The sequence below is a fragment of the Xanthomonas protegens genome (genome assembly GCF_038442435.1).
GTDB classification, from domain to species: domain Bacteria; phylum Pseudomonadota; class Gammaproteobacteria; order Xanthomonadales; family Xanthomonadaceae; genus Xanthomonas_A; species Xanthomonas_A sontii.
Genome location: NZ_JAQJCQ010000019.1, coordinates 1 through 55513, shown reverse-complemented (window position 1 = coordinate 55513; position 55513 = coordinate 1). Strand labels below are relative to the sequence as shown.

At 67.6% G+C, this 55513-nt stretch carries 57 protein-coding genes and 1 pseudogene (1 of these 58 cut by a window edge); 27 read left to right on the top strand and 31 right to left on the bottom strand.

What is annotated here, in order from left to right; translation table 11 throughout:
* Window positions 1–1024 carry the 3' portion of an ABC transporter permease gene (locus tag PIQ37_RS18440; protein WP_342074570.1) on the top strand. 158 nt of this gene lie to the left of the window's left edge, so 1024 of the gene's 1182 nt are visible here — the last part of the coding sequence; its start codon lies beyond the left edge, outside the window; the stop codon is at window positions 1022–1024.
* 175 nt (window positions 1025–1199) lie between these two features.
* Complete coding sequence (locus PIQ37_RS18435) at window positions 1200–2108, top strand: CPBP family intramembrane glutamic endopeptidase (protein WP_342074569.1); 909 nt, start codon at window positions 1200–1202, stop codon at window positions 2106–2108.
* A gap of 96 nt (window positions 2109–2204) precedes the next feature.
* Here the strand turns inward: PIQ37_RS18435 and PIQ37_RS18430 are convergent, their stop codons facing one another.
* Both PIQ37_RS18430 and PIQ37_RS18425 read right to left on the bottom strand, forming a co-directional pair.
* On the bottom strand, window positions 2205–3215 hold the full coding sequence (locus PIQ37_RS18430) for an energy transducer TonB (RefSeq protein ID WP_342074568.1): 1011 nt from the start codon (window positions 3213–3215) through the stop codon (window positions 2205–2207).
* Between the two features lie 171 nt (window positions 3216–3386).
* Window positions 3387–3995: a TIGR00645 family protein gene (locus PIQ37_RS18425; RefSeq protein ID WP_017908501.1), complete on the bottom strand. Its 609-nt coding sequence runs from the start codon at window positions 3993–3995 to the stop codon at window positions 3387–3389.
* A 112-nt stretch (window positions 3996–4107) separates the two neighbouring features.
* Between PIQ37_RS18425 and PIQ37_RS18420 the strand changes: the two genes are divergently transcribed.
* The 4 genes from PIQ37_RS18420 to PIQ37_RS18405 all read left to right on the top strand — a co-directional run bounded on the left by PIQ37_RS18420 (window position 4108) and on the right by PIQ37_RS18405 (window position 9790).
* Window positions 4108–4797: a glutathione binding-like protein gene (locus PIQ37_RS18420; RefSeq protein ID WP_342074567.1), complete on the top strand. Its 690-nt coding sequence runs from the start codon at window positions 4108–4110 to the stop codon at window positions 4795–4797.
* A 70-nt stretch (window positions 4798–4867) separates the two neighbouring features.
* Window positions 4868–7099, top strand: coding sequence for a S9 family peptidase (locus tag PIQ37_RS18415; protein ID WP_342074566.1), 2232 nt, complete (start codon window positions 4868–4870; stop codon window positions 7097–7099).
* Between the two features lie 52 nt (window positions 7100–7151).
* Window positions 7152–7739, top strand: coding sequence for a cytochrome c oxidase assembly factor Coa1 family protein (locus PIQ37_RS18410; RefSeq protein WP_342074565.1), 588 nt, complete (start codon window positions 7152–7154; stop codon window positions 7737–7739).
* 245 nt (window positions 7740–7984) lie between these two features.
* Window positions 7985–9790, top strand: coding sequence for a DUF885 domain-containing protein (locus PIQ37_RS18405; protein ID WP_342074564.1), 1806 nt, complete (start codon window positions 7985–7987; stop codon window positions 9788–9790).
* A 41-nt stretch (window positions 9791–9831) separates the two neighbouring features.
* Here the strand turns inward: PIQ37_RS18405 and PIQ37_RS18400 are convergent, their stop codons facing one another.
* Both PIQ37_RS18400 and PIQ37_RS18395 read right to left on the bottom strand, forming a co-directional pair.
* Complete coding sequence (locus PIQ37_RS18400; protein WP_342074563.1) at window positions 9832–10197, bottom strand: hypothetical protein; 366 nt, start codon at window positions 10195–10197, stop codon at window positions 9832–9834.
* 225 nt (window positions 10198–10422) lie between these two features.
* A complete protein-coding gene (locus PIQ37_RS18395; RefSeq protein WP_152181558.1) occupies window positions 10423–10866 on the bottom strand; it encodes a hypothetical protein in 444 nt (147 codons plus the stop codon).
* 172 nt (window positions 10867–11038) lie between these two features.
* Here PIQ37_RS18395 and PIQ37_RS18390 point away from each other — a divergent pair, with 172 nt between their 5' ends.
* Window positions 11039–11287: a hypothetical protein gene (locus PIQ37_RS18390; RefSeq protein ID WP_010340624.1), complete on the top strand. Its 249-nt coding sequence runs from the start codon at window positions 11039–11041 to the stop codon at window positions 11285–11287.
* 206 nt (window positions 11288–11493) lie between these two features.
* Window positions 11494–12486: a porphobilinogen synthase gene (gene hemB, locus PIQ37_RS18385; RefSeq protein ID WP_026144287.1), complete on the top strand. Its 993-nt coding sequence runs from the start codon at window positions 11494–11496 to the stop codon at window positions 12484–12486.
* Between the two features lie 353 nt (window positions 12487–12839).
* On the opposite strand, the gene PIQ37_RS18380 is transcribed toward hemB, so the two are convergent.
* On the bottom strand, window positions 12840–13829 hold the full coding sequence (locus PIQ37_RS18380; protein WP_342074562.1) for an NAD-dependent epimerase/dehydratase family protein: 990 nt from the start codon (window positions 13827–13829) through the stop codon (window positions 12840–12842).
* A gap of 91 nt (window positions 13830–13920) precedes the next feature.
* Between PIQ37_RS18380 and PIQ37_RS18375 the strand changes: the two genes are divergently transcribed.
* The gene (locus PIQ37_RS18375; protein ID WP_342074561.1) at window positions 13921–14808 is read left to right on the top strand and encodes a LysR family transcriptional regulator; all 888 of its coding nucleotides are present in this window, start codon (window positions 13921–13923) and stop codon (window positions 14806–14808) included.
* A gap of 117 nt (window positions 14809–14925) precedes the next feature.
* Here the strand turns inward: PIQ37_RS18375 and PIQ37_RS18370 are convergent, their stop codons facing one another.
* A complete protein-coding gene (locus tag PIQ37_RS18370) occupies window positions 14926–15681 on the bottom strand; it encodes a DNA/RNA non-specific endonuclease (RefSeq protein ID WP_048491289.1) in 756 nt (251 codons plus the stop codon).
* A gap of 200 nt (window positions 15682–15881) precedes the next feature.
* Between PIQ37_RS18370 and PIQ37_RS18365 the strand changes: the two genes are divergently transcribed.
* A complete protein-coding gene (locus PIQ37_RS18365) occupies window positions 15882–18389 on the top strand; it encodes a sulfite reductase flavoprotein subunit alpha (protein WP_342074596.1) in 2508 nt (835 codons plus the stop codon).
* 507 nt (window positions 18390–18896) lie between these two features.
* Here the strand turns inward: PIQ37_RS18365 and PIQ37_RS18360 are convergent.
* A complete protein-coding gene (locus PIQ37_RS18360; RefSeq protein WP_342074560.1) occupies window positions 18897–19787 on the bottom strand; it encodes a TolB family protein in 891 nt (296 codons plus the stop codon).
* A gap of 52 nt (window positions 19788–19839) precedes the next feature.
* Between PIQ37_RS18360 and aroE the strand changes: the two genes are divergently transcribed.
* From aroE to PIQ37_RS18315, 9 genes are all read left to right on the top strand, one after another.
* Entirely contained in the window at window positions 19840–20688 is an 849-nt protein-coding gene (aroE, locus tag PIQ37_RS18355) for a shikimate dehydrogenase (RefSeq protein WP_342074559.1), read from the top strand.
* Between the two features lie 37 nt (window positions 20689–20725).
* The gene (locus PIQ37_RS18350) at window positions 20726–21070 is read left to right on the top strand and encodes a hypothetical protein (RefSeq protein ID WP_342074558.1); all 345 of its coding nucleotides are present in this window, start codon (window positions 20726–20728) and stop codon (window positions 21068–21070) included.
* Window positions 21071–21200: 130 nt separating this feature from the next.
* Window positions 21201–21545: a hypothetical protein gene (locus PIQ37_RS18345; RefSeq protein WP_342074557.1), complete on the top strand. Its 345-nt coding sequence runs from the start codon at window positions 21201–21203 to the stop codon at window positions 21543–21545.
* 43 nt (window positions 21546–21588) lie between these two features.
* The gene (locus PIQ37_RS18340; RefSeq protein WP_342074556.1) at window positions 21589–21945 is read left to right on the top strand and encodes a hypothetical protein; all 357 of its coding nucleotides are present in this window, start codon (window positions 21589–21591) and stop codon (window positions 21943–21945) included.
* Window positions 21946–22012: 67 nt separating this feature from the next.
* On the top strand, window positions 22013–24142 hold the full coding sequence (gene dinG, locus PIQ37_RS18335; protein WP_342074555.1) for an ATP-dependent DNA helicase DinG: 2130 nt from the start codon (window positions 22013–22015) through the stop codon (window positions 24140–24142).
* Between the two features lie 143 nt (window positions 24143–24285).
* Window positions 24286–24783, top strand: a complete 498-nt coding sequence (locus PIQ37_RS18330) for a hypothetical protein (RefSeq protein ID WP_342074554.1) — start codon at window positions 24286–24288, stop codon at window positions 24781–24783.
* A gap of 544 nt (window positions 24784–25327) precedes the next feature.
* Window positions 25328–26851 (top strand): catalase KatB, encoded by a 1524-nt coding sequence (gene katB, locus PIQ37_RS18325; protein WP_342074553.1) that lies wholly within the window; start codon window positions 25328–25330, stop codon window positions 26849–26851.
* 65 nt (window positions 26852–26916) lie between these two features.
* A complete protein-coding gene (locus PIQ37_RS18320; RefSeq protein WP_342074552.1) occupies window positions 26917–27474 on the top strand; it encodes an ankyrin repeat domain-containing protein in 558 nt (185 codons plus the stop codon).
* Window positions 27475–27707: 233 nt separating this feature from the next.
* Window positions 27708–29279: an SDR family oxidoreductase gene (locus tag PIQ37_RS18315; RefSeq protein ID WP_342074551.1), complete on the top strand. Its 1572-nt coding sequence runs from the start codon at window positions 27708–27710 to the stop codon at window positions 29277–29279.
* Between the two features lie 96 nt (window positions 29280–29375).
* Here PIQ37_RS18315 and PIQ37_RS18310 read toward each other — a convergent pair whose 3' ends face one another.
* The 4 genes from PIQ37_RS18310 to PIQ37_RS18295 all read right to left on the bottom strand — a co-directional run bounded on the left by PIQ37_RS18310 (window position 29376) and on the right by PIQ37_RS18295 (window position 31072).
* Window positions 29376–29627 carry a hypothetical protein gene (locus PIQ37_RS18310; RefSeq protein ID WP_342074550.1) on the bottom strand — a complete coding sequence of 84 codons (252 nt, stop codon included), beginning with the start codon at window positions 29625–29627 and terminating at the stop codon, window positions 29376–29378.
* The gene (locus PIQ37_RS18305) at window positions 29624–29905 is read right to left on the bottom strand and encodes a hypothetical protein (RefSeq protein WP_342074549.1); all 282 of its coding nucleotides are present in this window, start codon (window positions 29903–29905) and stop codon (window positions 29624–29626) included. The genes PIQ37_RS18310 and PIQ37_RS18305 overlap by 4 nt, the downstream gene beginning before the upstream one ends.
* Window positions 29906–30019: 114 nt before the next feature.
* Window positions 30020–30442, bottom strand: coding sequence for a hypothetical protein (locus PIQ37_RS18300; protein ID WP_342074548.1), 423 nt, complete (start codon window positions 30440–30442; stop codon window positions 30020–30022).
* Window positions 30443–30604: 162 nt separating this feature from the next.
* Window positions 30605–31072: a metallophosphoesterase family protein gene (locus PIQ37_RS18295; protein WP_342074547.1), complete on the bottom strand. Its 468-nt coding sequence runs from the start codon at window positions 31070–31072 to the stop codon at window positions 30605–30607.
* Between the two features lie 377 nt (window positions 31073–31449).
* Between PIQ37_RS18295 and tcuC the strand changes: the two genes are divergently transcribed.
* A complete protein-coding gene (gene tcuC / locus PIQ37_RS18290; protein WP_320745347.1) occupies window positions 31450–32754 on the top strand; it encodes an MFS transporter in 1305 nt (434 codons plus the stop codon).
* Between the two features lie 68 nt (window positions 32755–32822).
* On the opposite strand, the gene acpA is transcribed toward tcuC, so the two are convergent.
* The 19 genes from acpA to PIQ37_RS18195 form a co-directional block, all read right to left on the bottom strand.
* Window positions 32823–34541, bottom strand: a complete 1719-nt coding sequence (gene acpA, locus PIQ37_RS18285; protein WP_342074546.1) for an acid phosphatase — start codon at window positions 34539–34541, stop codon at window positions 32823–32825.
* A gap of 162 nt (window positions 34542–34703) precedes the next feature.
* Window positions 34704–34994 carry a hypothetical protein gene (locus tag PIQ37_RS18280; protein ID WP_342074545.1) on the bottom strand — a complete coding sequence of 97 codons (291 nt, stop codon included), beginning with the start codon at window positions 34992–34994 and terminating at the stop codon, window positions 34704–34706.
* 36 nt (window positions 34995–35030) lie between these two features.
* Window positions 35031–36029 carry an AI-2E family transporter gene (locus tag PIQ37_RS18275; protein WP_342074595.1) on the bottom strand — a complete coding sequence of 333 codons (999 nt, stop codon included), beginning with the start codon at window positions 36027–36029 and terminating at the stop codon, window positions 35031–35033.
* Window positions 36030–36309: 280 nt separating this feature from the next.
* Window positions 36310–36699 carry a VOC family protein gene (locus tag PIQ37_RS18270; RefSeq protein WP_342074544.1) on the bottom strand — a complete coding sequence of 130 codons (390 nt, stop codon included), beginning with the start codon at window positions 36697–36699 and terminating at the stop codon, window positions 36310–36312.
* Window positions 36696–37034: a hypothetical protein gene (locus tag PIQ37_RS18265; protein WP_342074594.1), complete on the bottom strand. Its 339-nt coding sequence runs from the start codon at window positions 37032–37034 to the stop codon at window positions 36696–36698. Before PIQ37_RS18265 ends, PIQ37_RS18270 begins: the two co-directional genes overlap by 4 nt.
* Before the next feature lie 127 nt (window positions 37035–37161).
* The gene (locus PIQ37_RS18260; RefSeq protein WP_342074543.1) at window positions 37162–37542 is read right to left on the bottom strand and encodes a hypothetical protein; all 381 of its coding nucleotides are present in this window, start codon (window positions 37540–37542) and stop codon (window positions 37162–37164) included.
* A 45-nt stretch (window positions 37543–37587) separates the two neighbouring features.
* On the bottom strand, window positions 37588–38256 hold the full coding sequence (locus tag PIQ37_RS18255) for a hypothetical protein (RefSeq protein ID WP_342074542.1): 669 nt from the start codon (window positions 38254–38256) through the stop codon (window positions 37588–37590).
* A 482-nt stretch (window positions 38257–38738) separates the two neighbouring features.
* Window positions 38739–39035: a DUF2695 domain-containing protein gene (locus PIQ37_RS18250; RefSeq protein ID WP_342074541.1), complete on the bottom strand. Its 297-nt coding sequence runs from the start codon at window positions 39033–39035 to the stop codon at window positions 38739–38741.
* The gene (locus PIQ37_RS18245; protein ID WP_342074540.1) at window positions 38962–39453 is read right to left on the bottom strand and encodes a cyclic-phosphate processing receiver domain-containing protein; all 492 of its coding nucleotides are present in this window, start codon (window positions 39451–39453) and stop codon (window positions 38962–38964) included. The genes PIQ37_RS18250 and PIQ37_RS18245 overlap by 74 nt, the downstream gene beginning before the upstream one ends.
* Window positions 39454–39694: 241 nt before the next feature.
* A complete protein-coding gene (locus PIQ37_RS18240) occupies window positions 39695–39997 on the bottom strand; it encodes a hypothetical protein (RefSeq protein WP_342074539.1) in 303 nt (100 codons plus the stop codon).
* An 88-nt stretch (window positions 39998–40085) separates the two neighbouring features.
* Window positions 40086–40325 (bottom strand): DUF1161 domain-containing protein, encoded by a 240-nt coding sequence (locus PIQ37_RS18235; protein WP_342074538.1) that lies wholly within the window; start codon window positions 40323–40325, stop codon window positions 40086–40088.
* A 218-nt stretch (window positions 40326–40543) separates the two neighbouring features.
* Window positions 40544–41080 (bottom strand): hypothetical protein, encoded by a 537-nt coding sequence (locus tag PIQ37_RS18230; RefSeq protein WP_342074537.1) that lies wholly within the window; start codon window positions 41078–41080, stop codon window positions 40544–40546.
* Between the two features lie 85 nt (window positions 41081–41165).
* A complete protein-coding gene (locus PIQ37_RS18225) occupies window positions 41166–41705 on the bottom strand; it encodes a hypothetical protein (protein ID WP_342074536.1) in 540 nt (179 codons plus the stop codon).
* 56 nt (window positions 41706–41761) lie between these two features.
* Window positions 41762–42136 carry a hypothetical protein gene (locus tag PIQ37_RS18220; protein ID WP_342074535.1) on the bottom strand — a complete coding sequence of 125 codons (375 nt, stop codon included), beginning with the start codon at window positions 42134–42136 and terminating at the stop codon, window positions 41762–41764.
* 151 nt (window positions 42137–42287) lie between these two features.
* Complete coding sequence (locus PIQ37_RS18215) at window positions 42288–42674, bottom strand: hypothetical protein (protein ID WP_342074534.1); 387 nt, start codon at window positions 42672–42674, stop codon at window positions 42288–42290.
* An 83-nt stretch (window positions 42675–42757) separates the two neighbouring features.
* Window positions 42758–43165, bottom strand: coding sequence for a hypothetical protein (locus PIQ37_RS18210; protein ID WP_342074533.1), 408 nt, complete (start codon window positions 43163–43165; stop codon window positions 42758–42760).
* A gap of 76 nt (window positions 43166–43241) precedes the next feature.
* Window positions 43242–43451, bottom strand: a complete 210-nt coding sequence (locus PIQ37_RS18205) for a hypothetical protein (protein WP_342074532.1) — start codon at window positions 43449–43451, stop codon at window positions 43242–43244.
* Between the two features lie 674 nt (window positions 43452–44125).
* Window positions 44126–44494: a hypothetical protein gene (locus PIQ37_RS18200; RefSeq protein WP_342074531.1), complete on the bottom strand. Its 369-nt coding sequence runs from the start codon at window positions 44492–44494 to the stop codon at window positions 44126–44128.
* Window positions 44495–45435: 941 nt separating this feature from the next.
* Window positions 45436–46410, bottom strand: a complete 975-nt coding sequence (locus tag PIQ37_RS18195; RefSeq protein ID WP_342074530.1) for a hypothetical protein — start codon at window positions 46408–46410, stop codon at window positions 45436–45438.
* A gap of 508 nt (window positions 46411–46918) precedes the next feature.
* Here PIQ37_RS18195 and PIQ37_RS18190 point away from each other — a divergent pair.
* Window positions 46919–47672 (top strand): annotated as a pseudogene (locus PIQ37_RS18190) (integron integrase); the annotation flags it as partial.
* A 191-nt stretch (window positions 47673–47863) separates the two neighbouring features.
* Here the strand turns inward: PIQ37_RS18190 and ilvD are convergent.
* Window positions 47864–49702 carry a dihydroxy-acid dehydratase gene (gene ilvD, locus PIQ37_RS18185; protein WP_342074529.1) on the bottom strand — a complete coding sequence of 613 codons (1839 nt, stop codon included), beginning with the start codon at window positions 49700–49702 and terminating at the stop codon, window positions 47864–47866.
* 244 nt (window positions 49703–49946) lie between these two features.
* On the opposite strand from ilvD, the gene PIQ37_RS18180 reads away from it, so the two are divergent.
* The 6 genes from PIQ37_RS18180 (at window position 49947) to PIQ37_RS18155 (ending at window position 55355) form a co-directional block, all read left to right on the top strand.
* On the top strand, window positions 49947–51308 hold the full coding sequence (locus PIQ37_RS18180) for a glycoside hydrolase family 5 protein (RefSeq protein ID WP_407136568.1): 1362 nt from the start codon (window positions 49947–49949) through the stop codon (window positions 51306–51308).
* 101 nt (window positions 51309–51409) lie between these two features.
* The gene (locus PIQ37_RS18175) at window positions 51410–51967 is read left to right on the top strand and encodes a DUF1190 domain-containing protein (protein ID WP_342074528.1); all 558 of its coding nucleotides are present in this window, start codon (window positions 51410–51412) and stop codon (window positions 51965–51967) included.
* Between the two features lie 34 nt (window positions 51968–52001).
* Window positions 52002–53183 carry a glutathionylspermidine synthase family protein gene (locus PIQ37_RS18170; RefSeq protein WP_342074527.1) on the top strand — a complete coding sequence of 394 codons (1182 nt, stop codon included), beginning with the start codon at window positions 52002–52004 and terminating at the stop codon, window positions 53181–53183.
* Window positions 53184–53544: 361 nt separating this feature from the next.
* A complete protein-coding gene (locus PIQ37_RS18165) occupies window positions 53545–53853 on the top strand; it encodes a hypothetical protein (protein ID WP_342074526.1) in 309 nt (102 codons plus the stop codon).
* Window positions 53854–54012: 159 nt separating this feature from the next.
* Window positions 54013–54396, top strand: a complete 384-nt coding sequence (locus tag PIQ37_RS18160; protein WP_342074525.1) for a hypothetical protein — start codon at window positions 54013–54015, stop codon at window positions 54394–54396.
* On the top strand, window positions 54393–55355 hold the full coding sequence (locus tag PIQ37_RS18155; RefSeq protein WP_225851498.1) for a hypothetical protein: 963 nt from the start codon (window positions 54393–54395) through the stop codon (window positions 55353–55355). Before PIQ37_RS18160 ends, PIQ37_RS18155 begins: the two co-directional genes overlap by 4 nt.
* Window positions 55356–55513 lie beyond the last annotated feature (158 nt).

Below are 55513 nucleotides of genomic sequence, written 5' to 3'. Positions count from 1 at the left end.
CCAGATCGACAAGCCGCTGGACATTCCGGTGATCGGCCGCGAACGTGCGCCGAACCTGGTCGCCTTCCTCGCCGCGCAGGGCCTGAACGCGGTCGCGCCGCCGAAGGACCTGACCGGCGCGATCCGCAGCCAGGACGTGGATCTTGCGCTGAAGATCGACGAGGACTACGCCAACGCCTGGCACGAAGGACGCCCGGCGCTGGTGGAGATCATCAAGGACAGCACCCGCCGCGATGCCGACATCCCGACCCAGCGGGTGCAGGCCGCGCTGGGCATGTACGGCCAGCAGGTCGGTGCCTTGCGCCTGCTGGCGCGCGGCATAGATTCGCAGGTATCGCGGCCGCTGGATGTGGCACTGCAGGACCTGGCCACACCCGAGGCCAAGCGTGGCGCGTTGCTGGCGATGCTGCTGCCGGTGCTGCTGACCATCACCTCGTTCATCGGCGGCGCGTACCTGATCCTCGACGCCACCGCCGGCGAACGCGAGCGGCAATCGCTGGAGCCGCTGCTGGCCACGCCGGCCTCGCGCAGCGCCATCGTCAGCGGCAAGATCACCGCCGCCTGCGTGGTCGGCCTGGTCTCGCTGCTGCTGACCCTGCTCGCGTTCAAGCTCAGCGCGCAGGTGGCCAGCGGCATCGGCCGCCAGCTCAACGTCAGTTTCGTGGCGATGCTGCAGATGCTGTTCGTGCTGCTGCCGATGCTGTTCATCGGCACGTCGCTGCTGACCTATCTGGCGGCCGCGGCCAAGAGCATGAAGGAAGCGCAGAGCCACATGACCTGGCTGATGCTGCTGCCGATGCTGCCGGGCTATGCGTTGATGGTGTATCCGCTGAAGACCACGCTGTGGCAGTTCGCGGTGCCGTTCCTGGCGCAGAACCAGATGTTGATGAAGATCATCCGCCGCGAAACGATCGATCCGCAGATCTGGGCGGTGTACCTGATCACCGGCTTCGGCCTGGCCGCGGTGCTGTGGCTGGCGGCGGTGCGCCGCTACCGGCAGGAACAGCTGGCGATCTCCGGCTGAGCAGGCGGCAGCGCGCGGGCCGGGTCCGCGCGCTGCACGCCCGTCGTCGCGGGGCCGCGCAGGAAACGCGATCGTGATGCACACTCGCTGCGCGCGCAGCGGAGTTGTCCGTCTTGCCGATGCTTCCTCCGCAGCGAGCCTTTGCATGTCTCCAGATCCACACGATGTCCCAGCAATGATGGCCGCCGGCGCCAGGCGCCTGCTGGTGCTGGGCGAGGCGCGCATCCTGCAGCCAGGGAGGGTGCGCTGGCTGCGGGCGCTGCTCTGGGCGATCGCGTTGCTGGCGCTGATGATCGTCGTGGCGACGGCGGTGCCGCTGCTGTGCGCCAGGCTGCTTCCGCCGGGCGCGGATCGGCTCGCGCCGTATGCGACGGCGCTGACGGCCGCCGTGCTCTACGCAATCGTGGTACGCCTGGGCGAGCGGCGCTGGCCGGCGGAACTCGCCTGGCGCGCCGCGCCCCTGCAGTTGGGCGTGGGGCTGCTGTTGGGTGCGGCTATGTTCGCGGCGGTGATGGCGATCATGGCGGCGTTCGGCGTCTACGCGATCCGCTGGACCGGGCCGGCGCCGGTGTGGGCGCCGCTCGGCAGGGCGCTGCAGGCCGGCGTGGTGGAAGAACTGATGCTGCGCGCGATCCTGTTGCGATTGCTGTGGCGTGCGTTCGGGCCATGGCTGGCATTCGCACTGTCGGCGCTGCTGTTCGGCCTGGCCCACCTCGGCAATCCGAACGCGAGCGTGTTCGCCGCGCTCTGCATCGCGGTGGAGGCGGGCGTCATGCTGGGCGCCTTCTACGTGCTCAGCGGCCGGCTCTGGGTCTCCATCGGCGTGCATGCGGCCTGGAACTTCACCCAGGGCTACCTGTTGGGCGCGGCGGTATCGGGGACCGACATGGGGCCGGCACTCGCGCGCAGCACGGCGCAGGCCGGGGTGCCGGACTGGTTGAGCGGTGGCGCGTTCGGCCCGGAGGCCTCGCTGCCCGGCTTGCTGGTGTGCACGGTGGTGGGTGCGATCGCGACCTGGATGGCCTGGCGCAAGGGGCGCTTCGGCGTCTCCGCGCGCAGTGCGGGCATGACACCGACGTCCTGATCGCGCCGGTCGAAGTGGTTCGGTCGGCGCGATGTTGCGCCTGCGCCTTCGCTGCGCGCCCGGCAGCCGCCGGGCACGCACGTGTCATCGTTGGACTCAGCCGCCGGGATTGAACGCCAGCGTGCGGCGGGTGGTCACCGGCGCGCTGACGGGTTCGAAGCGCCAGCGCTTGGTGGCGTTCAAGGCCTCGCGATCGAACACTCGCGGCGGCGTGGAGCGCAGCACGCGGGCATTGGTGACCGCGCCGTCGGTGCCGACGGTGATCTCCACCAGCACTTCGCCCGCGGTGCCCGAGCGCAGTGCTTCGGGCGGATAGCGCGGCGCCGGGGTGCTGATCGGACGCAGCGTCTGTGCGGTGGCGGCAGCGGCCGGCGTGGCCGCGGGGGCGGCCGCCGGTGCCGGCGTCGGTTGCGTGGTGGCGGCGGGCGTGGCGGGGCGCGCGGCGGCCTGGCGTTCGGCCTCCTGGCGTGCGCTCTCGCGGCGCGCGGCCTCCTGCTGTGCGGCGATCTGCTGCGCCGCCTGCGCCTCACTGGCCTGCTGCTGCGCCTGCTTCTGCTGCTCGGCCGCCAGCTTGGCCTTCTGCTCGGCGTCCTTCTTGGCCTTGTCGGTCTCGTCCTGGCTGCGCTGGGCCACGGCCTCCATGCCCTTGCTCACGCCCTGCTTGAGCCGCGGCAGCGCCGGCGCCTGCGGATCCATCTTCTCGATCAGCCCGATCAGGCGCTGGGCTTCCGGGAAGTCCTCGCGGTTGATGCTCTGTTCGGCGGCGATCAGCGTATACGGCATCAGGTCGGTCAGCGCGCTCTTGACCCCGGCGTCGTCGGGTTGCTTGTCGCGCAACGCCAGGTAGTACTCGACCGCGTTGTTGCCGGCCGGTGCGTACATCCGGTTCTCGCGCAGCGCCTGGCTGGCCGAGTCGTGCAACTGTTCGGTGCCCATCGACTGCACCTTGGCCGAGACCGCCGGCGGTGCCGGTGCGTTGGCCGCGGCGGTGGCCGGTGCAGCGCTGGGTGGTGCGGCCTCTTCCTGCTTGGAGCAGGCCGCCAGCGCGGCCAGCAACAGGATCGGCGCGACCTGGCGCGCCTTGGCGAGTGTGGTGAGTTGCGACATGCGTCCCCCTGAATCCCCGGTGTTGGCAATCAACGATGCGACGGCGGTGCGTTCGCGGTGCTGCGGCCCCCATGCCGCCAGCGCACCCCATCGGTCAATCTAGCATCCGCGGCCGCCGCGTGCGTGGCAGCCGCTGCCATGCGGCAAAAAGCGTGACGCGGCGCGCGCCGGTCAATGCGCCGGCCGCGCCGGCGCGGACGCGGACATGATCCGGTCGGTCCAGGCGATGCCGATCGCCGACAGGATGAAGATGCCATGGATGATGGTCTGCCACAGCACGCCGGTGGCGGTCAGCGTCGCGCAGCTCTTCAGGTCCACCGTCCCCACGGCGCTGGCCAGTTGTTCCGGCGAGCACATCGGCATGCCGCCGAGCGCGCCGACCGCGATGAAGGTCTTGAGCAGGTGGATCGAGGAGATGCCGATGATCGACAGCGCCAGCTTGACCTTGAGCACGCTGGCGTTGACGTGGCTCAGCCACTCCGGCTGGTCCGGATGGCCTTCCAGGCCCAGCCGCGACACGAAGGTCTCGTAGCCGCCGACGATCACCATCACCAGCAGGTTGGAGATCATCACCACGTCGATCAGGCCGAGCACGATCAGCATGATCTGCTGCTCGCCCAGGCTCGGCGCCTCGTGGATCAGGTGCCACAGCTCCTTGCCGAACAGGAACACGTAGACGCCCTGGGCCACGATCAGTCCCAGGTACAGCGGCAACTGCAGCCAGCGCGAGGCGAAGATCAGGTTGGACAGGGGATGCAGGCGGGGCCGCTCTGGAGTCATGGCGTGGTCTGGAATGCTGCGTTGCGGGAGCGGCCAGGGTACCCGGCCGGCGATGACGCTGCCAAGCCGGGGGGCGCCGCTACACTCGGGCTCCCCTTCCAGGAGCGCCGTCATGATCGATCTGTACTACTGGCCCACCCCCAATGGGCACAAGGTCACCCTGTTCCTCGAGGAAGCCGGGCTGGACTACACGCTCAAGCCGGTCAACATCGGTGCCGGCGAGCAGTTCGCCCCCGACTTCCTGACGATCTCGCCGAACAACAAGATGCCGGCCATCGTCGACCATGCCCCGGCCGACGGCGGCGCGCCGCAGAGCGTGTTCGAGTCCGGCGCGATCCTGCTGTACCTGGCCGAGAAGACCGGCCGCTTCCTCCCGGCAGATCCGCGCGGGCGCGTGCTCGCGCTGGAATGGCTGTTCTGGCAGATGGCCGGGCTCGGCCCGATGACCGGGCAGATGGGGCATTTCAACGTCTACGCGCCGGAGAAGATCGGCTATGCGATCGAACGCTACGGCAACGAGGTGCGGCGCCTGCACGGCGTGCTGGACAAGCGCCTGGCGCACAGCGCCTACCTGGCCGGCGACGACTACGGCATCGCCGACATGGCCAGCTACCCGTGGATCGAGGTGTACAACGGCCTGACCCCCGACTACGCCGCCTTCCCGCACCTCAAGCGCTGGCACGACGCCATCGCCGCACGCCCGGCCACCCAGCGTGCCTACGCACTGAAGGAACAGGTGAACCCGAACGCGGGCAAGCCGCTCAGCGACGCCGAGCGCAAGCACCTGTTCGGGCAGCGCTGAGCCGGCGCGCTTCTCAAATCCCGGGCGCACGCGCATCATCCGTGCGCTCGGTGCTCCATCAGGAACCTTCATGCGCTCTCTGTTCGCCGCTCTCGCCCTCATGCTCGCCACCCCCATCCTTCCCGCCCACGCCGAGAAACTGACCCTGGAGGCCATCACCGGCAGCAAGCCGCTGTCCGGGCCGACCCTGATGAAGCCCAAGGTGGCGCCGGACGGCTCGCGGGTGACCTTCCTGCGCGGCAAGGACAGCGACCGCAACCAGCTGGACCTGTGGGAATACGACATCGCCAGCGGCCAGACCCGCATGCTGGTGGATTCCAAGCTGGTGCTGCCGGGCACCGAAACCCTGAGCGACGAGGAGAAGGCGCGCCGCGAGCGCCAGCGCATCGCCGCCTACACCGGCATCGTCGAGTACCAGTGGGCGCCGGACGCGCATGCGCTGCTGTTCCCGCTGGGCGGCGAGCTGTACCTGTACGACCTGCGCAAGACCGGCAGCGCCGCGGTGCGCAAGCTCACCCACGGCGAAGGCTTCGTCACCGATCCGAAGATCTCGCCCAAGGGCGGCTACGTCAGCTTCGTGCGCGGGCGCAACCTGTGGGTGATCGACCTGGCCAGCGGCCAGCAGCACCAGCTCACCCGCGACGGCAGCGAGACCATCGGCAACGGCGTGGCCGAGTTCGTCGCCGACGAGGAGATGGATCGCCACACCGGCTACTGGTGGGCGCCGGACGATTCGGCGATCGCCTTCGCGCGCATCGACGAAACCGAGGTGCCGGTGCAGAAGCGCCCGGAGGTCTACGCCGACCATACCGAGGTGGTGGAGCAGCGCTATCCGCAGGCCGGCCAGCCCAACGTGAAGGTGCAACTCGGCACGATCGCGCCGCGCGCCGGCGCGCAGCCGCAGTGGATCGACCTGGGCAAGAACCCGGACATCTACCTGGCGCGGGTGGACTGGCGCGATCCGCAACGGCTGACCTTCCAGCGCCAGTCGCGCGACCAGAAGCGCCTGGAGCTGATCGAGGCGACGCTGGCCACCGGCAAGCAGCGTGTGCTGATCACCGAGACCAGCCCGACCTGGGTCCCGCTCACCTACGACCTGCACTTCCTCAAGGACGGACGCTTCGTCTGGGGCTCGGAGCGCAGCGGCTACGAACACCTGTACCTGGCCTCGGAAGACGGCCGCACGCTGCGCCCGCTGACCCAGGGCGAGTGGGTGGTGGACGAGCTGCTGGCGGTGGACGAGGCGGCCGGCAAGGTCTATTTCTCCGCGACCAAGGCGTCGCCGACGCAGACGCAGATCTACACGGTGCCGCTGGCCGGCGGTGCCATCGAGCAGCTGTCCAAGCCCAACGGCACGCATGCCGCCAGCTTCGCCAAGAACGCCAGCGTGTATGTCGACAGCTGGTCCAACACCACCACGCCGCCGCAGATCGAGCTGTTCCGCGCCACTGGCGAAAAGATCGCCACCCTGCTGGTCAACGACCTGGCCGATCCGCAACACCCGTATGCGGCCTACCGCGCCGCGCAGCGTCCGGTCGAGTTCGGCACCATGACCGCCGCCGACGGCAAGACCCAGCTGCACTACCGGCTGATGAAGCCGGACGGGTTCGACCCGGGCAAGCGCTACCCGGTGGTGGTCTACGTGTACGGCGGCCCGGCCGCGCAGACCGTGGTCGACGGCTGGCCCGGCCGCGGCGATGCGCTGTTCGACCAGTACCTGGCCCAGCACGGCTATGTGGTGTTCTCGCTCGACAACCGCGGCACGCCGCGCCGCGGCCGCGATTTCGGCGGCGCGCTGTACCAGCACCAGGGCACCGTGGAAGTGGACGACCAGTTGCGCGGCGTGGCCTGGCTGAAGACGCAGCCGTGGGTGGATGCGGCGCGTATCGGCGTGTACGGCTGGTCCAACGGCGGCTACATGACCCTGATGCTGCTGGCCAAGCACAGCGAGGCCTATGCCTGCGGCGCCGCCGGCGCGCCGGTCACCGACTGGGGTCTGTACGACAGCCACTACACCGAGCGCTACATGAACCTGCCCAAGGCCAATCCCGACGGCTACCGCGACAGCCGCGTGGCCGCGCACCTGGACGGGCTGACCTCGCAACTGCTGCTGCTGCACGGCATGGCCGACGACAACGTGCTGTTCACCAATTCCACCTCGCTGATGAGCGAACTGCAGAAGCGCGGCAAGCTGTTCGAGCTGATGACCTATCCGGGCGCCAAGCACGGCCTGTCCGGCAGCAACGCGCTGCACCGCTACCGCACCACCGAAGCCTTCCTGGCGCGTTGCCTCAAGCCCTGAGTGCGCCGTTCCGCTTCCACCTTCCCGCTTCCGCACGACAAGGAGTGACGTCATGTCGAGTCCGCCGCCGCTGCCCGGTACGCCCGGTCCCACCTCCACCACGGCGCTGCCGCCGGCCAAGCGCGGCTGGTGGGCGCGGCACTGGAAGTGGGCGGTGCCGCTGATCGTGCTGGTGCTTGGCGCCCTGCTGCTGGCGTCGATCGCGGTGTTCGTGCTCGGCATCGCGCGCGTCACCAAGTCCTCCGAGCCGTATCGGGTCGGCGTGATGGCCGCGCAACACGACCCGCGCGTGGCGGCCGCGCTGGGCGCGCCGATCAAGGACGGCATCATGCCCAGCGGCAGCTTCAACAGCAGCGGCGGCGGCAGTGGCAATGCCGAGCTGAGCGTGTCGCTGCACGGCAGCCGCGCCAACGGCACCCTGTACATCGAAGCCGAGCGCCATGCGGGCGAGTGGCACTACACCACCTTGCAGGTATTGCCGGATGCGGGTGAAGCGATCCCGCTGCTCGATGCGCTCGGGCAGGACGCCGACAGCGACGAGGACGAAGAGGCGGACGGGATGGCGGTCGAGGCGCCGCCGGTGCCCGCCACGGACGTCGACGACAGCGCCACGCCGGCCGAGGCCGACGCGACGAAGTAAGCAGCGGGAACGATCTGCCGCCCCCGCGCCGCGTGGTGCGTGGGTGGCGCCATGGGGGGCGCGATCGCACCGCCCATGTCCTGCAATCATGCGCTCTGCTGCCGGCACAGCATGTGCGCGACCGCGGCGGCGTGGTCTTCACCCACATGCTGCACCGCGGCGTGGCGGCGGCCATGACCTCCGGCAGATGGCCGAGCCGGCACGCGCCGCGTACGGTCCTGACATCATTCTGTCGGAGCTGCGCCATGAAGCCACGTGTCCTCGCCATCGCCCTGACCCTGGCACTGGCGGCGCCTTCGCCATTTCCCGCGCTGGCTGCGGCGGCCGCACCGGCTGCCGCAGCCGCCACGCGCGCACCGGCCTGGGTGGAGCGCAGCAATGCGTTCGCGCAGATCCTGCTGCAGGCGCAGGCGCCGTTCCAGGCCGAGGAAGTGAGCTTCTTCGGCGTGCCCGGATTCGACGACCAGGTCTCCGATTTCGGTCCCGACAACGCGCGGCGCTTCCGCGAGGCCACCGCTGCCGCGCGCCGCACGCTGCAGGAAAAACTGCAGGTGGAGCGCGATCCGAACGTGCGCCAGGATCTGGCGATCCTGATCCACGCCGCCGACCAGGCGATCGAGGGCAGCACGCTCAACGAGCGTTTTTTGCTGCCATGGACCGACGCGCCGCAGCATGTGTTCGGCGGACTCAACAACCTGTTGTCCGAGCAGGTACCGGCGGCGCGCCGCGCCAAGGCGCTGCTGCGGCTGCAGCGCTACGTCGGTTTGGCGCCGGGCAGCACCTCGATCCTGCTGCTGGCGCGGCAACGCTACGAAGAAAAGCGCGCCGACGGAAAGCTCCTGCAGCCGACTAGGCGCGAGGTCGAGCAGGCCTTGAGCAACGTCGACACCTACGCCAAGGGCATTCGCGCGCTGTTCGCCGAGTACAAGATCACCGGCGCGGATGCGGCACTGGCGGCGCTGGACAAGCAGTTCCAGGACTACGCCACGTGGACGCGCACGGTCGTGCTGCCGCAGGCGCGCGAGGATGCGCGCCTGCCGCCCGAGCTGTATGCGTTCCAGCTCAAGCAGGTCGGCATCGACATCGCACCGCAGGTGCTGATGCAGCGCGCGCAGCTGGAATTCATGGAAACCCGCGCGGCGATGCAGCAGCTGGCGCCGCAGGTGGCCGCGGCCAAGGGCCTGCGCGGCGACGATGCCCGCGATTACCGCACGGTGCTGCGCGCGCTCAAGCGCGACACCATTGCCGACGACAAGCTCGAAGCCCACTACCGCAGCGTCATCGATCGCATCGATCCGATCATCCGCCAGCAGCGCATCGTCGACGTGCCGCAGCGGCCGATGCAGATGCGCCTGGGCTCGCCGGCCGAGAGCGCCGCGCAACCGGCGCCGCATTTCCGCCCGGCACCGCTGGTCGGCAACACCGGCGAGCAGGGCACCTTCGTGCTGCCGCTGGGCAATCCGGACAGCGCCGGCAAGGGCGAGCACTACGACGATTTCAACTTCGGCGCCGCGGCGTGGACGTTGAGCGCGCACGAGGGCCGGCCGGGCCACGAACTGCAGTTCACCGCCATGGTCGAGCGCGGCGTGTCGCTGGCGCGCAGCCTGTTCGCGTTCAACTCGGTCAACGTCGAAGGCTGGGCGCTGTACGCCGAGGCCGAGATGGTGCCGTACGAGCCGCTGGACGGGCAGTTGATCGCCCTGCAGTTCCGCCTGCTGCGCGCGGCGCGCGCCATGCTCGACCCGATGCTCAATCTCGGCCTGATCGATCGCGAGCGGGCGCGCCTGGTGCTGGAGAACGACGTCGGCCTGTCGCCGGCGATGGCCCGGCAGGAGCTGGACCGCTACATGGTGCGTGCGCCCGGCCAGGCCGGCAGCTACTTCTACGGCTACAGCCGCATCCTGGAACTGCGCATGCGCACCGAACTGGCGCTGGGCGCCAGGTTCGACCGGCTGAAGTTCAACAACTTCCTGCTGGACCAGGGGCTGTTGCCCCCGGACCAACTGGCCACGGCGGTGGACGAGGAGTTCGTGCCAGCGCAGCGCAAGTGAGGGCCATCGTACCGCTGCGCGAAAGCGCAGCGGTACGGCCTTCAGTGCTCGTACGGCACGCTTTCCGGGCGCCGGCTAGGGTCCGTCCAGTTGCCTTGTTTGGCGGCTGCCGGACAGATGTCCTCGTATTGGTCCACCGCAGCGATCGCGATGGGCGTCCATGCACCGCAGTGCGAGCCGTGCTTGCAGCAGCGAACCGGACTCGGCTTCAAACAATAGCCTGGGTCCGCTTGCCATGTGCCACTGATCGGATCGACCGGACTCCAGTTCTTGTCGATGCCCTTGCAACCTTGGGTGCAGAACACGAAAGGATCATTGTCGCGGCACACGAGCGTCTTGTAGACCGGTGCGGCGGTGGCGTGAAACGACAGCAAACATGTAGCGAAAATCCATATCCAACGCTTCATGGGCTCTCCTCCTGGATGAAGACGACAAGGGTTCTCTGCTGCATGAAGACGATCCAGTTCATGCATTCCCTACCCACGTGAGCGGATGCATGCGGTTCGCAGCCAAGCGGGACTGTCCGCCTTTCAGGCGGGTGAACCATAACGTAATGATGTTGCAGTGCCTGGATGCAGGCAGGCCGACGCGCAGCGGACGTCGCCGCTGTACGACTGCCCGGTGGCTCGGTTTCAGCGTCCCGCTGGTGCCGCTGGCGCCTGCGCCCCCGGCGGCACCCAGATCGCCATGCCGGCGGCACGTTTCTGCGTGGTGGGGATGCCGATGCCCAGACCGCCGCCGACGTGGCCGCCGTAGCTGCCCGCGCCGACCGACAGGCCGCCGCCGGAGCGCTGCGAGCCCACGCCCATCAGCACCACGCCGTTGGCGCCGAGCTTGGCCGCGTCGCGCTTGAGCCGGTCCACCGCCGCGTCGGTCTGGCCCTGGGTGCCGAAGCCGGCCGCGCTGGAGGCTTCGAGTTGGGCGATATCCACCGCCCCCGGCGGCGGCGCAGAGTAGATCTGCACCAGTGCCGGGTCGATCGGCGGGCGCGCCGCGCCGACCATGACCTTCGAGGAACTGGCGCAGCCGGCCAGGGCCAGCAGCAGCGCCAGCGGCAACAGCGGTCGGATGTTCATGGCCTTACCCCCGTGTTCGGATCTCACGCGATCATAGGCTGGCCGGGTGAATCGTGCCGAACCCGCCGCTGTCGCACCCTCGCAGGGCCGCCGTGATCCCCATGCCAAGAGTTGGGTTGCCTGGCGTTCGCCGCGCGCTATGGTGCAGGCTGACATTCGCACGGAGGCCGGCATGGGCCTGATCAGTCTGCTGTGGGGCATCGTGGCGTTGCTGTGGATGATCCTGGCCTTCATCCCGCTGCTCGGCTGGGGCAACTGGTTCCTGATCCCGTTCGCCGCGGTCGGCGCGCTGATCGCCGCGATCGGGCTGCTGTTCACCGCGGCGCCCAACCGCGGCCGCGCCAAGACCGGCCTGATGCTCAATGCGCTGGTGATCGTGGTCGGGGTGATCCGGTTGAGCTTGGGCGGCGGGGTGATCTGACCCGCGTGCCGGCCGACCGGCATGCTGTGTTGCAGCATTCCGCGCTGCGCGCCGCGTCGGCGGGAGTAAGATGCCCAGCCGACGGCGCCCGCGCGCGGGCCGCCTCGCGTTCACGCCGGTGCCGGCGGCGCGGCCTGCGGTGCCTGGCGGCATCGGCCGTGCGACCGGCGCGGCCTCCCAGAATCCGCCCACCCAGGAGCCTGCACGTGGCCCATCCCCACTATCGCCCCCGGCGCATGCGCCGCGATGCCTTTTCGCGCCGCCTGATGCGCGAACATACCCTCACCGTCGACGACCTGATCTGGCCGGTGTTCGTGCACGACGTGCCGGGGCGCACGCCGATCGCCTCCATGCCGGGCGTGGAGCGGCTGTCGATCGAAGAACTGCTGAAAGAGGCCGAGGCAGCGCTGGAGCTGGGCATCCCGGTGATCGACCTGTTCCCGGTGATCGACCCGGCCGGCAAGTCGCTGGACGCGGCCGAGGCCTGGAACCCGGACGGCCTCGCGCAACGCGCGGTGCGGGCGCTGAAGACGCGCTTCCCGGAGCTGGGCGTGATGACCGACGTGGCGCTGGATCCGTACACCAGCCACGGCCAGGACGGCATCATCGACGACCGCGGCTACGTGCTCAACGACATCACCGTCGAGGCGCTGGTGCGGCAATCGCTGTCGCATGCGCAGGCCGGCGTGGACATCGTCTCGCCGTCGGACATGATGGACGGGCGCATCGGCGCGATCCGCCGCGCGCTGGATGCCGACGAGCACCTGCACGTGCGCATCATGGCCTACTCGGCCAAGTACGCCTCGGCGTTCTATGGCCCGTTCCGCGAGGCGGTGGGCAGCGCCGGCAACCTCGGCAAGGCCGACAAGACCACCTACCAGATGGATCCGGCCAACGGCGACGAGGCCCTGCGCGAGATCGCGCTGGACCTGGAAGAAGGTGCGGACATGGTGATGGTCAAGCCCGGCATGCCCTACCTGGACGTGGTGCGGCGGGTGAAGGACGAATTCCGCGTGCCGACCTTCGCCTACCAGGTCAGCGGCGAGTACGCGATGCTCAAGGCAGCGATCGGCAACGGCTGGCTGGACGAGCGCGCCTGCGTGCTGGAGTCGCTGATGGCGTTCAAGCGCGCCGGCGCCGACGGCGTGCTGACCTACTTCGCGCCGCAGGTGGCGCGCTGGCTGCGCGAGGCGCGCTGAGCCGGCGCTGCTTGTTGCAGGCGCCTCCGTCGCGGCGTGTTTCTCGGGAAGGCACTGCCGCGACTGAAGGGCACCTCCAGCAACGACCAAGCCATTGGGAGGAGCGGCTTCAGCCGCGACGGGCATTCCCGGGAATGCCTGTCGCGGCTGAAGCCGCTCCTGCAATCGAGACAGGACATCATGCCGAGCCGCGGCAATGACGCGTCATTCGAGGTGTCCCGAAGTCGCTCCCTTACAGGCAGCGATCTTGCGATCCATTGGCGTGGATCCCCGTAGGAGCGGCTTCAGCCGCGACCGGGCTTTCCCGTTGCATCACGGTCGCGGCTGAAGCCGCTCCTACGTAAACGTCGGCGCTAGGCCGTTGGCGTCGCCGCCGGCAGACAGCCCAGCCCCTGCAGCGTCGCCTCCACTGCCACGTCCAGCGGCGTATGCGGTTCTTCGCCGAGCACTTCCAGCAGCCGCGCATTGCGCATGCGCAGCGGGTGCCGCCACAGCGGGCGCATCTCGTGCAGTTCGCGCGCCAGCGGCCAGAACGGCTGGGCCAGGGTCAGCAGCGGCCACGGGAAGCGGCGCGTGCTTGGCGGCGCCAGGCCATGGCGCTGCGCCACCCGCGCGATCGCCGCGGCCATCTGCGTGCCGTCGGCGTCCCAGTGCCCGTCCATGTGCAGGCGGGCGAACGCCGGCAGGCGCGTACGCTGTTGCAGCAGCGCCAGTATGGTCCGCGCCACGTCCGGCACGTAGGCCCATTGGTGGCCCACGCCCGGATCGCCCGGCAGGGTCACCGTCGTGACCGGCCGTCCCGGCCGCACCAGCCCATGCGCGAACCAGCTGTTGCCCACGCGCGGGCCGAAGAAGTCGCCGGCGCGCACGACGATCGCGCGTGCGCCTTGTGCGGTCGCGGCCTGCAGGCGCCGCTCCAGTTCCACCCGGATCGCGCCCTTGCGCGTGACCGGGGCCTGCGGCGCGTCTTCGTCCGGCGCCGGGTAGGCGTCCGGACCGTAGTTGTAGACCGTGCCCGGGAGGACCACGGTGGCGCGCTCGGCGATGGCCGCGGCGACGGTGTTGTCGATCATCGGCAGTACCAGCTCCGACCAGCGCCGGTAGCCAGGCGGATTGACCGCATGCACGATCACCGCACAGCCCTTGGCCGCCTGCAGCACGTCGGCCCGTTGCAGCGCATCGCCGCGGTGCCAGTGGATGCCGTCGCGCGCCTCGCTGGGGTGGGCGAGGCCGCGCTGCAGGGCGCGCACCTGCCAGCCGGCGTCGCGCATCTGCCGCGCCAGTTCGCCGCCGATGCCGCCGCTGGCGCCCAGCACCAGGGCCGTGGAAGAAGAAGGGGACATGGCAGCGCTCCGTTGGGGTCGGCGCTCAGTCTCGGTGCCGGCGCCGCAAAAGAAAATTGGCGAAGAGCACCGACCAGCTATACATTTCTGTATGGACAATACGATCGGCTGGGAACTCTACCGGTCCTTCCTGGCGGTGCTGGAGGAGGGCTCGTTGTCGGCGGCGGCGCGCGCGCTGGGGCTGACCCAGCCCACGGTCGGCCGGCACGTGGCGGCGCTGGAACAGGCGCTGGCGGTGCCGCTGTTCGTTCGCTCGCAGACCGGCCTGCTGCCCACCGATGCCGCCCTGGCCTTGCGCGGGCATGCGCAGGCGATGGGCAGCCTGGCCGCGTCGCTGCAGCGCGCGGCGGGCCGCCACGGCGGTGCGGTGCGCGGCACGGTGCGCATCGCCGCCAGCGAGGTGATCGGCGCGGAAGTGCTGCCGCCGGTGCTGGCGGCCTTGCGCCGCACGCATCCGCACCTGCGGCTGGAACTGGTGTTGAGCAACCGTGTGCAGGACCTGCTGCACCGCGAGGCCGACGTGGCGGTACGCATGACCCGGCCTACCCAGGACGTGCTGGTCGCGCGCCGCGTCGGCGAGGTGGCGGTGGCGCTGTTCGCGCACCAGGACTACGTGGACCGGCATGGCCTGCCGCGGACGCTGGAGGAACTGCCGCAGCACGCGCTGATCGGCTTCGATACGGAAACGCCGTTCCTGCGCGCCGCCCGCAGTGCGCTGCCGCCGTGGCGGCGCGAGGCGTTCGCGTTGCGCGCCGACAGCGACCTGGCGCAACTGGCCTTGCTGCGCGCTGGCTGCGGCATCGGCTTCTGCCAGGTCGCGCTGGCGCGGCGCGTGCCGACGCTGGTGCCGGTGCTGCCGCGGCAGGTGCGCGTCGGCCTGGAGAGCTGGATCGTGATGCACCAGGACGTACGCGGCAGCGCCGCCTGCAGTGCCGTGTTCTCGGCCTTGGTCGAGGCGATGGTGGCGCACACCGCCTGAGGGGCGTGCGCTTGCGATGGCGGCCGGCTGGCGCATACGCGCCTCCGGCCGCCCCAACCCGGGCAGGGAATCAGGACGCTTTTACCAATCCCGAATTCCCACTCCCGAATCCCCGCCTTACGGCAGCGTCAGCGCGATCGGATTGGCCTTCATGCTGGCGCTGATCGCCGGGAACGGATCCACGCCGGACATGGTGATGACGTCGTTGATCGACACCACGTCGCAGTTGATGGTGCTGTCGTTGACGCACATGTAGGCGGCCGCGCCGTTGCCCGGTTCGTACACCGCCTTCCACACGTAGTTCGGAATCTGCACGTTGTCGGCGCCGATGCTGCTGCGCGTGCCGCTGTCGAAGGCCGGGCCGGTGACCACGTAGACCTCGCCGCGCTGCTTGGCCAGCTGACGCACCTGCTCTTCGATCCGCGCCCACTCGCCGGTGTTGAGCTTGTGGTCCTGCGGGACCACGTTGGCCATCGAGAAGGTTTCCTTCTCCGAGCTGGTGGTCGAGGCGTCGCCGGCCGGGGTCATGTGGCCGCGGTCGAAGCCGGAGTTGGTGTAGTCCGAGGTATGCGAGCGGTCGGCGGCCGGGATGCCGGTCTCGTCGTGGAAGGAGCCGACGCGGCCGATCGATTCGGCGCCGGCGACCTGCTGGTCGGTGATGTGCTCGGCCGAGTACAGCGGACCCTTGGTCACGCCGGAGGCCATCAGCACGTATTCGGTATGGCAGACCTCGGTGGTGCGGCTGGTGATCGACGCGTCGAGCGTCGGCGCCTTGCCGCCGGCGTAGAGCGTGGGACAGCTGGTAGCGGCGCTTGCCGCCTGGGCGGCGAACAGCGCAAGCAGGGCAAGACAACCGCGCAGGGAGACGGACATTGCAGGAACCTCGGCTGGTCAGGGGAGGTGAAGAAACTGGCGAGATTCGATGTCTGTCGGGTGACCGCTGGATGTGCCGCAAATGGCAACTGCGCCGTGGGTCACGCTTGGCGGTAGACGGTGCGCCGCCACGGATCAATCGCATGCGATAAGCGTTCTCATTTACAATGCGCGACCGCCCTGTCCCGCACCGCGCCGACGTGATCAAGTCCTTGTTGTTCCAGCTGCACTGGCTGCTCGGCATCAGCGCCGGGCTGGTGCTGTCGGTGATGGGCCTGAGTGGGGCCACGCTCGCCTTCGAGGACGAGATCGTGCGCCTGGCCAATCCGCCGCTGGCGGCCATCGCCGCGCGCCATGCCGCCGGTGAGCAGCCCTTGCCGCTGGCCGAGCTGGCGCGGCGCCTGGACCTGCAAGGGGCGCACCGCAGCAACCGCCTGTTGATCGATCCGACCGGCACGCGGCCGTCCGCGGTGCGCCTGCCCGGCCGCGACGGCGGCCGCCTGTACTTCGACCCCTACACCGGCGCGGTGCTGCCGGCGCCGCGCCTGGACGGGTTCTTCTCCTTCGTCGAAGACCTGCACCGGCGCCTGGCCGCGGGCGAGCGCGGCAAGGCGGTCACCGGCGTTTGCGCCTTCGTGCTGATCTTCTTCTGCCTGTCCGGGTTGTACCTGCGCTGGCCGCGGCGCTGGTGGAGCTGGCGCGCCTGGTGGGCGGTGGAGTGGAACCGGCAGGGGCGCAGTTTCCTGTGGAGCCTGCACTCGGTGATCGGCACCTGGTGCCTGCTGGTGTACCTGCTGATTGCCGCGACCGGGCTGTACTGGTCCTACGACTGGTACAGGCAGGGGCTGGTGGCGATGCTCGGCGGCGATGCCGCACCCAAGGAGAAGGAAGGCGGCCGCGGCGGGAAGCCACCCGCAGTGGACTACGCGCGGCTGCAGGCGGCCCTCGCCACCGTGCCGGCCGCGCAGCGCGCCTACCTGGACCTGCGCCTGCCCGGCCGCAGCGGCCAGCCGATCGTGGCCCGCTACCTGCCGCCCGATCCGGCGCACGACCGCGCCTACGACAGCGTGGAGGTCGATCCGGCCAGCGGCCGCATCGTGCGCCACTTGCAGTATCGGCAGCAGCCGCTGGGCCGGCGCCTGCTGACCAGCATGTTCGCGTTGCACAGCGGCAGCTTCTTCGGTCTGCCCGGGCGCGTGGCGATGCTGCTGGCGAGCCTGTGCATGTCGCTGTTCTTCGTCACCGGCTGGATGCTGTACCTGGACCGCCGGCGCAAGAAGCGCGCATTGCGCGCCGCGCGCCGCGCGCTACCGGGGCTGGTCGGCGATGCCGCCGGCGCCTGGCTGGTGGGCTTTGCCAGCCAGAGCGGCCTGGCCGAGCGCCTGGCCTGGCAGACCGCCGCGCAATTGCAGGCCGCCGGGCTGGCGGTGGAGGTGCGTTCGCTGGCGCAGCTGGATCTGGCCCAACTGCGCGGCAGCCAGCGCGCGCTGTTCGTGGTCAGCACCTTCGGCGACGGCGAACCGCCGGACGCGGCGCGCGGCTTCGTCCGCCGCGTGCTGCGCCAGGTCCAGGCCCTGCCGGAGCTGCGCTACGCCATGCTCGGCCTGGGCGATCGCCAGTACCCGCAGTTCTGCGGCTTCTCGCGGGAGCTGCAGCATTGGCTGGACGCGCAGGGCGCGCAGGCGCTGTTCCCGCCACTGGAAGTGGACAACGCCGATCCGCAGGCACTGGCGCAATGGCAATGGCAACTGTCTGCGCTCACCGGCGTGGCGGCGTCGGCGCCGGTGCTGCAGGCGCCGGAGCCGCTGGACTGGCGCCTGGCCGGCCGCGCCCTGCTCAATCCCGGCAGCGCCGGCGCGCCGGTGTGGCGTATCGACCTCGTGCCGCCGCCGCAGGCGCACTGGCATGCCGGCGACATCCTGGAAGTGCAGCCTTGCCACGCCGCCGACGTGGTCCGCACCTGGCTCGCCACGCAGGCGCTGGACGCCGAACAGACGGTACAGGCCGATGGCCTGCGGCAGCCGCTGTGGCAGGCGCTGGCATCACGCGCGCTGACGCCGCCAACGCCGGGCGACGACCTGCAGGCCTGGGTGGACGCGCTGCCGACCCTGCCGCTGCGCGAGTACTCGATTGCTTCGGTGCCGGCCGACGGCCTGCTGCAACTGGTGGTGCGCCTGACCCTGCGCGACGACGGCCGCCCCGGCGTGGGCGCCGGCTGGCTGTGCCAGCATGCGCCGGTGGGCGCGGTGCTGCGCGCGCAGGTGCGGGCCAACCCCGGGTTCCGCCGGCATGGCGATGCGCCCATGCTGCTGATCGGCAACGGCACCGGCATCGCCGGCCTGCGCAGCCTGCTGCGCGAGGCCGCGCAGGCCGGTGTGCAGGGGCACTGGCTGCTGTTCGGCGAACGCAATGCCGCGCACGATGCGTTGTTCGGCGACGAACTGAAGGCCTGGCGCGACGCCGGCCATCTGCAGCGCCTGGATCTGCTGTTCTCGCGCGACCAGGCGCACAAGCGCTACGTGCAGGACGGGTTGCGCGAGTCTGCCGACGCGGTCCGCGACTGGGTGGCGCGAGGCGCCACCGTGTATGTCTGCGGAAGCCTCGCCGGCATGGCGCGCGGTGTGGATACGGCGTTGCGCGAGATCCTGGGCGAGGACACGCTCGATGCGCTCAGCGCCGAGGGGCGGTATCGGCGCGACGTGTATTGAGGCGATGCGCCGCCAGCGGCACGATCAGTGGCCGCTGCGTGCTTGCGTCGATCGTCCCTCGGCCGCAGAGCAGATGCGTGTGGCGCGAGGTCAGGGCGTTTCCTGTCGTCTGCGTCGGCCATGCATCAACCTGATGCGCTGTGCCTTGTAGGAGCGGCTTCAGCCGCGACCGGTACCCGACAAGGCACATTGCGGCTGTTCCTGCACAAGGGCGAGACGCGCTCCTGCACGACGACGAGTCTCACTGAACTGCTATAGAGCAGGCTTAGAAGGAGACCTTGGGTCGCGACGGGCGAACAGGCGGTGCGTCCAGCTGCCATGCGTCGGGACTGAAGTCCCTCCCACAGCGGCCTTCCGAGGTCCGTTTGCCGGGCGTGTCGGCATGCCAGCAGCCGGTATCCCGAAAACGCCCGGTCGTGACTGCAGGATGCGTGCCTGCCCATGCAACCGCATCCCTCGGCAACCCGGCGCGACTGCCACCGTGGCTCGCGTCGCCGCTGAACCCGCTTACAGGCAGTCGCCGCTGCCGGTCGCCGCCGGTGCCTTGATCCGGTACAGGTCGCGCTTGCCGGCCTTCGGCGCGCGGGCGCTGCCGGACAGCAGCAGTTCGCTGGGTTTGGACGCATCCAGCACGGCGCCGGCGGTGTGGCCGTCGCTGCCGTTGAACGACAGCGCCAGCGGTTGCGGATCCGCGTAGCGGCCGCCGGCGCATTGCGCCAGCAGCACCTGGCTGCCCGTGCTGCCATGGCCACGCGCGAACAGCAGCGCACGGCCGTCGCCCAGCCACGCCGCATCGGTCTCGTCGTCGGCGCTGTTGACCCCGGCCAGTGCCTGCGGTGCCGCGAACGCCTGGCCCTCTTGGCGCGCCACGAACAGGTCTAGGCCGCCGGCGCCGCCGTGGCCGTCGCTGGCGAACAGCAGCCGCGTGCCGTCCAGCGACAGGGTCGGCGCACGCTCGTTGCCCGGCGAATTCACCGCCGCGCCAAGGTTCTGCGGCGCGCCGTAGCCGCCGTCGGCCAGCACCGGCGCGCGGTACAGGTCGGTGCCGCCGTGGCCGCCGGGGCGATCCGAGGCGAAGTACAGCCAGCGCCCATCGGCGCTGAAGAACGGGTCGCTGTCCAGGCTCGGCGAGTTCACGGGCGCCGGCAGCGGTTGCGGGTCGCGCCAGCGGCCGTCGCGCAGCACTGCCTGCCACAGGTCGCCGCCGCCCGGCCCGCCGGCGCGGTCGGGACTGGCCCAGACGATGCGCTGGCCGTCGGGCGCGACGCTGGCGCGGGTCTCGTCGGCGGCGGTCGATACCACGCCCATGCCCTCGATGCCGAATTCGGAAAGCGCGAACGCACACGGCGCGCAGAGTAAACTCGCGGCCAGCGCGAGCGGCAGGACAGGGGTCCGCATGTGGGAGTCCATGGAATGTCGCCGCCAGTCTAAAACAACCAACGAGCGCTCCATGCCCAACTCCCGTTTTGCCGTGTTCGGCCATCCCGTCGCCCATTCGCTGTCGCCGCACATCCATGCCGCCTTCGCCAAGCAGACCGGCATCGCCCTGCAGTACGAGGCGATCGACGTCCAGGCCGACGGGTTCGCCGCGGCGCTGGCCGCCTTCGCCGCCGCCGGCGGTGTCGGCGCCAACGTGACCCTGCCGCTGAAGGAAGCCGCGTTCGCCCTCAGCGTGGTGCACAGCGCACGCGCGCAGTCGGCCGGTGCGGTCAACACCCTCAGCGTCCGCGACGGCCAGTGGCATGGCGACAACACCGACGGCGCAGGCCTGGTGCGCGATCTGACCGGCCGCAATGGCCTGGACCTGCGCGGCCGCCGCGCGCTGCTGCTGGGCGCCGGCGGTGCCGCGCGCGGCGTGGCGCCGGCGCTGCTGGAGGCCGGCGTGCAGCAACTGGTGGTGGTCAACCGGGCGCCGGAACGCGCCGACGCGCTGGTCGATGCGCTGGGCGAGCCGGCGCGCGCGATCTCGCGCTACTGGGAGGACCTGCGCGAGCTGGGCGATTTCGAGCTGATCGTCAATGCCACCACCATCGGCCGCGACCCGGCCGCCAGCTTCACCCTGCCGCTGTCGCTGATCAACAGCATGACCCTGGCGGTGGACCTGAACTACGGCGAGGTGGCGATCGCGTTCCTGGCCTGGGCGCGCGCGGCGCACTGCCGCGACACCGTGGACGGCCTGGGCATGCTGGTGGAACAGGCCGCCGAGAGTTTCGAGGCCTGGCACGGCGTGCGCCCGGACACCGACCCGGTGTACGCCGCGCTGCGCGAGCGCGATGCAGTGCTGGTCAGCGCCGACTGAAACACTTCGCCTCCACCATCTATCCGGGAATAAACGCATGGACGAATCATTGATGCTGCAAGTGCTGACGCGACTGCTCACGCAGTTGCCGATTGCGCTGGTCTATGTGGTCGGACTGGCGCTGCTGTTCACGCGCCGTCCTGGCCGTGCGCGCACCTTGGGAATCTGCGGGCTGGCGATCCTGCTGCTGGCCTTGGGCCTGGGGCTGGCGTTGTCGTTCGTGCCGATGTGGTTGATTTCCCAAGGTCATAGTTACTCGTCGATCTCGAGCTTGTTGGGCATCGTCAACGGCGCGGTCGCTTTGATCTTCGCGGTGGGCATGCTGCTGGTGGTGCTGGCGTTGCGCTTCGCCATGCCGCCGCGCGTCGCAAACCCGCACTGATGGCGTCGCGGCGACCCGCGTCCAGGGAGATCGTGCTGCGAGCACTGCAGGTACGCCCGGGCCGCGCCCATGGCGTGGTCCTGGCCGGTACCGATCGACCCGTTCGCTGCCCATCAAGAGGAGGTCCTGCGTGGACCCTGTCGCCGTGAACTATCTCTTGCTCACCGCGCTGTTCCAGTTGCCGATCCTGGCGATGTCTGCGGTCGGGCTGGGGTTGCTGGCCACGCGCGGCCCTGGCCGGCCGCGTACCCTCGGCTTGTGGGGGTTGGGAGTGCTGGTGCTGGCCGTGGTACTGACGACGGGCATGTCGTTGTTGCCGGCGTGGCTGATGTCGCGCGCGGCGAGCGCGAGCGAATCCAACCTGTGGATGGTCATGTCGGAGGCGATCGTCGCCCTGCTGACGGCAGTGAGCGCGCTGTTGCTGGTGCTGGCGTTGTGGTTCGCCCTGCCGGCGCGGCGCGCGCCGCTGCACTGAGGAACAAAGACGTGCGTCGTCCAGGGAGGCGAGGATGTTGGCGATGAGCGTGCACCCGGTGTTGGACATGAGCGTGCTGACCGGCGCGCTCGGCCTGCTGGCGCGGCTGTTGCTGCCGCTGATCGCGTTGCTGCTGCTCCCGCGGCTGGCGCCGGGCCGCGCACGCACGCTGGCGCGGCTCGGGCTGACGGTGTTGCTGATGGGCGCGATCCTGCCGCGCCTGTTGAACGCGGTGCTCGGCTGGGTGGCGCTGATGACGCCCCAGTTCCGCGGCACCCATCCGGACGCCTATGCGTTGGTGCATCTGCTGGACGATGCGCTGTACGTGGTCGGGCTGGGCCTGCTGCTGCGCGCGCTGTGGCTGGCGCTGCCGCGCAAGGCCGCGCCACCGCTGCCGTAACGCGGCACGCAGCGCCGTTCAGTTCCCGCGTTTCAGTCCTTGCGACGGGACGTGAGAAAATGCCAGGATGACCGATTCCGCTTCGCCGTCGACGCCGCCCGCGTCCGGCCCGTCCCCGCGTCAGCTCACCGAAGCGGTCAAGCTGGCCATCCGCGACGCCTACGCCAAGCTGCAGGCCAACACGCCGGGCTTCCGCGTGCGCCGCGCGCAGAGCCAGATGATCGGCGTGGTCTCGCGCGCGCTCGGCACCTCCGGCGGCGTGGGCGTGGCCGAGGCGCCCACCGGCGTCGGCAAGAGCCTGGGCTATCTGACCGCCGGCGTGCCGATCGCGCTGGCCAGCAAGAAGAAACTGGTGATCAGCACCGGCACGGTGGCGCTGCAGTCGCAGCTGGTCGAGCGCGACATCCCGGCCTTCCTCAAGGCCACCGGGCTGGAGGCCACGGTGGCGCTGGCCAAAGGCCGCACCCGTTACCTGTGCACGCGCAACGTCGCCGAGCTGCATGGCGAGGCCGCGCAGGACAGCATGTTCGAGGACGAGGCGCCGCTGTACGACCGTCCGCTGAGCCCGGCCGAGGCCGAACAGGCGCGGGCGCTGGCCAAGGCCTACGCCGACAGGACCTGGAACGGCGACCTGGATGCGGCGCCGGAACCGGTGCCGCCGTCGCTGCGCGCACGCATCACCACCAATGCCGCTGGCTGCGCCGGGCGCCGCTGTTCGTTCGCGGTGCAGTGCCCGGTGCTGAAGGCGCGCAGCGAGGTGCGCGATGCGCAGATCGTGGTCACCAACCACGCCCTGTTGCTGTCGGCGCTGTCGCTGGGCGACAGCGACAACGGCCAGCCGCTGATCGCGCCACCGTCGGACATGCTGCTGGTGCTCGACGAGGGCCACCACATCGCCGGCGTCGCCATCGACCAGGGTGCGGCGAACTTGCCGCTGGACGAGATGGCGCGGCGCACCGGCCGCCTGCAGGCGCTGGTCGGCGCCGCCTACCGGCTCGCCGACAAGGACCGCATCGGCAACCAGTTGCCCAACGAGGCGGTCGAACTGGCCGCGCAGGTGGCCAAGGGCCTGAAGGCGTTCCGCGCCGAGATCGAACGGGCGTGGGTGCCGGAGCCGGGCCAGGACGAACCGATGTGGCGCGCGCCCAACGGCCGCCTGCCCGAGGACTGGAAACCGCTGATCGACGCGCAGGCGCAGGACACCGGAGCGCTGCTGAACTGGGTGCAGGCCGCGCACCAGATGGCGGCCAAGTCCAAGCAGGAGGATGCGGCCAAGGAACGCCTGCAGCGCAACCTGGGCATGGCCCTGGAGATGGTCGAGCAGCAGTACGCGCTGTGGCTGGGCTGGCGCCGCGAGGACCAGGACGGGCAGCCGCCGATGGCGCGCTGGATCACCGCCTCGCGCGATGCCGACCTGATCTGCCATTGCTCGCCGGTGTCGGCCGCGCAGGTGCTGCGCTCGCTGCTGTGGAGCGAAGTGGATGCGGCCGTGCTGACCTCGGCCACGCTCACCGGCGGCGGCGACTTCCAGGCGCTGGCGATCGACAACGGCCTGCCCGCGCATGCCGAGATGGTGTCGCTGTCCTCGCCGTTCGACCTGCCGAACCAGGCCGAGCTGATCGTGCCGGCATTCCCGGTGGCGCCGGACGACCGCGAGGGCCATCCGCGCGAAGTGGCGCGCTACCTGGTGCGCGAACTGGACTGGGGCAAGGGCTCGATCGTGCTGTTCACCTCGCGCTGGAAGATGCTCAAGGTGGCCGACCTGCTGCCGATCGCGCAGCGCAACCGCGTGCTGGTGCAGGGCGACGGTTCCAAGTCGCAGATGATCGGCGAGCACATGCGCCGCATCGCCGCTGGCGAAGGCTCGGTGCTGTTCGGCCTCAATTCCTTCGGCGAGGGCCTGGACCTGCCCGGTGAGGCCTGCACCACCGTGGTCATCACCCAGGTGCCGTTCGCGGTGCCGACCGATCCGCAGACCGCCACCCTCGGCGAATGGTTCGAAAGCCGCGGCCTCAACGCTTTCAACCTGATCGCGGTGCCGCACGCGCTGCGCACCCTGACCCAGTTCGCCGGCCGCCTGATCCGCACCTCCGACGACCACGGCCGCGTGATCATTCTCGATTCGCGGCTGCTGACCAAGCGCTACGGCAAGCGCATCATCGATGCGTTGCCGCCGTTCAAGCGGGTGATCGGCTAGCGGACGTGACGCCCGTTGGGTTGTCGATGTGACGCCGTTTGCCGAGCTGGCATCGCATTGGGGGAAACGGCGTGCGTTCGCCGCCGCGGCGCGGACAGGGCGCGCGTGCTGGTCTAGTATCGCGGGCGACAGGGGGAATCATCATGCGAATCGCCAGACAGTGGGCGTTCGGAGCGGCGTTGTGCGTGCTGACCGGCATCGCTGCGGCGCAGCCGGTGGGCGCACCGACAGAAGACGCAGCAGCGGCAGCGCCGGCCAATCCGGCCTATCGCACGCAACTGCTGCAGTTGATCAGCGACGACGCGCAGGCCCGCGCCGATCTCAAGCGCGACTACTCGCCGCAGCGGCTGCAGCACGACACCGTCTCGTTGCGCGCGTATGCACGCGAGGTGCGAACGGCGCAGAAGGAAAGCCAGGAGCGCCTGACCGATCTGATCCGGCGCCAGGGCTTTCCCGATGCGCAGGCGGTCGGCGCCGACACGGCGCACGCGGTGTTCCTGATCGCCCAGCGCATCACCGAGTCGGGGTTCCGCGCCGACTTCCAGCGCGGCATCGATGCGGCCGTGCAGCGCGAGGCCTACAGTCGCGCCGATCAGACGCTGTTCGCCGATCGTAGCCGCGCGCTGAGCGCGAAGCGCTAGCGTCCGCCATCGCGGCGAAGCCGGGGAGGGCGGGCTGCCGCACTGGTCCCTCTCGCTCACGACGCGCTTGCCCAGGAATGGCGCCTTCGTAGGTGCCGCGGCGCCGATCGTGTGCCGAAGCGTCGGGCGCACCCCAAGGCATGCGGCATGCGCGGTCGGCAACGTCCCTTGCCGCGGCGTTGCGGTGTGGCATCGCAATCGGTGGACGCACTGCGCCTGTAGAAGCTGCCACCCTGCCTCTTCGCTTTTTGGGTGCACCTCTTCCGATGTGCGCGCGTTCGGCTGCTGCCCGCGCATTCCACAACACGCACCACTCCTGCCGATAACCAGGCGCGTCTACATTTTGCGGCCGATCTGCGCCGATCCGACCGTCGATTGACGCTGCGCAGGCACGCCAGCTGCAACGCATTGCGCGCTCCAGCAATGTTCGCGGTCACAGTGCATGCGCCCGATTGGTGGCGTCGATGGCATCGATTGCAAGGAACGAATGTTCTGCGCGCCCTACTCCCGCCATGCTGCAGCTCCCTTCACACGAGCCGACGCCATGCGCCCTGGATCTGTCTTGTTGCTAGTCCTGTTGTCGCCTTCCCTGATCCTGTCGGCCAGCGCCGCGCAGTCCACGCTCACCCGCGACAATGGTGCGCCGGTGGGCGACAACCAGAACTCGCAGACCGCCGGCCCCAACGGTCCGACGCTGCTGCAGGACGTGCAACTGATCCAGAAGCTGCAGCGCTTCGACCGCGAGCGCATTCCCGAGCGCGTGGTGCATGCGCGCGGCACCGGCGTCCACGGCGAGTTCACCGCCACCGCTGACATCTCCGACTTGAGCAAGGCCAAGGTGTTCGCGCCGGGCACCACCACGCCGGTGTTCGTGCGCTTCTCCTCGGTGGTACACGGCAACCATTCGCCGGAGACGCTGCGCGATCCGCACGGCTTCGCCACCAAGTTCTACACCAGCGAAGGCAACTGGGACCTGGTCGGCAACAACTTTCCGACCTTCTTCATCCGCGATGCGATCAAGTTCCCGGACATGGTGCATGCGTTCAAGCCGGACCCGCGCACCAACCTCGATGACGATGCGCGCCGCTTCGACTTCTTCTCGCACGTGCCCGAGGCGACCCGCACCCTGACCCTGCTGTACTCCAACGAAGGCACGCCGGCCGGCTACCGCTTCATGGACGGCAACGGCGTGCATGCCTACAAGCTGGTCAACGCGCAGGGCCAGGTGCACTACGTGAAGTTCCACTGGAAGAGCCTGCAGGGCCTCAAGAACCTGGATCCGCAGCAGGTGGTGGCGGTGCAGGGCAAGGACTACAGCCATCTGACCAACGACCTGGTCGGCGCGATCAAACGCGGCGACTATCCGAAGTGGGATCTGTACATCCAGGTGCTCGCGCCTGAGGACCTGGCCAAGTTCGACTTCGATCCGCTGGATGCCACCAAGATCTGGCCGGGCGTGCCCGAGCGCAAGATCGGGCAGATGGTGCTGAACAAGAACGTGGACAACTTCTTCCAGGAGACCGAACAGGTGGCGATGGCGCCGGCCAATCTGGTGCCGGGCATCGAGCCGTCGGAAGACCGCCTGCTGCAGGGGCGCATCTTCTCCTACGCCGACACGCAGTTGTACCGCGTCGGCACCAATGGCCTGAGCCTGCCGGTGAACCGGCCACGCGTGGCGGTGAACAACGGCAACCAGGACGGCGCGATGAATGCTGGCAGCACCAGTAGCGGCGTGAACTACGAGCCGAGCCGGCTCAGCCCGCGGCCGCAGGATCCGAACGCGCGCTACAGCCAGTTGCCGCTGTCCGGCACCACCCAGCAGGCCAGGATCACCCGTGAGCAGAACTTCAAGCAGGCCGGCGAACTGTTCCGCAGCTACAGCAAGAAGGAACAGCAGGACCTGATCCAGAGCTTCGGCGAATCGCTGGCAGGCACCGACGACGAGAGCAAGCACCTGATGCTCTCGTTCCTGTACAAGGCCGACCCGGCCTACGGCAGCGGCGTGACGCGGGTGGCCAAGGGCGACCTGGCGCGGGTCAAGCAACTGGCCGCGCAGCTGCAGGATTGATCCGTCCCACGCGCGGCCCGGCGGCGGTATCGCCGCGCCGCGCATCTTCCTTGCGGAGACCATCCATGCGTCGTGTTGTTCTCTTTCTGCTCGGCCTGGCCGTGAGCGCCACGGCCGCCGCCGCGTCGCCCGCGCCGGCGGCGCCCGATCCGGCCGCGGTGCAGGCGCAATTGCGCAGCTACTTCTTCGATGCCGCGCGGCAGGGCCGCCAGGACATGTTGGCCGAGTTCATCCGCGCCCATTACGACCTCGATACGCGCGACGACAAGGGCTACACCGCGTTGATCCTGGCCGCCTACCACGGCCAGCAGGCGGCGGTGGAGCAGTTGCTGCGCGCCGGGGCCGACCCCTGCGCGCAGGACAAGCGCGGCAACACCGCGCTGATGGGCGCGATCTTCAAGGGCGAGCTGAGCATCGCCAAGCGGCTGATGCAGGCCGATTGCGCGCCGGACCAGCGCAACAACGCCGGACAGACCGCGGCGATGTACGCGGCCCTGTTCCAGCGCACCGAAGTGCTGAAGGACCTCGCCGCCAAGGGTGCCGACCTGCAGGCCAGGGATGCGCAAGGCAACGACGTGGCCAAGCTGCAGCGCGGCGAGTTCGCGACCGCACCGGCGCGCTGAGCGGCCCCGGCCCGCCTCCGGAGCGGGTGCCGGGCCCGGCGATCGCACGGCGCGTGGATCGCAGGCCCCGGATCGGCGAAAATGCCCGGGTGGCCGGTTCCTCCGGCCCGCCGCGGCCCGTGCCGCCGCTGTTCCCGCTTCGGCGGGCGGCGGCGCCGCAGGGCCGCGTGCTGCCCTGTCGGCATCGTGCCGGCGCTCTGCCGCGGCTCGCCGTCGCCCATCCCGGATCTGTCTTGAACGCCACTGCCCCCGTTTCTCCCGACGACCTGCCCCAGGCCGAGCGCCTGCGCATCGCCCTGGACCTGCTCGAGACCATCGCCGCCGACCGGCGCGTGCTCGATACCCTGCCCGAAGCCGAGCGGGTGCGCCTGCTGCAGGTGGTCGCCCAGGTCTTCAACCCCGAGCCCAAGGCGCGGCGCAAGCTGCTCAAGGAACAGGCGCGCGAGCGCCACCAGGAGAAGGTGCGCAAGGCCGAGGAGCTGCTGGCGCAGACCGGCATCCGCGCGCTGCGGCGCAAGCCGGTGTTCAGCACGCCCAACTATTTCCCGCCGCACACCCCGGAAGCGCTGACCCATGCGCAGGCCGTGGCCGAGGCGCCGGCGGCGCATTCGCCCGAGTTGCGCCACTGCTACGTGTGCAAGCAGAAGTACACCGAGCTGCACCACTTCTACGACCAGATGTGCCCGCCCTGCGCCGAGCTGAACTACTTCAAGCGCACAGAGACCGCGGACCTGCGCGGGCGCGTGGCGCTGCTCACCGGCGGCCGGGTCAAGATCGGCTACCAGGCCGGGCTCAAGCTGCTGCGCGCCGGTGCCGAGCTGATCGTGACCACGCGCTTCCCGCGCGACTCGGCGGCGCGTTACGCGGAGGAGCCGGATTTCGCCGAGTGGGGCCACCGCCTGCAGGTGTACGGGTTGGACCTGCGCCACACGCCCAGCGTCGAGGCGTTCTGCAGCGAGCTGCTGGCGACCCGCACGCGCCTGGATTTCATCGTCAACAACGCCTGCCAGACCGTGCGCCGGCCGCCGCAGTTCTACGCGCACATGCTGGCCGGCGAGACCGCCGCGCTGCACGACCTGCCCGAGCACGTGCGCCGGCTGGTGGGCCAGTACGAAGGCCTGCGCGGCCCCGATCTGCTGCCGGCCGGGGGCAACACGCAGATGGCCGGGGTGGGCCACGGGCGCGCCGGTGCCGACGGCCTGCTGCGCGCCGCGGAACTGTCGCAGGTGCCGCTGCTGGCCGACGACCTGCTCGCCCAGCAGCACCTGTTCCCGGAAGGGCGCCTGGACCAGGACCTGCAGCAGGTGGACCTGCGCGGGCGCAACTCCTGGCGCCTGCTGCTGGACGAAGTGTCCTCGGTGGAACTGCTGGAGACGCAACTGGTCAACGCGGTCGCGCCGTTCGTGCTCAACGCGCGGCTCAAGCCGCTGATGCTGCGCACGCCCGAGCGCGACAAGCACATCGTCAACGTGTCGGCGATGGAAGGGCAGTTCTACCGCAACTTCAAGACCACCCGCCATCCGCACACCAACATGGCCAAGGCCGCGTTGAACATGATGACCCGCACCTCGGCGGCGGATTACCAGAACGACGGCATCCACATGAACAGCGTGGATACCGGCTGGGTCACCGACGAGGATCCGGCCGAGATCGCCGCGCGCAAGGTGGAGGAGGAGCGCTTCCATCCGCCGCTGGACATCGTCGACGGCGCCGCGCGCATCGTCGATCCGATCATCCACGGCTTCAACACCGGCGAGCACGTGTGGGGCCAGTTCCTCAAGGACTACGCGCCGACGGATTGGTGAGAGGCGGCGCGTGGGGGCGGGCTGCGCCAGCGCGCCCGCGTCCCTGTTCCGACGATCGCCGCGGCCATGCCGGCGGCGTTGTCGTGCTTTCGGATGTCAGTCGCCGGCGGCCGCACGCCGCATGGTGCCGCTGTAGCCCCAGGCGAATTGATGCCACTGATCGGTCGGGGGAACGTCGAGATTGTTCACCGTGCGCTGCCAGTAGACGATCATCTCGTCGTTGGATGTCCGCGCAAGCGTGAACGACGACGACTCGACCCAGACGCCATCCTCATCGCGACCCGAGGTGGTGCTGTAAATGAGCGCATGCGGGCCGGAATTGCGCATGCGGAACTGCCCCGGCTTCATTTCCTGCCACGTTCCCCTGACCAGTTGTAGACGCGCACGTGCCAGCGCGAAACCACGAAGCGAAAACGCATGGGGAAGCCCGTGCTATCCACGTAGTGCGGCGCGTCGAAGCCGTCGAGCACGCCTTCCCAGCTGCCTTGAAAGTCGAAGCTGGCATCGCTCGGGTGGGCCAGGACGGGGCGTGGCCGATACGAGTAGAGCGGCGCGGTGATGGTGGCGCAGGCGCTCGTCAGCAGACACAACGCAAGCGCAACGGCCCAGGGTCTACATGCTTTCATGGCACATGGCATCCGATGCGATCGGCCGGCAGCCGGTTCGACATGGTTGGTTCGTAAAAGGCGCATCCGGAGCGGAAAGATCGGACGATGCGCTCGAGGCTTGCCCAACGCCGCTCAACGGGATGGATCGGAGGCGGCCGTCGCTTCGCCTTGGTCGCGTTCGCGGCCCCAGAACTCCACCAGGATGGTCATCATCGTCCACACGATCAGCGTCGGCTGTACCTTGTCTGGCAGCAGTGCCTGGCCCTTGAGCATCACGTCGATCACCTTCGGCAGCGCCAGCACCATCAGCAGCGTGTAGATCGCGTACGCCACCCGGTGCCGGCTGCTGGAAATGAACAGGATCGAGGTGACCAGGCTGGCGAGGACGCCCAGGACCACGCCGAACTGCCAGGTGTTGAGGCGTTCGGTACCGGTGAGCACCAGGCCCAGGACGGCGCCGAAGAACATGTTCAGGCCGTTGAGATTGGCCTGGTACTCGTCCTTGGTCATGCGGCCGAGGCCGACCTTGCCGAAAACGTTCCATCCCTTGCGCATGCTCGCTCCCCTTCGCATTGCCGCATCCTGGCGTCGCCACGCCTTCCGCTGGCCGCACGCCTCCCCGCCTCCACTGTAGCGAAGATCGCGCGCGTTCGTCGCCTGCCCGCCGCGCGTGGCACGCCGCGTGGCGCCTGCGCCACGGCGCGGGAACCGCCTGCGCTAGCCCAGGGTCTGCAACTCGCCGCGCGGGCCGGTCGGTGTCAGATACAGGTGGCCGAGGCTGATCGGCAGGCGGAAGCGGCGCGGCCCGGCGCTGCCGGGATTGAGGTAGAGCACGCCTTCGCGGGTCTCCAGCAAGGGCTTGTGCGAGTGGCCGCTGATCACCACGTCCACGCCGTCGGCGACGCGCGCCAGGGTCTTCAGGTCGTGGCGCACGTGCAGGCGGACGCCGTCGATGTCCAGGTCCAGGGTCTCGGGCAGTGCCTGTGCCCACGGCGCGGTATCGATGTTGCCGCGGATCGCGTGCAGCGGCGCCAGTTCCCGCAGTGCGTCGAGCACGTGCGGTTTGCCGATGTCGCCGGCATGCACGATCGCGGCGCAGCCGCGCAAGGCCGCCAGCGCCTCGGGGCGCAGCAGACCATGGGTGTCGGCGATCACGCCGAGATGCAGCGGTCGAACGGGACGCATCGGTGGCACTTCCTGGTGCTTGATAGCGTGCAGGCTACCTGCTCGGGCGTGGTTGCGTCGTTGCGAGCTGCGCGTGCTCGCCTGGTTCTTGAGGCGCTGGCGCCAGCGAGCCAGGCGCGGATGTAGAGATCGTACCGACATCGGCATCGACATCGGCGCTTGGCGCATCACCGGCGCGTATCGGGATGCACCCGATGTTGCATCAGCGGCAGTTCCGGCCTGGGCGTCGCACCGCTGTGCATTAACCCGCACGTAGCGACGTGCAGCGTCACGGCGGCATGCGCACGCGACGTGTTGTACCGTTGCCACGCGCGCCGCCCATGCTGTCCCACGACAGCGCAAGGCGGTGCCGTTTCTTCTCCAGCAGACTTCGATCGATGACTTCTTCCGCTACGCCCCCCGCCGCCGAGGCCGCGCCGCACGGCGCCGCCGCCGTGTTCCGCGTGGTCACCGGCAACTTCCTCGAGATGTACGACTTCATGGTCTATGGCTTCTATGCCACGGCCATCGGCCATGCGTTCTTCCCGTCGCACAGCGCGTTCGCCTCGCTGATGCTGTCGCTGGCCACGTTCGGCGCCGGCTTCCTGATGCGGCCGATCGGCGCGCTGGTGCTCGGCGGTTACATCGACCGGCACGGGCGTCGCAAGGGCCTGATCCTGACCCTGGGGCTGATGTCGGCCGGCGTGCTGCTGATCGCCTTCGTCCCCGGTTACGGCACCATCGGCGTGCTGGCGCCGTTGCTGGTGCTGCTCGGCCGCCTGCTGCAGGGCTTCTCCGCCGGTGCCGAGCTGGGCGGTGTGTCGGTGTATCTGGCCGAGATCGCCACGCCGGGCCGGCGCGGCTTCTACGTGGCCTGGCAGTCGGCCAGCCAGCAGGTGGCGGTGGTGTTCGCCGCTGCGCTCGGCGTGGCCCTGCACGCGCTGCTCTCCGACAGCACGATGGACAGCTGGGGCTGGCGCGTGCCGTTCGCCATCGGCAGCCTGATCGTGCCGCTGATCTTCCTGATCCGCCGCTCGCTGCAGGAAACCCCGGAATTCGCCGCGCGCCAGGCGCCGGACCTGGCCGGCATCGCGCGCTCGCTGCGCGCCAATGTCGGGCTGATCCTGGCCGGCGTGGGCATGGTGATGATGACCACCGTGTCGTTCTACCTGATCACCGCCTACATGCCGACCTACGGCCGCGCCGAACTGCACTTGAGCGAACTGGACAGCCTGGTGGTGACCGGCTGCATCGGCCTGTCCAATTTCGTGTGGCTGCCGGTGATGGGCGCGCTCAGCGACCGCATCGGCCGCAAGCCGCTGCTGGTGTTCGCCAGCGTGGCCATGTTGCTGACGGTGTGGCCGGCGCTGCAGTGGCTGGTCGACGCGCCCTCGTTCGTGCGGCTGCTGCTGGTGGGCGAGTGGCTGTCGCTGCTGTACGGCGCCTACAACGGCGCGATGGTGGTGGCGCTGACCGAGGTGATGCCGGCGGAGGTCCGTACCACCGGCTTCTCGCTGGCCTACAGCCTGGCCACCGCGACGATGGGCGGCTTCACCCCGGCGGTGTCCACCTGGCTGATCCACACCACCCACAGCCGCGCTGCGCCGGCGTTGTGGCTGTCGCTGGCGGCGCTGATCGGCCTGGCCTGCACCTTGCTGCTGTTCCGTCGCCAGCGCGGCGCTGGCACGTTCCACGCCGCCTGATCGCGGCGCTGCGTGGCGGCGGGGCAGGGCGGCGGCAGTGTGCCGCGCCCTGCGCAACCTGCGCCTGCCTAGCCCAGGTCCAGCGCGGCGGTGAGGTCGCCCGGCACCACGCCGCTGGCGGCGTGCATCGCGCGTTCGCGCTCGACCAGGCCCGGCAACGGCTCCAGGCCGAAGCGGCGGGTGATGAAGCGCAGGATCGAGCCGGTGTCGTAGACACTGTGGTCGACATGGCCGCGCTTGGCGTGCGGCGACACCACCAGCGCCGGAATGCGCGAACCCGGGCCCCAGCGGTCGGCCTTGGGCGGCGCCACGTGATCCCACCAACCGCCGTTCTCGTCGAAGGTGATGAACACGACGGTCTTCTCCCACAGCGGGCTGTTGCGCAGCGCGTCCACCACCATCGCGATGTGGCGATCGCCGGCGGCCACGTCGGAATAGCCGGCGTGCATGTTGAGGTTGCCCTGCGGCTTGTAGAACGTCACCGGCGGCAGCGTGCCGGCCTGCACGTCGGCGAGGAAGCGGTTCTCCGGGGCGGTGTCGCCCAGGCCGCCGTCGCGCAGCCGGCGCGCCCGCGCCTGCGTACCCGGGGCGAGGTTGGCGAAGTAGTTGAACGGCTGATGGTGGATCTGGAAGTTGGGACTGCCCGGGAACTCGCTGGTGTCGCCGGTGTCGCCCTTGCCCTGCACCGCCAGCGCCCAGCCGCCGGCGTACCAGGCCCAGTCCACGCCCTTGGCGTCGAGCGCGTCCCCGATGTGGCGGTGGGTCTGCGGCGGCAGCGTGTTGGGGCTGTTGGGGTCGGCGTAGTCCGGGCGCGTCGGGTCCTGGCTGGTGCTGGGCTGGAACGGCGGGCTCAGGGTGTTGATCGCCCAGAAATCCGGGGTCAGCGCGCCGTTGCGCACGAAGCGCGGCCGGCCGTTGAGCGCGGTGCCCGGCGAGTCGTCCTGCACCGCCAGGCGGATCTCGTCGGGGCGGTCGCTGGCCAGCACGCTGATCTGCGTCCGTCCCGGGCTGCTGTCGGCCTTGGGGTAGTACGGGGCCTGTGCGGCGATCAGGTACTGGTGGTTGAGGAACGAACCGCCGAACGCGCCCATGAAGAAGTTGTCGCACAGCGTGTAGTCGCGGGCCAGGCTCCACAGCCGCAGCGTGGCCGGCGCATCGGCGTAGTGGCCCATCACCAGGCCGCCGGCGTCGCTCCACGCGGCGAAGCCGTCGTTGCGGCCGCCGTTGATCTGCATCTGGTTCTCGTAGAAGCGGTGCACCAGGTCGCGGGTCACGATGCCGTGCGGCAGCAGTTGGCCATCGGGCGTGCGCAGCGCGAACGGCGCATTGGGCAGCGGCCCGATCGCGTCCTCGCCGATCTTGTAGCGGCGATGCGCCACCACCTGTTCGTCCGGCGCCAGCCCGCCCCAGATCGGCGGCAGGATGTCGAGCACGCTGCCGTCGCGGTCCACCTGCCGCGCCTGCGCCGGCGTCACCTTGGACAGCGGCTGCTGCAGCCCGGGGAACTCGGGAAACAGGTTGTTGAAGCTGCGGTTCTCGGCGTAGATCACCACCACATGCTCGATCTTCTGCCGCAGCTGCCGATCCAGTTCCGTCGGCGACAGCGCACGCGCCGGTGCGCGTTTGGCGCTCTCGGCGTGGGCCTCGGCGGGGCCGCCGAGCGCCAGGGCGCTGCCGGCCAGCGCCAGGCCGCCGAGCAGGCGCCGGCGTTGCGGGTTTTCGGGGGTGGTGTCGGTGTCGGTGTCGGCGGGCGTGGTGGACGCAGGATCCTGGGGCGGCTTCTTCACGGTGTCATCGGGCGAGGGAAAGGCACCCGCCAGTGTGGGCCGCGTGAATGACAAGTCAAAGCCAGCCGGTCCCGGTGCCGGGCCGGCGTTCAGCGGCCGTATCGCAGGCCGCGCTCCCGTGACACTGGATGACGCTGCGTCAGGCGGTGCCCGAGGCCGCCTTCAGCGGCGCACCCGTGCGCGGCCGAATACCTGCTCGCACAGCACCACATAGTCGCCCGAGCCGTCGCGCGCGGCCGCGCCGCTGGCGATGGCGGCGCTCAGCGCCGGGCCGAATCGCGCCTCGCCCAGGCGCGCGGCCAGTTCCGTGAGTTGGGTCTGGAACCGGTGCTGCATGTCGGCGATCTGCTGGGCATCGTGTCCGAGCCAGGCATAGCCCTTGTCGTTGTACGCGGCGGCACAGTGCAAGGTCTCGGCCAGATCGCGTTGCAGGTCCTGCGGATCGGTGGGCATCGTCGCGTGCGGGAGCGGGGTGGATCGCACCAAAGATCAGGCGGCGGGCTTTCCGGCGCCATCCGCGCCCTCGGCATCGCCCAGCGCATGCTGCACGTACAGCCGCTTGACCAGCACGTAGAGCACCACGGTGAGCGGCGCCGCCAGGACAACGCCCATCGGCCCGAACAGCACGCCGATACCGAACAGCGAGAACAGCAGCAGCGCCGGCGGCAGGTCCACCGCACGCGCCTGGATCAGTGGCTGCAGCACGTGGCCTTCGAGTTGCTGCAGCACCACGAACAGCAGCAGCGCGCCCAGCGCCACCTGCGGGCTGACCGTGAAGCCCAGCAGGATCGCCGGGACCGCGGCCACGATCGGGCCGACGATGGGGATGAAGTCCAGCAGCGCGGTCAACAGGCCGATGCCCAGCGCCACCGGCACGCCCAGCAGCCACAGGCCGATGCCGGTCAGGGTGCCGATCACCGCCATCGCCAGCAACTGACCGGTCAACCACGCGCGCAGCGCCTGACCGCTGGCAGTCAGCGCCTCGTCGGCGACGCTGCGACGGTCGCGCGGCAGCAGGTGCAGCAGGCCCTGCCGATACAGCCGCGGCTGCGCGGCCAGGTACAGCCCGCCCACCATCATCAGCACCGCGTCGGTGACGCCGCCGCCGGCCGACAGCACGATGGCGCCGGCGTGCGTTGCCAGGGTCGAGGCGCCGTCGCGCAACTGGTCGGGGATGCGCTCGATCTGCGGCCCCAGCGGGCCGGACTGCAGCCAGGCATGGAACTTGTTCCAGGCCGCCGGCAAGGTGGCACGGAAGGTGTCGATCTGCGCGGCGACCTCGGCACCGAACAGCAGCACGATCGCCGACAGCGCCAGCACCAGCACCAGGATCACCAGTGCCAGCGCCGCCCACTCCGGCAGCGGCAACCACTTGCGCAACAGCGTGGCCAGTCCGTGCAGCAGCACGCCCACCACCACCGCGCCGAATACGATCAGCAGCAGCTCCGACAACTGCCAGGCCAGCAGCGCCAATGCGCCCAGTGCCATGACGACCAGGACCCGGGCCGCGAAGGGGCGCAGGGGCGAGGGGGAACTCGGGAGGGAGGCATTCATCGGTGGCGCGGATCCCGATCAGGACAATGAGCGCGGACAGTAGTGATAGCGCAGTGCAGGGCGAGCGAAGATCGTGTGCCGCCGGTCGGGGGCGCCAACCCGCAGGTCGGCGTGCACGGGCGATGTCGGCGCGCGCCAGCGTGGGGCTGGTTCGACGCGGACCGGTCGGGCGTCCCGAGCTACCGGCCGGCCAGTCGACGGGCCGGAGCGTGCACTACTGCCCGGCGGGCGGCTGCCAGAGCTCGACCTTGTTGCCTTCCGGGTCGATGACCCAGGCGAAGGCGCCGTATTCGGATTCGTCGATGCGGTCCAGCACGTGGCAGCCTTCCTCGCGCAGCGCCGCGACCAGCGCGTGCAGATCGTGCACGCGGTAATTGATCATGAAAGGAGCGGTGCCGGGCGAGAAGTGCGGCTCCTGCGCCGCCGCGCCGATCGACCAGACGGTGGAGCCGGTCACCGGTGCGCCGCTGTCGTCGTTCCAGGCGAACGCAGTGCCGCCCCAGGCCTGCACGTCGATGCCGAGATGCCGCTGGTACCAGGCCTGCAGCGCGGCCGGGTCCTGTGCCTTGAAGAAGATGCCGCCAATCCCGGTGACGCGCTTCATGGAGCCTCCGCTGGTCCGATGGTGGGCTGGCCGGGCAGGGGCTCGTAACCGTCGCCGCGGCCGCTCAGCCAGCGCAGTCTACGCTTGCCGGCTTCGCCCAGGTATGCCGCGGCGGCCAGCAGCAACGGATGCCGCAGGTCCGCGTCGATCATCAAGCGCACGTGTCCGTCCACTTCGATGTTCAGGAAATGCGCTTGATCCGCATCGTCGTCGTAGCTGCGCGCCAGCAACCGATCGCGGCCGTCGCTGAAGCGATAGAGAGTGTAGGCGTAGGAGTAGCCGTGCCCGTCGTCGGGCTCGCTGGCGTCTACGTGGTGGGTGATGCCGACGTGCATGCGTTTCATTTCATTGGGCCGCGTCAGCGCAATCATGTACGCCGTTCCCAGCCAAGTGAAATATTTCACTCGAAACGGCTGCACCGAATGACGTGAGGGCGCGAAACCCCGAAGGATTCAATTTTGGCTATTTTGGGGCAATCTGAAGAAAAGGATCAACGTCAGTACAAAGCTGATTATCAGGGACAGTGCCGGCAATTTGGGTGAATCCGATCGCGAACAGAATAGGAACCAGCGCTACAAGCAATAACCTGTTCCGGACTCTCCAGATCATGAAGACAGAGCAGGCGAGAAGTGCAGCAGCTATGGGCCACATCAGAACCACAACAGGTGGTCGCCGGCCTGAAAGAAAAGAGAGAACGGCCGGCAATCCTATGTCGAGAGCAGGGTAGATCAGCAGTGCGGTGAGAATCTTCTGAAGGGTTCTGTCCGTTTTTAGCGGCGCAGAAGCGGGGCTGGGATCAGCCAATGCGGATGTCGGCGGTGCGTAGGGATCTTCGGGATGCATAAGGCTGCCTTGTCAAAGGTGATCAAGTTTCGCCGAATGACGCCGTCAGCTGGCGAGCGGCATTGCCATCCGCTTAGGCGCCTTCGAGGGAGCATCCAGCTTCGACATCCACATGCCGCATCGCTTGTCGCTGACGGCCCAGTCGTCCCCCTTCCTGGTGAGTACTACGATGCCGCCATTCCCGCACAGCATTCCACATTGGAAGGAGTAGGCGAACGCCGCCGTCTGGTGGCTGGCATCGAAGGTCACGGCGGTCAGCGTCATCAATCCGGCAGCCATGCCTTGTTCCACCGCCTGATCCACAGGATGTCCCTGGCTGATCAGCTCCCCGGGATCCTGCGGTGTCCAGCGCTTTGGATCGACCAGGCGCACGTATGGCAGTTCGCCGATCGCCGGGCCGAGATCGGCGACGGGCGTGGTCGCACTCCATGTGGACCCACCGTCGGTACATCCCTTCAACGCGTCCAGTTGTTCGGCATTGATCGCCTCAGCCTCGCGGCTGACGTTGATGGGCGGTCCGTCCTTGCCGGCATAGACATCCAGAAACGCCCGGTATGGTGCAGCCGCTTCATTTTCTTCGGCGCGGACAGCGCCGGGGGCTGCTGTGACAATCATGCTCATCATGCCGATGAGCATGGCGACTCGCGTTTTCATGACCACGTTTATGTCCTGGATCCCCCATCCTGGGTGGATCATGCCAGAGCGAAACGGCATGCGATACCGCCTGGTGCGTATGGCTGGCGGCCAGCCAGTGGCTGGACTGTCACGTACAAGGGAGCAACAAGTGTGGCGCCTTGCCTTCGGCCCCCAGGCGGTGAGTCTGGCTGTCAGCCTCCCTCACGCAGACCCTTGAATGGCCTAGTGAAGCGCTGGCCGGTTTCCCGATCGACGTTGCGTCCGAGATGCGGCGACCGCCTGTTGAGCATGTCCGGAGCGGCCCACTGCACCTCTTCGGCGAGCTACGCGATGAAGGCGCGCCCGCGCCCGCGATGGTGAGCGGCTTCCTCTTCGTCCACTACCATGGTCCACTCATAGCAGGCGCGGCCATGGCGACAGTTGACAGGCCGCGCAGCCCCAAGCCTACACGTCGACGCCGAGATGACGCTGGTACCAGGGCTGCAGCGTGGCCTGGTGCTGTGCCTTGAAGACGATGCCGCCAAAGTATTGTCAGGCCGTACGGGAGGTCACGTGCACTCTCACTCCTTGCCCCAGCGCTCCTCGACATTGAAAAGCACTTCGCAATCGCAGAAGCCGCCGTACGCGCCAAGCCAGGGAATGACCGGTTCCGGGGCGACATCGCGGGATGCGAGAAACTGCGTGGTCAGCCGCAAGGAGTGATCGCAGCCATCGGCGAGCGCGTCATTCAAGTAATCGAACAGTGCCCAGAGCGTTTCCTTGGGAAGCGGAAGGGTGGCTTCTTCAAGTAGACGCTGCTCGTGCTCTGCCGCCCTGCGGAGGGCTTTGCGACGTTGGGCTTCCGGATTCTTTGTCATGGTTGCAGTCGCTGTTGGAAAACGAGGATGCGGCGTGAAAAGTCACCAAGTGTGCGCCGCGCAAAGCGCAGGCGATCAGTCGCATGTCAGTCGCATCGCGATGGAGCCACGCGCCCACGCGCCCACGCTCCGCCGCCATCCGCTCGATCGCCTCGATGCCACGACGCATCTTATCTCCCGCCGAAGTATTTGCAGAATGGGCGTGCATCCTCGGCGGGACGAAAGACCGTAGAGCGACCGCCTCCTCGATCCAGAGCACCACGTCGTCGCCTGTTCCGCGCGCCTCGTCGCCGAGATCGTGATCCAGGCTGAGTTCTTCTACTTTCCCGGTCTGGAGCAGCGCGATGACGTCATCCGGCCAATAGGCCCTTGTCCATCCATTGGGTGTCGCTCGCTCGTCGTCCAGAAATACACGCATGGCAAGCGGCACCTGTCTTCGGGTCGGCGGGTCTGCCCATCGACCCGTACGCGACGAACCTACTCCAGTCCGAGGATCGGCGCGATCCCGCACTGTCGCAAGACGGTGACAAAGCGGCGTGCCTAATCACCCGGCGCGATGCCGGTCAGGTACATCAGCCGATTGCCGGGTGTGGCTTGCGTATTGCAACTGGCACGATCAGCAACGCTGCGTTGATTTCCAGGCAGGAAACCAAGGACAGTCAGTTGCTCTGGTTCCAGGACTTGATGGCCAGGGTGACGCGCTGGCGAGTCTCGGCATCCGCTTTGCGAACCAGATATGGAGACCGATTGCCCAATACCCCCGGCGCGGTCGACTGCACGCGCTCGGCAAGCTGCGCGATGAAATCACGCCCGAGCGCCTGGAACTGCGTAACTTCCTGGGCAGTCAGCGCCATGGTCCACGCGTAACCGACCGGGCCATGGTTGCAGTTGACGTCGAGCAGCAGCGTGTCGCCGTCGTGCAGGAGGAACCATGCATGAGGTGCGTGATCTACTACCTGCATGACATGCTCCTTCTCCGCGCGACGACAATGCCTCGCGTCCACGTTGCATGCATGACGTAACAACCCATGACGTAACAACCCATGTCGCTTACGTCGACGACTTGTTCTTGCTGTAGACGATCTTCTTGCTCCCCGCCGCGCAACTGCCAATGACCTTGCGGTCCGCCTTGATATCGGCGTTGTCGAGGATCTCCAGCGTGTAGTCCTTGACCCCGCGGGCATCGAGTCTTGCGGTGAGCTCGGCCTTCAACTCCTCGCAGGATCTGCCGGCCGCGAAAGCGGACGAGGAGGCGAAGGCGAGCAGGAGAAGCGCGATGGCCTGTTTCATGATGGCACCGATAGTCGACGAGAGAGAACGAGGTTGCGGGAGGAAACGCCGAAGGTGTGGCGGTTTTGCTGCGGGCGTCGGCCTGGTCGCTTGCGGGAGCCGGGCCGCCGCGCCGAGTGTAGCAAGCGCAGATTGCATCTACCGCTACCGCCACCGCACTCGGTGGGCGGCCGGTCCTGATGAGCGGGACACCGACAATGCGACATGGGTCATCGCATTCAGGGATCGACCCAGACCCCTGCGTCGTACATCAATCGCATGGTGTAGTTGAGCTGCAGCGTCTGGTTCGGGCCGCAGGCGATCTGCGTGGTCTTGTCGGACGCCCCAGGTCCGGAGACGGAGATGGACGACGCGGATCGGAGTGGATCGAACAGACTGTACCGGTAGCCGCCGTTGCTGAACTCGATCGATGCGTTTCCGTTGGGAAATGTGTTGTAAGTGAAAAGACCCGTCGGCGGCTTCTGCTGTGCGGGGTACTGCAGCACCAGCCTGCCGCTCTCCGACGCTCGGTACTGCAGGTAGCCCGAGGTCCGGTTGACCGCCCTCGACGAGCATAGCGAAAACTCTCGCTTGCGCGTCTGGCACGTCCACAGGGTGAGCTCGTCCTTACCGCACAGCGGGCTGTGCTGGTATTCGCTCTCGGACTCCTGCAGTGTCGCTTGGGTGATGGATGACACTGGCCCAGACGCCGGTGCTGCGAGCGGCAGGATCGTCAAGGTCGCTGTCATGACAATGCTTGCCATTGTCTTCTTCATGTTGTGCCAATCCCGTTGTGCCGGGTCATGTCAGAGGAGAGTCGGGGAGGAAAAACGACGGCGTCGCCTCTTGCAGCACGGAGGTCTAATGCGGAGGCCGGGACCTTGCCAATAGCGTCCGAGCGCGCCGGCCCAGTTTGTCGCGATCTTTCAAGTAGATCGTAGGAGCATGGGTGACCGCAACGGTGGTCGCTGCCTGCAGTGGTGAGAGCTGGCTAAGCGGTTTACCGAATTCCCGATTGGCAAAGCTGCTCAATCCATGATCTGTGCCGTTATAGGAAAGAATGCAGTAGAGGCCGTACATGTGCGACTCGTCGAAGTGCATCGGTAGCAGCATGCTCCAAAGCGCGTTGCGCACTTGCGACTGACCTTGCGCCAAATCCGTGTAGACGAGGGACGTCACCAGCGGAGCCACATGCGGGGAGGGCGACCCCACATTCGCATCGATCAGCCTGCGGATCGCTTCGGGAGGAGCGGCATCTTCTGGATTGGCCTGGGTGAGCAGATCGCGGATTCGGGCCAGATGTGGGCGGACAGCGAGTGCATCGTAAGCGACCAGTGCGACAAGCGTTGCCAGGAGGAGCAGCACCGTTCCTTTTCCAACGAATTTGATGATCTTGACCATGAGCGTCAGCCAACCTTCGGGCGACATTGGCAGGTGTAGCCGCGTGCTGCACGCGACTACAGCAGCCGGCGTCGATCGGCCGCGCGCCGAAACACCCAGCCGACAAGCAGGCCGAGGCCTGTGGAGGCGAGCAGCTGCAGCCATTCCAGAGCGACAAACATCGCTGGTTCGTCCGCCATGTCTGGTGGCAATAGCGCCGCGAGAACATCCGCGAAGACGGCGTACACGACCAGGATGAGGCAGGCGTGCGCGAGGCGGTGTTGCGCCACACGCAATGCGAGGTGTGCGAAGAGTGCGGCGCATAGGAGGAAAGAGAGAAGGGTCCAGGCATTTACCAAGCCGCCTAGGTCGAATAAGCCGCTGAAAAAGCCAACGCCGCACTGGAGAACAAACAGCAGGGCGGCATAGGCAAAGATCGATTTCCAGCGCATGGCCGGCTGTACGGGGCGCGCGATCAGCGAGCGAGAAGTGCGTCGCGTGCTGGGAGGGCGGGGACAATCCGCATCGAGCAAGCGACGCGCTGCGCCGGTCCGATGCCGGCTCTGCGCTGACGCGCCGTGTCGCCCGACGTTGCCAGCGTCATCAACGCAGGGTGCCCTCGGCGACCTTGCGCCCACCCTCATAGGCGATGAACGACCTGTCTTTTTCCAAAACGTGGAACTGCTCGATGCAACTCAGAGACACGGCAGCGGTCTCGCCGGGTTCGATCTTCTGCTGCGCTTTGGGAATGCGTACTGCACACATGACGTCCTTACTCTCACCGGAGAATCGCACCTGTGGGCGGTAGTTGTCGTAAATCGCGTTGTCGCGCCCTACCTTTCCCTGGCGCGTCAGCAAGGTGAGCGAGATCGGCACAGCGGCATCGGCGGGGTAGGTCACTACCGCATCTTGGGGATTTCCCGCCGTGGCAGAAAAACAAAAGGCCAGCAGTGCGAGTGCAAGAAGCGTACAGCGGCGGAGCGATTTCATCGGGCGGTCTGCCTTCTTGGGTGGAAAATGGTGCCTGAGCGTTGGACCAGGCCGGCTCGGGCCGGTCGTGCCTGCATCGAGGCTCATGTATGTGGACCGAGCATCAGGGTGTACGCGCGAATGCTAGCCGACCTGATCTGATCCTTGGTCATCGATTTGTTGCCGCGCACCGCCTCCGCAGGCACGAGCATGACCGTCGTCCGCCCATCGCCGGTGTTCCAGCCAAAAGCCACGACTTCCTTGTCGGCGAGGAACGACTGATCCCCGTCTTCGATATCCGAACACAGGATGCTGCCGTTCGGCTCGGTGTTGCTCGATGCGGTGACATGCACCAGTCCGATCGCGCTATCGACGAGCACCTGATCCCTGTGACCGGCCGAATTGACCCTCCCTTCCACAACCGAAGCGGTGTGGCCGAGAGACACGAGATGACCGGCGACGATCGACGCCAGGTGCTTTTTGCGATCGAGTTTGCTCTTGCCTTCAATCATGGGATCTCCTTTCGATTCGCAAGGATGCGTGGATGGAACCGCACCATGCATGGGTACCCGCTTGGATGGCGCTTTGTCATGCGGCTTTCGTTGCGCGTGCGGGCCTCTTGCAGGTCAACGGGGAAAAGAGCGTGTTCTGCCAGGAGATGCCGTAAGCATGGAAGGGCGATTTGTCCCGCGTGTATCGGTCATCACCGAGTGGCACTGCCCAAAGCGTTTCGACCATGGCCCCGCCCTCATCGTCTGGGACACGGAACAACACCTTGGCCATCGGATCAGTGCTCATGAGGCATAACTCCTGAAGTAAGGCGATCCGCAAAGCGGCTTGGACTCGACTGCATTGTCGGGGCGGCCATGGCTAGTCGAAGCATATGCCAGTCACGCCCATTCCCACCTTGACCTCGTTGTAGCAACCGTAGATGTCGTGTGTATCTGCTTGGCATGTTCCGCTGGCCTTGGCTCGAATCTTGGCGTCCGGTGACGCCTTGCATATCCCTTTGCATTCCTGGCTGCCCTGGCACTCCATTCCGCCATTCGAAAGGGAATGACATAGGCCGGCGTAGTGAAAGGCCGACTCCGCGTATGTTCCCGTCCTGAGCCTTGCAGTGCGCTGCATCAATCCTCGCCTGCGAAGCGCAAGACGTGCTGATCAAAGTAACTGAGAGTAGCGTCAGCATGCCGCATGTCCAAGAGCTCATTTGACGCCTGTGTAGGGATTACGCTGAAAAAAGCAGCTGGACTACGAGTGTCGCTCTTGGGCTACGACTACAAATCTCGAAGATCGCTGCATCTCCAGAAATGCGGCTTCTCAACACCTTGATATCTGTGAGCAAGCCAAGCAAGCGGCGAACCTTCCTGAAAATTTGATCGACAGGGAGACATGTGCTGCGGCGCCCAGCGTTTTCTAGAGATCGAGCGTTAGCCCGCCCAGCGATTAGTACGAGAGATTTGCATCGATTGTTAGGCGTTCTTCTCTGGCGCTGAACCAGGCCCAGCGTCTAAACCCGACGGGTCCGAGCCAAGCACGTCCTCAAAAAGCATGGCTGCGTCATCTGGTTTGATCCCTGCATCAGCCATTTTATAGAGCGTGTCGAACACGGCCTCATAGGATGCCATGCGATAAAGGAGGGACAGGTCACGCCTCGATGCTCCCAAAGAAAGCAACCGTTCCAGGGCTGGGCCCGCGTCCCCGAATGGACCATTTGGCTGCTTCTGCGATGCGTCAATTGCATTGTCGATCCAGAATTCCTGCATCGGCGAATTGATGATTTCGCTCCATAGTGAACCTAGGAATTCTTCGCGGCTTGGGTGCTCTTCAGTATCATTCATGTTGTAGTGGTCTCATGCGCCTAAGATTGAGTCTTGTGTGTAACGCCTGAACTAAGCCGAGCCGCGAAGCGGCTTCGGCTTGAATGAATTGTTAGGCAGGCGGCTCATAGCGGCAACGCGCGGCCTTTGTACCGCACGACGCTCATTGCGCTGGCTCCTGAAGTGGTAGTGGCATTAGCCGGAACCATGCGAACGCGGCCTCGCTCATTGAACCCGCCGCTCTCACCCAGCCAGCGCTGTGACCGACTCGACTGTGATGCTGCCATTTAACCCCTCCGCAATGCATGCTGCGATAGCATCCGAGAACTCGTCCGTCAGGGCAGAACCATTTGTGTCGTAGGCGTTGTCCGCTTGCAGCAGCAACCGAGAGTCGTCCCAAGAGCACTGAACGTTTTGGTGCCAGGGCCGGTGCGTGAACTCCTCGGCAATGTCACAGGTTGCGGTGGCCCCGACCTGCTCAGGAACTCCACTACAGGCAAGGATTACTCGATACATGGAGCCTAATGCCTGAGTTAAGCCGACCCGCGAAGCGGGTTCGGTTTGAATGAATTGTTAGGCCTCACACGCCATCTGGCCCGGGGAAATCTTGATAGCCAACAATCATGACGTAACCGACGAAGCCAACATTTGGCACATATCCAATATGAGACATCTTGGGGGAAAAGGAAGGGCCAGTACTATTGAGCTTGGATTGCTTAGTGATGAGGCGATTGGTAGAGCGAATCTCACCGAGGTAACGACCATTCGGGGCGAACACGCTATCTCCGACGAAACGACCAACATGTCTTCCAGCGTGCGTCCAGAGGTCATCACCTTTTCTATGCCCAAAGAAGGTGCCACCCCAAGTCCATAGTTTCGTCACAGCAAGCCCCCTGACGCCTACCTGAATTAAGCCGCGCCGCGAAGTGGCGTCGGCTTGAATGAATTGTTAGAGCTTGCGCCTAGATGGTGCCCTTCCCCTTTAACCAATCTGCAACTTGGTCGATATTCACGGGATCAGGAATCATAGAAGCCGAAAGTAGCCTATGCACCCTTTTTCTATAACTTGCAGGATCAGCGGGAAAGGTCTTCCATTTTGAGCTGGTCGCACGCACATTTTCTACTCTCGAGTTAAGTATCGATTCGGATGCGGTCGAGACACAGAGGGCCGCATCAAACGTGTGTATTAGGCGACGAACCACGGTTACAAACAGTGTCGCATCGCGTAAATCTAGAGGAATTGGCTCCCCGAGCTGCGGTGCTGGAATGGCGAAGCCATGTCGAAAGGGAGGGGGGTTAATGCCATGCAAATTCTGTAATTGCTGATGAGCTGACAGGACGTCGTTATTCACAAGTCCAGACGAGTGAATCATCGCGTTTCTGCATTCTTTGAAGTATCTATAAGCAGTAAGGTGCTCGTTGGCCGTTCCCCAGCAGTTTGAAGATGCAGCGCACACAGTGGGAAATATATTTCCTTTGATGAGCACAGATTGATTTGCGTTGGCTGCCGCAACGACCGCCTTGAAGCCATTTGGCTGAGACTTGTTATGATTAATAGGAAATTGAATACTCTTGGAGTGTTTTGCAGCTGCAGGCGCGTTGAAAATGTCTCTGCATACGCTCTCGGCCCAGCTCTCATAAAGAGTGCAGCCGCCGAATATTAGGGACTTTGAAAATTCTCTTTCATGATATAGCCAGTCTCGATCAAGAATCATCTTCTTCATGTCGACACCTCCCGGCATTTTCGGGACGGACAGGAATTTTGCCTCTACATCTTTAATCGAAAGCGCAGGAAATTGAGCGCTGAAACCACGAGCTTGCCACCAGAGTTCACGAAGTCCGGCATAGCTGGCCCATGTGAAGCTAAAGAGCTCTCCAATTCGGTCGCTGACTGATTGGGTCGCTGTGAAAAAGAATCGAGGCTTATTGGTCGACATGAGTGCTAACGCCTGAATTAAGCCGCGCCAAAGAGCGGCGTCGGCTTGAATGAATAGTTAGACGGTGGTGCCAAGAAGGTGGTGAAAATGGACCATGCACCCCAGCACCGTCACCGTGAGCCGATCATGCCACAGATGATGGGCCATGGGGTTTGCCCAAGGTACTTGCAGCCGGGTGCCATCGAAGCCGAGGGCAATGAGCGCAGTGGCGGAATGAAACTGGACGGAGTAGGGGCGATTGATTCGATGGCGGAAGACGAAAGGACCGCGCACCGTAGCCGACCGCCAAAGTGCCAAGGCACGTGCCGAAGACGGAAGCCACACCACACGTACAGCACTACCGCCTAACTACTATTGTCCCGCCCAAAAGCGGTGATGCCCCAAGTATCCACCAACGCCAGACGTCTGCAAAGCGGGAAATTCCCAGCCTGCATCAATGACTTGCCTGATGGTGGTCGCGGCTCCGTGCGCCAATGCTGGCTACGTTATCCGACGTTCGAACTGGCGTATGAGTTACACCCATGACGATGAAGGCGTAACGACGCATCAATCGCCGAGGTTGTTGGAGCAGGTGCGTGGCCGGTTGCGGCTTCGGCATTACAGCTTGCGTACCGAGCAAGCCTACATTGGCTAGATGCGGCGCTTCATCCTGGCCAACGGCAAGCGACATCCGGCGCGGATGGGGCAGGCCGAGGTCGAAACGTTCCGGATCGATCTGGCGACCCGGGGGCAGGTCTCGGCCGGAACGCAGAATCCAGGCGCTGGCAGCTTTGTTGTTCCTCTATCGAGAGGGTCTGGGCATGGAACTGCCATGGATGGAGAATCTGGCCCGCGCCAAGCGACCGCGGCGGATTCCGGTGGTGCTCTCGGTCGAGGAGGTCGCGCGTTTGCTGGTCGCGCTGGAGGGACCTTGCTGGCTGATGGCCGGGCTGCTCTATGGCAGCGGCATGCGGCTGCTGGAATGCCTGCGATTGCGGATCAAGGATGTGGAGCTGGGGCGCGGCAAGATCGTGGTGCGTGACGGCAAGGGCGGCAAGGATCGGCGTGTGCCATTGCCAATGCGCCTGGGCGAGCCGCTGCTGCGGCAACGCGATAGTGCACTGCTGCTGCACGCGGCGGATCTGGCCGAAGGGGCAGGGATTGTGTACCTGCCGCATGCGCTGGTGCGCAAATACCCCAATGCGGAGGTCGAACCGGGCTGGCAATACCTGTTCCCGGCCGCACATCGGTCGGTGGATCCACGCAGTGGTCGGGTCGGCCGACCAGCTGTCCGAGGAAGTCCAGCGATGCGCAGTCCGCTGGATGGTCTAGGGGCGGCGGCGAGCGTCAAAGGCGTCAGAAAATAATGCAGCAGCGACGTTTGTGATCCCGCGTCGGGACTGAAGTCCCTCCCACAGTGCAGTACCTGGACGCCATGAAGACCGCGGCAACCCACGGCCTTCATGGCAACGCTTCACCCCTCCAACATCGCCTTGTCCCGCACCGCCCCCTTGTCCGCACTGGTCGCCAGCAACGCATAGGCTTTCAATGCAGTGCTCACCTTGCGCGGGCGCGGCTCAGCCGGCTTCCAGCCACGGGCGTCCTGGTCGGCGCGGCGCGTGGCCAGTTCCGTGTCGGAGACCAGCAGGTCGATGCGGCGTTGGGGGATGTCGATGCGGATGCGGTCGCCGTCGCGGACCAGGCCGATGGCGCCGCCGGCCGCCGCTTCCGGCGAGGCGTGGCCGATCGACAGGCCGGAGGTGCCGCCGGAGAAGCGGCCGTCGGTGAGCAGGGCGCATTGCTTGCCCAGGCCCTTGGACTTCAGGTACGAGGTCGGGTACAGCATTTCCTGCATGCCGGGGCCGCCCTTGGGGCCTTCGTAGCGGATCACCACGACGTCGCCAGCCTTGACGTCGTCGGCGAGGATGCCCTTGACCGCGGCGTCCTGGCTTTCGAACACCTTGGCGTTGCCCTCGAACACGTGGATGGATTCGTCCACGCCGGCGGTCTTCACCACGCAGCCGTCCTCGGCGATGTTGCCGTACAGCACCGCCAGGCCACCCTCCTGTGAATAGGCGTGGGCGACGTCGCGGATGCAGCCGTTGGCGCGGTCGGCGTCCAGGCTGGGCCAGCGCGTGGCCTGGCTGAAGGCGACCTGGGTGGGGATGCCGGCCGGCCCTGCCTGGTAGAAGGTGTGCACGGCGGGGTCGTCGCTCTGGGTGATGTCCCACTGCGCGATGGCCTCGGCCAAGCTGCGGCTGTGCACGGTGGCCTGGTCGGTGTGCAGCAGGCCGCCGCGCGCCAGTTCGCCGAGGATGGCGACGATGCCGCCGGCGCGGTGCACGTCCTCGATGTGGTACTTCTGCGTGTTCGGCGCCACCTTGCACAGTTGCGGCACGCGCTTGGACAGGCGGTCGATGTCGAGCAGGGTGAACGGCACCTCGGCCTCCTGCGCGGCGGCGAGCAGGTGCAGGATGGTGTTGGTGGAGCCGCCCATGGCGATGTCCAGGGTCATCGCGTTCTCGAACGCCTCGAAGGTGGCAATGCCGCGCGGCAGCGCCCGCGGGTCTTCGGCGCCATACCAGCGGTGGCACAGTTCCACCGCGGTGCGGCCGGCCTTGAGGAACAGTTGCTCGCGGTCGGCATGGGTGGCCACCACGGTGCCGTTGCCGGGCAGGGCCAGGCCCAGCGCTTCGGTCAGGCAGTTCATCGAGTTGGCGGTGAACATGCCCGAGCAGGAGCCGCAGGTGGGGCAGGCGCTGCGCTCGAACGCGGCGACCTTCTCGTCGGAGGCGGTGGGATCGGCGGCGATCACCATCGCGTCGATCAGGTCCAGGTTGTGGTCGGCGAGCTTGGTCTTGCCGGCTTCCATCGGCCCGCCGGAGACGAACACGGTGGGGATGTTGAGGCGCAGCGCGGCCATCAGCATGCCGGGGGTGATCTTGTCGCAGTTGGAGATGCACACCAGCGCGTCGGCGCAGTGCGCGTTGACCATGTACTCGACCGAGTCGGCGATGATCTCGCGGCTGGGCAGCGAGTACAGCATGCCGTCGTGGCCCATGGCGATGCCGTCGTCCACGGCGATGGTGTCGAACTCCTTGGCCACGCCGCCGACGCGCTCGATCTCGCGCGCGACCAGTTGCCCGAGATCCTTCAGGTGCACGTGGCCGGGCACGAACTGGGTGAAGGAATTGGCGATGGCGATGATCGGCTTGTGGAAGTCGGCGTCCTGCATGCCGGTGGCGCGCCACAGCGCGCGGGCGCCGGCCATGTTGCGGCCGTGGGTCGAGGTCTTGGAGCGATAGTCGGGCATGGGAGCAGCGAACGAGCGGGCGGGGAGGCTGGCGATGGTGGCGCGATCGGATCGTTGCTGCTGCAACCGTCCTGGGCGCCCACCGGTGGGCCGACCACGTTAGCACGCAGGCTGGCGCCGCCGCGCGCCGGCCGGGAGTGCGAAGCGGGTCGCAGACCCGCCTGCCTGCGCTTGGCAGACTGCGGAGGCCGGTGCGTCAGGGGGCGTAGGCCCGGCTCGCCCATCATGACCACAGGAGGTGTCCATGCTTCGGCATGTGCGTTCGTCGTCTTCCGCTGTTTCCTCCCCCACCCCGTCCCTCGCCTCCACCCCGGCCGATCCGGGCCGCCGCAGCGTGCTGCGCGCCGGTGTCGGCATCGCCGCCGGCGCCGCGCTCTGGGGCCTCGGTGGCCAGGCCCGCGCCGCGGGCTCGCTGCCGTTCGCCGGCCTCAACCTGTCTGGGCTGGCGTCCAACAACTTCGTGGACAACGCCGTCATCGACCGGCACTACCGCGACATCCGCGACCAGCACATCGCCGCCGCCGGTGCCTGCCCGCTGTTCCGCCTGCCCACCACCGCCGCACGCTTCAGCACCGGCCAGGGCATGCCGCTCAACGCCACGTATTGCGATCAGGTCGAGAAGGTGCTGAATCGGCTCGCGCAGCGCGGCAAGGTGGCGATCCTGGAGTTGCACGACTACATGCGTCTGCCGATCAAGGTGGCGAGCAAGTCCGGCTATCGGCGCGATGGATCCGGACAGTTGATCGGACCGGATTGCCGCGCGGTGACTGATCCGGCCGACCAAGCGGTGTGGAACGGGACCTACCGCAAGGGCAATTTCCTGTACCTGGCCTACTTCGATCCTGCCGACAATCTGCTCAAGCTCTACGAGTACCGCGTGATCGGTACGCCGGGCTGCACGCTGTATAACGCCGCCGGCCTGCCGGATCTGTGGAGCCGCATCGTGCAGCGCTTCCGCTCGCATCCGGCGATCTTCGGCTGGGGCCTGATGAACGAGCCCTACCAGGGACCGGAACTCAACGCCGACGGCAGCAAGCTGGTGATGGCCGATCACTGGTTGCGCACCGCCACCGCGACCGCGGCGCGCATCTTCGACTTCGACCGGTCGCACTACGTGTTCGTCTGCGGCAATCAGTACGCCAGCGCGCGCCTATGGGACCAGGTGTCCAACAACCTGGACACGATCCCCGACCCGTACGACCGCATCGTCTATGAGGCGCACAACTACCTGGACAACGAGGGCCAAGGCGGCGGCAACTGGGCCAATCCCAACGAAACCGTCGCGCCGGACACCGGCATCGACATGGTCACGCCGTTCATCGACTGGCTGGCGCACAGAGGCAAGCGCGGCTTTCTCGGCGAGCACGGCTACCCGGCCGGCAACGCCAGCGCGGAGTTGGCGACCAAGCGCATGCTCGCGCACCTGCAGGCCAACAACATCCCCAGCACGCAGTGGTGCTTCGGGCCCGGTTGGCCGGACAACGACGTGCTCGGCATGAGCCGCGACGTCGGCATGGACATCCAGGTCAAGTCCAATATCGCTGCGGTGCAGCCGTACTTCGACGCGCGCCTGTCCAGCTACGTGCCGCCGCCGCCGAAGAGCTGACGCATCGCGCGTGCGTCGCGGTGATGCCCAACCGCCGGCTGCGGGTTTCCGCGGCCGGCGGAACCGGGCATCATCGTGGCTGGACTCAGGAAGACGTTGCCATGAAAAGGTCGAAGACGACCGCGTTGTTGCTGATGAGCGCCGCGCCGCTGCTGTTCACCGCCTGCGGGCGCGAGCCGGAAGCCAAGGCCCAGGAAGGCCTGTACACCTCGGTGGACGCCTGCGTGGCGCAGACCCACGACATCGCCACCTGCCGCGAGGCCTTCGCGCAGGCGCAGAAGCAGGCGGCCGAGCAGGGACCCAAGTACGCCAGCCGCGAGCAGTGCGCGCAGGACTATGCGCAGGATCGCTGCGTGGAGCAGCGCGACAGCCACGGCCACTCCTTCATCGGGCCGATGATGACCGGCTTCTTCCTGTCGCAGATGCTCAACAACAACCGCGCTGCCGGTTTCAATGCGGCACCCGCCTACCAGGACCGGCAGAACCAGTGGCAGCGGCCGGCGTCCTATTCCGGCGGTGCCGGTGCGGCGGCCGTCAGCGGCACGATGCTGCGCGGCAACCAGACCATGACCCACATCGGCGCCACGCCGAACCGGGCGGTCACCGTCAGCCGCGGCGGTTTCGGCGAATCCGCCGGTGGACGCGGCTTCGGCAGCTGAGTACCGCTTTTTCTCTCTTCGCACGAGACCCCGCATGAAACGCATCGCGATCGTCGAGCGCGGCGACTGGCGCGCCCAGGCCGCGGAGTACGGTTTCCGCTTCCACACCATCGACGGCCAGCGCTACTGGGACGAACGCGCCTACTACGCGTTCAGCCTGCGCCAGATCGAACGCGACCTGGAAGATCCCAGCGCCGAACTGCACGCGATGGCGATGGGTTTGCTCGACGAGATCGTCGCCAGCGAGGCGCTGATGCAGCGGCTGGCGATCCCGCCGGCGTTCCGCGACTGGATCGCCGATAGCTGGCGGCGCCGCGAGCCGCATCTGTACGGGCGCCTGGACCTGGCCTACGACGGCCGCAGCCCGGCCAAGCTCTACGAACTGAACTACGACACGCCGACCTTGCTGTTCGAGTCGGCATTCTTCCAGTGGCAATGGCTGGAGGACCAGCGCGCGCAGGGCCGCCTGCCGGACGACGCCGACCAGTTCAACTCCATCCACGAAGCCTTGCTGGAGCGCTTCGCCGCGCTCGCCGGCGGGCTGCCGCCGCCGCTGTACTTCGCCGCGGTGCGCGATTCGGAAGAGGACCAGGGCACGGTCGCCTACCTGCGCGACTGCGCTGCGCAGGCCGGTGTCGGCGGCGAGCTGATCGCGATCGAGGACATCGGCCTGTCCAGCGACGGCCGCTACACCGATCTGTACGACACGGTGATCGGCGCGCTGTTCAAGCTGTATCCGCTGGAGGACATGTTCGCCGAGCGTTTCGGCCAGGCGCTGCCGGGATCGGGCCTGCGCCTGCTGGAGCCGCCGTGGAAGGCGCTGCTCAGCAACAAGGGCATCCTGCCGCTGCTGTGGGAGCGCCATCGCGGCCATCCGAACCTGCTGCCGGCCGCGTTCGATGACGGCAGCGCCTTGCCGCCGGGCTGGGTGCGCAAGCCGCTGCATTCGCGCGAGGGCGCCAACATCGTGCTGCACCTGGATGACGGCCGCGTGCTGGAAAGCGACGGCCCTTATGCCGGTCCCTACATCCGCCAGCAGGCGCATCCGCTGCCGGCGTTCGAGGGTCGCTACCCGATGGTCGGCAGCTGGATCGTCGGCGACCGCGCCTGCGGCATCGGCATCCGCGAGGACGATGGCCCGATCACTTGCGACAGCGCGCGGTTCCTGCCGCACGCCATCGTCGAGGACGCGCGGCCGGGTGTGCTGTATGCGTGAGTCGCTGTCGCGCGCCGACGCGGCGTCGCCTGGCGCACCGCTCCGGCATCGCAACGACGGCACGCCCTTGGCCGCCTATGCGGACCAGGTGGCGGTGCGCTGCCATCGCTGTGGCGCGCCGGGGTGGGTGCTGGCGCAGTGGGAGCCTTACCGCTGGCAGGCGCGATTCCGTTGTGGCCAGTGCGCTACTGGGCTGGACAGCGATGCCGACGACTGGGTGGGAGCGGTGCAACTGGAAGGCCATCGCGCCTGCGGCCATTGCGGACACAAGTGGGTGCGGGTCCGTGCGACGTCGACCGGTGCAACCCCGGTGCCCGCGAACTTGCCCGGGCGTTGCGCGCATTGCGGGAAAAGCAGCGCAGTGGCCGTCACCACGTACCGCATGCGCGACGGGTCGCCCAGCGACCCGCATTTCGGCCTGCCGCTGGCGCTGGTCGCGCCGACCCGCGCCGGCGTGCTGTGGGCCTACAACCCGCGCCATCTGCAGGAGCTGCAGGACTACGTGGCGGCGACGCTGCGCGAACGCCGCGGCCTGTTCGGGCGCTCGATGGTGGCGCGGTTGCCGGCGTGGATGAAGCTGGCGCGGCATCGGCCGTTGATGCTGCGGACGCTGCAGCGTCTGCAGCAGGCCAGTGCGCAGCTGTCGCCGCCGCCTGCGGCGGCAACGTAGCGGCGGCGTCTGCGGTTTCATTCTTCGCCGTGAATGCGGCCGGCGCAGTCGCGCCACGCGCGACGCATGCGAAATGTCTACGATGTGATACTCGTCACGATTGACCGGGCTTGCCCGTCTGACGAAGATCGACATCGGGGAGTGCTGCGGGGGGCCGGCATGTCTGCATCTCGTATTCGCGCCAGAGTGCTGGTGCTGCTGGCGTGCGTCGCAGCCAACTGCAGTGCGTGCGCGGTGGTGACGGTCTCCACCGCGCGAGAGGACGTGGTCGTGCGTGGCCTGTTCGGCGCACGCGTCGCCACGACGGGATTGGCCCCTGTGGCGATCCGTTCGCGCGGGCTGGGAATTTCGCAGACCCCGCGCGGGTGGACGCTGGGCTGGCACGCCGAAACCGCGATCTATGTTCCCCCGGATGCGGACGCGTGCCGCATCGTGCTGATGTCCAATACCGAAGCCGAGGTCCGCCGCCTGCTTGCGATCCTGCAGGCCGGCGGTGGCGATGTGTCTCAGGTCTGCATCGCATCACAGGAGGTGTCACGATGAAAACGTCTCTGGCTTGTTTCTCTGTTCTGCTGTTGGGCGGCTGCGCACATTTGGAGCAGGCGCCGTTGGTCTACGCGTCGAAGACGAGCTTCGGTGTCGATGTTTCCACGGCATCCACCGAAAACCCAGGCATTTCGATGAACCTGGGCTACAAGCAGGTGGATGCGGCCTATGTGCCGGTGGCGGTGGCGAGAAAGTGCAACGACGGCGTTGCCGGTGCCGACTGCAGCAAACAGGGGTACGAGCTGCTGGTGATCTCCGGCGTCGCCAGAGAGGGCGATTCGGACGCCGACGGGACCAGCGAAGATGCGCGGATCGAAGCGGCCAAGAAGGCATCGACTGACTATGCGAGGGCGCTGTCGGAGGAGACGCTGGCGAAGCAGGCGATGATCGAGGCCGATAGCAAGCTCAAGCAACTGCGCGACAGCTACAGCGCAGCCGCCAAGCGGCAAAGCGCATACGATCAAGCGAAGCTGAAATGGGCGTCGCTGCAGGCAGCGGCGGCGAGCCCGGGCACGGTCGAAGAGGCGGACGTGATCGCCGCGAAGAGCGCCATGGACGCGCTCGCGCCCACTGCCGAAGATCAGGCGATTCTCGCGGGCTTCGCTCAGAGCGAGAACGACCTGCGGCAGAACGCCGCCGCCGTGGCGTCCGAGTACGCCAGCAAGCAAAAAGCGTCGGAGTTGCAGGAAGCCATTCTCAAGTCCGCCAATGCGAAGATCGCGCGCAGCAATCTGGGCGACTCCTATTCCGTCTTTGGCAGCTTCGATGGCACGAGCACCGTCAATGGCAAGGGCTCAGCGTCGATCGGGTTGGGCAAGATGTTCTCGACCGGCGTGGCTGCGCAACGGTTGGCGAGCGGCATATCGACCATGGCCTGCTATGACCTGATCAAGAGCAAGGCACCTGCCGCCGTCGCCGCGGCGGAACTGGAGAAGCTGTTGCAGCACTGCCAGTGAGTGCCGTGGTTTGCGCGGCCGAGCGGTGGGGGGGGGCCGCCCCCCCCCCCGCCCCCCCCCCCCCCGCGCGGCGCGGGGGCGCGCCGGCCCGCCCCGCCCGCCCCCCCCTCACCCACCCCCACCCCCCACCCACCACCCAAAACCCCCCCCCCCCCCCC

Bases quoted from the DNA above. Each gene is read 5' to 3' on its own strand.
- PIQ37_RS18280 (WP_342074545.1), bottom strand. From the start codon at position 34,994: ATGCCCACCGATCCGCAGGACCTGCAACGCGATCTGGCCGAGACCTTG.
- PIQ37_RS18380 (WP_342074562.1), bottom strand. From the start codon at position 13,829: ATGTCCCCTTCTTCTTCCACGGCCCTGGTGCTGGGCGCCAGCGGCGGC.
- PIQ37_RS18275 (WP_342074595.1), bottom strand. From the start codon at position 36,029: ATGGCACTGGGCGCATTGGCGCTGCTGGCCTGGCAGTTGTCGGAGCTG.
- PIQ37_RS18300 (WP_342074548.1), bottom strand. From the start codon at position 30,442: ATGCGCAAGGGATGGAACGTTTTCGGCAAGGTCGGCCTCGGCCGCATG.
- PIQ37_RS18340 (WP_342074556.1), top strand. From the start codon at position 21,589: ATGAGCGTGCACCCGGTGTTGGACATGAGCGTGCTGACCGGCGCGCTC.
- PIQ37_RS18270 (WP_342074544.1), bottom strand. From the start codon at position 36,699: ATGAAGCGCGTCACCGGGATTGGCGGCATCTTCTTCAAGGCACAGGAC.
- PIQ37_RS18405 (WP_342074564.1), top strand. From the start codon at position 7,985: ATGAAGCCACGTGTCCTCGCCATCGCCCTGACCCTGGCACTGGCGGCG.
- PIQ37_RS18435 (WP_342074569.1), top strand. From the start codon at position 1,200: ATGATGGCCGCCGGCGCCAGGCGCCTGCTGGTGCTGGGCGAGGCGCGC.
- PIQ37_RS18245 (WP_342074540.1), bottom strand. From the start codon at position 39,453: ATGCGTGTATTTCTGGACGACGAGCGAGCGACACCCAATGGATGGACA.
- dinG (WP_342074555.1), top strand. From the start codon at position 22,013: ATGACCGATTCCGCTTCGCCGTCGACGCCGCCCGCGTCCGGCCCGTCC.
- PIQ37_RS18395 (WP_152181558.1), bottom strand. From the start codon at position 10,866: ATGAACATCCGACCGCTGTTGCCGCTGGCGCTGCTGCTGGCCCTGGCC.
- PIQ37_RS18375 (WP_342074561.1), top strand. From the start codon at position 13,921: ATGGACAATACGATCGGCTGGGAACTCTACCGGTCCTTCCTGGCGGTG.
- PIQ37_RS18155 (WP_225851498.1), top strand. From the start codon at position 54,393: ATGAAAACGTCTCTGGCTTGTTTCTCTGTTCTGCTGTTGGGCGGCTGC.
- PIQ37_RS18360 (WP_342074560.1), bottom strand. From the start codon at position 19,787: ATGCGGACCCCTGTCCTGCCGCTCGCGCTGGCCGCGAGTTTACTCTGC.
- PIQ37_RS18425 (WP_017908501.1), bottom strand. From the start codon at position 3,995: ATGACTCCAGAGCGGCCCCGCCTGCATCCCCTGTCCAACCTGATCTTC.
- aroE (WP_342074559.1), top strand. From the start codon at position 19,840: ATGCCCAACTCCCGTTTTGCCGTGTTCGGCCATCCCGTCGCCCATTCG.
- PIQ37_RS18250 (WP_342074541.1), bottom strand. From the start codon at position 39,035: ATGACAAAGAATCCGGAAGCCCAACGTCGCAAAGCCCTCCGCAGGGCG.
- PIQ37_RS18170 (WP_342074527.1), top strand. From the start codon at position 52,002: ATGAAACGCATCGCGATCGTCGAGCGCGGCGACTGGCGCGCCCAGGCC.
- PIQ37_RS18200 (WP_342074531.1), bottom strand. From the start codon at position 44,494: ATGAATGATACTGAAGAGCACCCAAGCCGCGAAGAATTCCTAGGTTCA.
- PIQ37_RS18310 (WP_342074550.1), bottom strand. From the start codon at position 29,627: ATGAAGCCGGGGCAGTTCCGCATGCGCAATTCCGGCCCGCATGCGCTC.
- katB (WP_342074553.1), top strand. From the start codon at position 25,328: ATGCGCCCTGGATCTGTCTTGTTGCTAGTCCTGTTGTCGCCTTCCCTG.
- PIQ37_RS18430 (WP_342074568.1), bottom strand. From the start codon at position 3,215: ATGTCGCAACTCACCACACTCGCCAAGGCGCGCCAGGTCGCGCCGATC.
- PIQ37_RS18330 (WP_342074554.1), top strand. From the start codon at position 24,286: ATGCGAATCGCCAGACAGTGGGCGTTCGGAGCGGCGTTGTGCGTGCTG.
- PIQ37_RS18320 (WP_342074552.1), top strand. From the start codon at position 26,917: ATGCGTCGTGTTGTTCTCTTTCTGCTCGGCCTGGCCGTGAGCGCCACG.
- PIQ37_RS18240 (WP_342074539.1), bottom strand. From the start codon at position 39,997: ATGCAGGTAGTAGATCACGCACCTCATGCATGGTTCCTCCTGCACGAC.
- PIQ37_RS18210 (WP_342074533.1), bottom strand. From the start codon at position 43,165: ATGATTGAAGGCAAGAGCAAACTCGATCGCAAAAAGCACCTGGCGTCG.
- PIQ37_RS18180 (WP_407136568.1), top strand. From the start codon at position 49,947: ATGCTTCGGCATGTGCGTTCGTCGTCTTCCGCTGTTTCCTCCCCCACC.
- PIQ37_RS18410 (WP_342074565.1), top strand. From the start codon at position 7,152: ATGTCGAGTCCGCCGCCGCTGCCCGGTACGCCCGGTCCCACCTCCACC.
- ilvD (WP_342074529.1), bottom strand. From the start codon at position 49,702: ATGCCCGACTATCGCTCCAAGACCTCGACCCACGGCCGCAACATGGCC.
- PIQ37_RS18255 (WP_342074542.1), bottom strand. From the start codon at position 38,256: ATGCCGTTTCGCTCTGGCATGATCCACCCAGGATGGGGGATCCAGGAC.
- PIQ37_RS18225 (WP_342074536.1), bottom strand. From the start codon at position 41,705: ATGGTCAAGATCATCAAATTCGTTGGAAAAGGAACGGTGCTGCTCCTC.
- PIQ37_RS18305 (WP_342074549.1), bottom strand. From the start codon at position 29,905: ATGAAAGCATGTAGACCCTGGGCCGTTGCGCTTGCGTTGTGTCTGCTG.
- PIQ37_RS18295 (WP_342074547.1), bottom strand. From the start codon at position 31,072: ATGCGTCCCGTTCGACCGCTGCATCTCGGCGTGATCGCCGACACCCAT.
- PIQ37_RS18415 (WP_342074566.1), top strand. From the start codon at position 4,868: ATGCGCTCTCTGTTCGCCGCTCTCGCCCTCATGCTCGCCACCCCCATC.
- PIQ37_RS18195 (WP_342074530.1), bottom strand. From the start codon at position 46,410: ATGTCGACCAATAAGCCTCGATTCTTTTTCACAGCGACCCAATCAGTC.
- PIQ37_RS18160 (WP_342074525.1), top strand. From the start codon at position 54,013: ATGTCTGCATCTCGTATTCGCGCCAGAGTGCTGGTGCTGCTGGCGTGC.
- PIQ37_RS18370 (WP_048491289.1), bottom strand. From the start codon at position 15,681: ATGTCCGTCTCCCTGCGCGGTTGTCTTGCCCTGCTTGCGCTGTTCGCC.
- PIQ37_RS18235 (WP_342074538.1), bottom strand. From the start codon at position 40,325: ATGAAACAGGCCATCGCGCTTCTCCTGCTCGCCTTCGCCTCCTCGTCC.
- PIQ37_RS18220 (WP_342074535.1), bottom strand. From the start codon at position 42,136: ATGCGCTGGAAATCGATCTTTGCCTATGCCGCCCTGCTGTTTGTTCTC.
- PIQ37_RS18205 (WP_342074532.1), bottom strand. From the start codon at position 43,451: ATGAGCACTGATCCGATGGCCAAGGTGTTGTTCCGTGTCCCAGACGAT.
- tcuC (WP_320745347.1), top strand. From the start codon at position 31,450: ATGACTTCTTCCGCTACGCCCCCCGCCGCCGAGGCCGCGCCGCACGGC.
- PIQ37_RS18215 (WP_342074534.1), bottom strand. From the start codon at position 42,674: ATGAAATCGCTCCGCCGCTGTACGCTTCTTGCACTCGCACTGCTGGCC.
- PIQ37_RS18265 (WP_342074594.1), bottom strand. From the start codon at position 37,034: ATGCACGTCGGCATCACCCACCACGTAGACGCCAGCGAGCCCGACGAC.
- PIQ37_RS18230 (WP_342074537.1), bottom strand. From the start codon at position 41,080: ATGAAGAAGACAATGGCAAGCATTGTCATGACAGCGACCTTGACGATC.
- PIQ37_RS18260 (WP_342074543.1), bottom strand. From the start codon at position 37,542: ATGCATCCCGAAGATCCCTACGCACCGCCGACATCCGCATTGGCTGAT.
- PIQ37_RS18420 (WP_342074567.1), top strand. From the start codon at position 4,108: ATGATCGATCTGTACTACTGGCCCACCCCCAATGGGCACAAGGTCACC.
- PIQ37_RS18390 (WP_010340624.1), top strand. From the start codon at position 11,039: ATGGGCCTGATCAGTCTGCTGTGGGGCATCGTGGCGTTGCTGTGGATG.
- PIQ37_RS18175 (WP_342074528.1), top strand. From the start codon at position 51,410: ATGAAAAGGTCGAAGACGACCGCGTTGTTGCTGATGAGCGCCGCGCCG.
- PIQ37_RS18350 (WP_342074558.1), top strand. From the start codon at position 20,726: ATGGACGAATCATTGATGCTGCAAGTGCTGACGCGACTGCTCACGCAG.
- PIQ37_RS18400 (WP_342074563.1), bottom strand. From the start codon at position 10,197: ATGAAGCGTTGGATATGGATTTTCGCTACATGTTTGCTGTCGTTTCAC.